This is a genomic window from Lacinutrix sp. YIN62 (assembly GCF_057219185.1).
Genome location: NZ_JBXVVH010000002.1, coordinates 1 through 57,671, shown reverse-complemented (window position 1 = coordinate 57,671; position 57,671 = coordinate 1). Strand labels below are relative to the sequence as shown.

At 33.3% G+C, this 57,671-nt stretch carries 42 protein-coding genes (1 of these 42 running past the window's edge); 17 read left to right on the top strand and 25 right to left on the bottom strand.

The window, feature by feature from the left end; all coding sequences use genetic code 11:
* On the bottom strand, nucleotides 1-141 hold the 5' end (the start) of the coding sequence (locus AC2D8I_RS01680; protein ID WP_484704256.1) for a tetratricopeptide repeat protein. The gene continues 1,752 nt to the left of window position 1, outside the view; the window shows 141 of its 1,893 coding nt (coding positions 1-141); the start codon lies at nucleotides 139-141; its stop codon lies beyond the left edge, outside the window.
* Nucleotides 142-1,224: 1,083 nt separating this feature from the next.
* Here AC2D8I_RS01680 and acs point away from each other — a divergent pair.
* A complete protein-coding gene (gene acs, locus AC2D8I_RS01675; RefSeq protein WP_484704255.1) occupies nucleotides 1,225-3,135 on the top strand; it encodes an acetate--CoA ligase in 1,911 nt (636 codons plus the stop codon).
* A 196-nt stretch (nucleotides 3,136-3,331) separates the two neighbouring features.
* A complete protein-coding gene (locus tag AC2D8I_RS01670) occupies nucleotides 3,332-4,726 on the top strand; it encodes a glycosyl hydrolase family 8 (protein WP_484704254.1) in 1,395 nt (464 codons plus the stop codon).
* Between the two features lie 212 nt (nucleotides 4,727-4,938).
* On the opposite strand, the gene AC2D8I_RS01665 is transcribed toward AC2D8I_RS01670, so the two are convergent.
* The 4 genes from AC2D8I_RS01665 to AC2D8I_RS01650 all read right to left on the bottom strand — a co-directional run bounded on the left by AC2D8I_RS01665 (nucleotide 4,939) and on the right by AC2D8I_RS01650 (nucleotide 8,877).
* Nucleotides 4,939-6,153, bottom strand: a complete 1,215-nt coding sequence (locus AC2D8I_RS01665) for a bifunctional alpha/beta hydrolase/OsmC family protein (RefSeq protein ID WP_484704253.1) — start codon at nucleotides 6,151-6,153, stop codon at nucleotides 4,939-4,941.
* A gap of 113 nt (nucleotides 6,154-6,266) precedes the next feature.
* Nucleotides 6,267-6,839 (bottom strand): YdeI/OmpD-associated family protein, encoded by a 573-nt coding sequence (locus AC2D8I_RS01660; RefSeq protein WP_484704252.1) that lies wholly within the window; start codon nucleotides 6,837-6,839, stop codon nucleotides 6,267-6,269.
* A 6-nt stretch (nucleotides 6,840-6,845) separates the two neighbouring features.
* Nucleotides 6,846-8,489: a M1 family metallopeptidase gene (locus AC2D8I_RS01655; protein ID WP_484704251.1), complete on the bottom strand. Its 1,644-nt coding sequence runs from the start codon at nucleotides 8,487-8,489 to the stop codon at nucleotides 6,846-6,848.
* 163 nt (nucleotides 8,490-8,652) lie between these two features.
* Nucleotides 8,653-8,877 carry a hypothetical protein gene (locus AC2D8I_RS01650; RefSeq protein ID WP_484704250.1) on the bottom strand — a complete coding sequence of 75 codons (225 nt, stop codon included), beginning with the start codon at nucleotides 8,875-8,877 and terminating at the stop codon, nucleotides 8,653-8,655.
* 148 nt (nucleotides 8,878-9,025) lie between these two features.
* Here AC2D8I_RS01650 and AC2D8I_RS01645 point away from each other — a divergent pair, with 148 nt between their 5' ends.
* The gene (locus tag AC2D8I_RS01645; protein WP_484704249.1) at nucleotides 9,026-12,826 is read left to right on the top strand and encodes a LamG-like jellyroll fold domain-containing protein; all 3,801 of its coding nucleotides are present in this window, start codon (nucleotides 9,026-9,028) and stop codon (nucleotides 12,824-12,826) included.
* Between the two features lie 90 nt (nucleotides 12,827-12,916).
* On the opposite strand, the gene AC2D8I_RS01640 is transcribed toward AC2D8I_RS01645, so the two are convergent.
* From AC2D8I_RS01640 to AC2D8I_RS01620, 5 genes are all read right to left on the bottom strand, one after another.
* Nucleotides 12,917-14,713, bottom strand: coding sequence for an acyl-CoA dehydrogenase family protein (locus AC2D8I_RS01640; protein WP_484704248.1), 1,797 nt, complete (start codon nucleotides 14,711-14,713; stop codon nucleotides 12,917-12,919).
* Nucleotides 14,714-14,740: 27 nt separating this feature from the next.
* Nucleotides 14,741-15,934 (bottom strand): acetyl-CoA C-acyltransferase, encoded by a 1,194-nt coding sequence (locus AC2D8I_RS01635; protein ID WP_484704247.1) that lies wholly within the window; start codon nucleotides 15,932-15,934, stop codon nucleotides 14,741-14,743.
* 4 nt (nucleotides 15,935-15,938) lie between these two features.
* Complete coding sequence (locus AC2D8I_RS01630) at nucleotides 15,939-18,347, bottom strand: 3-hydroxyacyl-CoA dehydrogenase/enoyl-CoA hydratase family protein (protein WP_484704246.1); 2,409 nt, start codon at nucleotides 18,345-18,347, stop codon at nucleotides 15,939-15,941.
* A 6-nt stretch (nucleotides 18,348-18,353) separates the two neighbouring features.
* Complete coding sequence (locus AC2D8I_RS01625) at nucleotides 18,354-18,803, bottom strand: MarR family winged helix-turn-helix transcriptional regulator (protein WP_484704245.1); 450 nt, start codon at nucleotides 18,801-18,803, stop codon at nucleotides 18,354-18,356.
* Nucleotides 18,804-18,907: 104 nt separating this feature from the next.
* Entirely contained in the window at nucleotides 18,908-19,885 is a 978-nt protein-coding gene (locus AC2D8I_RS01620; protein WP_484704244.1) for a VPGUxxT family thioredoxin-like (seleno)protein, type 2, read from the bottom strand.
* Between the two features lie 355 nt (nucleotides 19,886-20,240).
* Between AC2D8I_RS01620 and AC2D8I_RS01615 the strand changes: the two genes are divergently transcribed.
* The 8 genes from AC2D8I_RS01615 (at nucleotide 20,241) to AC2D8I_RS01580 (ending at nucleotide 30,298) form a co-directional block, all read left to right on the top strand.
* The gene (locus AC2D8I_RS01615; RefSeq protein ID WP_484704243.1) at nucleotides 20,241-20,915 is read left to right on the top strand and encodes a TetR/AcrR family transcriptional regulator; all 675 of its coding nucleotides are present in this window, start codon (nucleotides 20,241-20,243) and stop codon (nucleotides 20,913-20,915) included.
* A 5-nt stretch (nucleotides 20,916-20,920) separates the two neighbouring features.
* Nucleotides 20,921-22,567 (top strand): peptidase domain-containing ABC transporter, encoded by a 1,647-nt coding sequence (locus AC2D8I_RS01610; protein ID WP_484704242.1) that lies wholly within the window; start codon nucleotides 20,921-20,923, stop codon nucleotides 22,565-22,567.
* A gap of 8 nt (nucleotides 22,568-22,575) precedes the next feature.
* Nucleotides 22,576-23,931, top strand: a complete 1,356-nt coding sequence (locus tag AC2D8I_RS01605; protein ID WP_484704241.1) for an HlyD family secretion protein — start codon at nucleotides 22,576-22,578, stop codon at nucleotides 23,929-23,931.
* Nucleotides 23,928-25,364 (top strand): TolC family protein, encoded by a 1,437-nt coding sequence (locus AC2D8I_RS01600; RefSeq protein ID WP_484704240.1) that lies wholly within the window; start codon nucleotides 23,928-23,930, stop codon nucleotides 25,362-25,364. Before AC2D8I_RS01605 ends, AC2D8I_RS01600 begins: the two co-directional genes overlap by 4 nt.
* A gap of 190 nt (nucleotides 25,365-25,554) precedes the next feature.
* Complete coding sequence (locus tag AC2D8I_RS01595) at nucleotides 25,555-26,181, top strand: outer membrane beta-barrel protein (RefSeq protein WP_484704239.1); 627 nt, start codon at nucleotides 25,555-25,557, stop codon at nucleotides 26,179-26,181.
* Between the two features lie 123 nt (nucleotides 26,182-26,304).
* Nucleotides 26,305-26,868 (top strand): hypothetical protein, encoded by a 564-nt coding sequence (locus AC2D8I_RS01590; RefSeq protein WP_484704238.1) that lies wholly within the window; start codon nucleotides 26,305-26,307, stop codon nucleotides 26,866-26,868.
* 380 nt (nucleotides 26,869-27,248) lie between these two features.
* Nucleotides 27,249-28,889 (top strand): acetolactate synthase large subunit, encoded by a 1,641-nt coding sequence (locus tag AC2D8I_RS01585; RefSeq protein ID WP_484704237.1) that lies wholly within the window; start codon nucleotides 27,249-27,251, stop codon nucleotides 28,887-28,889.
* Nucleotides 28,890-28,903: 14 nt separating this feature from the next.
* Entirely contained in the window at nucleotides 28,904-30,298 is a 1,395-nt protein-coding gene (locus tag AC2D8I_RS01580) for an aldehyde dehydrogenase family protein (protein ID WP_484704236.1), read from the top strand.
* Nucleotides 30,299-30,356: 58 nt separating this feature from the next.
* On the opposite strand, the gene AC2D8I_RS01575 is transcribed toward AC2D8I_RS01580, so the two are convergent.
* From AC2D8I_RS01575 to AC2D8I_RS01555, 5 genes are all read right to left on the bottom strand, one after another.
* Entirely contained in the window at nucleotides 30,357-32,129 is a 1,773-nt protein-coding gene (locus AC2D8I_RS01575) for an AMP-dependent synthetase/ligase (RefSeq protein WP_484704235.1), read from the bottom strand.
* A gap of 376 nt (nucleotides 32,130-32,505) precedes the next feature.
* A complete protein-coding gene (locus tag AC2D8I_RS01570) occupies nucleotides 32,506-33,303 on the bottom strand; it encodes a helix-turn-helix domain-containing protein (RefSeq protein ID WP_484704234.1) in 798 nt (265 codons plus the stop codon).
* A gap of 335 nt (nucleotides 33,304-33,638) precedes the next feature.
* Nucleotides 33,639-37,301, bottom strand: coding sequence for a phosphoribosylformylglycinamidine synthase (gene purL, locus AC2D8I_RS01565; protein ID WP_484704233.1), 3,663 nt, complete (start codon nucleotides 37,299-37,301; stop codon nucleotides 33,639-33,641).
* Between the two features lie 336 nt (nucleotides 37,302-37,637).
* Nucleotides 37,638-38,696 (bottom strand): endonuclease, encoded by a 1,059-nt coding sequence (locus AC2D8I_RS01560; protein ID WP_484704232.1) that lies wholly within the window; start codon nucleotides 38,694-38,696, stop codon nucleotides 37,638-37,640.
* 12 nt (nucleotides 38,697-38,708) lie between these two features.
* On the bottom strand, nucleotides 38,709-39,923 hold the full coding sequence (locus AC2D8I_RS01555) for an RsmB/NOP family class I SAM-dependent RNA methyltransferase (protein ID WP_484704231.1): 1,215 nt from the start codon (nucleotides 39,921-39,923) through the stop codon (nucleotides 38,709-38,711).
* 293 nt (nucleotides 39,924-40,216) lie between these two features.
* Here AC2D8I_RS01555 and AC2D8I_RS01550 point away from each other — a divergent pair, with 293 nt between their 5' ends.
* From AC2D8I_RS01550 to AC2D8I_RS01525, 6 genes are all read left to right on the top strand, one after another.
* Nucleotides 40,217-41,287, top strand: a complete 1,071-nt coding sequence (locus tag AC2D8I_RS01550; protein ID WP_484704230.1) for a sialidase family protein — start codon at nucleotides 40,217-40,219, stop codon at nucleotides 41,285-41,287.
* Between the two features lie 137 nt (nucleotides 41,288-41,424).
* Entirely contained in the window at nucleotides 41,425-42,951 is a 1,527-nt protein-coding gene (locus tag AC2D8I_RS01545; protein WP_484704229.1) for a sensor histidine kinase, read from the top strand.
* 13 nt (nucleotides 42,952-42,964) lie between these two features.
* The gene (locus tag AC2D8I_RS01540) at nucleotides 42,965-44,005 is read left to right on the top strand and encodes a response regulator (protein WP_484704228.1); all 1,041 of its coding nucleotides are present in this window, start codon (nucleotides 42,965-42,967) and stop codon (nucleotides 44,003-44,005) included.
* A gap of 90 nt (nucleotides 44,006-44,095) precedes the next feature.
* Nucleotides 44,096-44,938, top strand: coding sequence for a universal stress protein (locus tag AC2D8I_RS01535; protein ID WP_484704227.1), 843 nt, complete (start codon nucleotides 44,096-44,098; stop codon nucleotides 44,936-44,938).
* A 101-nt stretch (nucleotides 44,939-45,039) separates the two neighbouring features.
* Entirely contained in the window at nucleotides 45,040-46,404 is a 1,365-nt protein-coding gene (gene hemN / locus AC2D8I_RS01530; protein ID WP_484704226.1) for an oxygen-independent coproporphyrinogen III oxidase, read from the top strand.
* 13 nt (nucleotides 46,405-46,417) lie between these two features.
* Nucleotides 46,418-47,257 (top strand): universal stress protein, encoded by an 840-nt coding sequence (locus tag AC2D8I_RS01525; RefSeq protein ID WP_484704225.1) that lies wholly within the window; start codon nucleotides 46,418-46,420, stop codon nucleotides 47,255-47,257.
* A gap of 102 nt (nucleotides 47,258-47,359) precedes the next feature.
* Here AC2D8I_RS01525 and AC2D8I_RS01520 read toward each other — a convergent pair whose 3' ends face one another.
* From AC2D8I_RS01520 to AC2D8I_RS01475, 10 genes are all read right to left on the bottom strand, one after another.
* Nucleotides 47,360-48,613, bottom strand: a complete 1,254-nt coding sequence (locus AC2D8I_RS01520; protein ID WP_484704224.1) for a pyridoxal phosphate-dependent decarboxylase family protein — start codon at nucleotides 48,611-48,613, stop codon at nucleotides 47,360-47,362.
* Between the two features lie 15 nt (nucleotides 48,614-48,628).
* A complete protein-coding gene (locus tag AC2D8I_RS01515; protein WP_484704223.1) occupies nucleotides 48,629-49,330 on the bottom strand; it encodes a sulfite exporter TauE/SafE family protein in 702 nt (233 codons plus the stop codon).
* Nucleotides 49,331-49,777, bottom strand: coding sequence for a FixH family protein (locus AC2D8I_RS01510; protein ID WP_484704222.1), 447 nt, complete (start codon nucleotides 49,775-49,777; stop codon nucleotides 49,331-49,333).
* A gap of 91 nt (nucleotides 49,778-49,868) precedes the next feature.
* Nucleotides 49,869-51,293, bottom strand: a complete 1,425-nt coding sequence (gene ccoG, locus AC2D8I_RS01505) for a cytochrome c oxidase accessory protein CcoG (RefSeq protein WP_484704221.1) — start codon at nucleotides 51,291-51,293, stop codon at nucleotides 49,869-49,871.
* Between the two features lie 9 nt (nucleotides 51,294-51,302).
* Nucleotides 51,303-52,190: a cbb3-type cytochrome c oxidase N-terminal domain-containing protein gene (locus AC2D8I_RS01500; RefSeq protein WP_484704220.1), complete on the bottom strand. Its 888-nt coding sequence runs from the start codon at nucleotides 52,188-52,190 to the stop codon at nucleotides 51,303-51,305.
* Nucleotides 52,187-52,372 (bottom strand): CcoQ/FixQ family Cbb3-type cytochrome c oxidase assembly chaperone, encoded by a 186-nt coding sequence (locus AC2D8I_RS01495; RefSeq protein ID WP_484704219.1) that lies wholly within the window; start codon nucleotides 52,370-52,372, stop codon nucleotides 52,187-52,189. The genes AC2D8I_RS01500 and AC2D8I_RS01495 overlap by 4 nt, the downstream gene beginning before the upstream one ends.
* A gap of 5 nt (nucleotides 52,373-52,377) precedes the next feature.
* Nucleotides 52,378-54,573 (bottom strand): cytochrome-c oxidase, cbb3-type subunit I, encoded by a 2,196-nt coding sequence (ccoN, locus tag AC2D8I_RS01490; RefSeq protein WP_484704218.1) that lies wholly within the window; start codon nucleotides 54,571-54,573, stop codon nucleotides 52,378-52,380.
* Between the two features lie 11 nt (nucleotides 54,574-54,584).
* Nucleotides 54,585-54,770: a cbb3-type cytochrome oxidase assembly protein CcoS gene (gene ccoS, locus AC2D8I_RS01485; RefSeq protein ID WP_484704217.1), complete on the bottom strand. Its 186-nt coding sequence runs from the start codon at nucleotides 54,768-54,770 to the stop codon at nucleotides 54,585-54,587.
* 61 nt (nucleotides 54,771-54,831) lie between these two features.
* On the bottom strand, nucleotides 54,832-57,219 hold the full coding sequence (locus AC2D8I_RS01480; protein ID WP_484704216.1) for a heavy metal translocating P-type ATPase: 2,388 nt from the start codon (nucleotides 57,217-57,219) through the stop codon (nucleotides 54,832-54,834).
* A 207-nt stretch (nucleotides 57,220-57,426) separates the two neighbouring features.
* On the bottom strand, nucleotides 57,427-57,671 hold a 245-nt coding region (locus AC2D8I_RS01475; RefSeq protein WP_484704215.1), incomplete at its 5' end, for a T9SS type A sorting domain-containing protein.

Genomic DNA, 57,671 nt, shown 5'->3' with positions numbered 1-57,671 from the left:
ATACACATCTATTGCAGCTTTATGGTTTAGCGAGTCTATTTTGTTTTTTACTAATTCGGAATTGTTGTTTTGGTTGGAAGTCTCTTGTTTTTTACAAAAAAAAAATAAAAAACAACATAATATTAGGATATGCTTGTTCATTTTTGAAAGTTATGGGGTAATCTCTCAAAAATAGAGGTTTTTAATTACTTAAATGAAAGCCTAGCGTTAATTTTTTTGTGATATGATTGCTATTTTTTTTAATTGTTAATTTTTTTAAGTAATCTAGATTTTATTGATGACAAACGGTATATATTATAGTAAAATAGATGTTGTTTTAAAAAGTTGGTAAAATAGAAATTATTTATAATAAGCAACAATTAGCCTTTAAATAATCTATTTTACTGTTAGAGTTATATTTTTTTAAGCGATAGAAAAGAGAATGATGATAATGATGTTGAGATTTTTCTTTTTTTGCTTCTTTTTTATTTTTGTTAGTAAAGTCGTATTCTATTTCAAAGGCTTTATTTATTAATGTGTTTTGAGTGTTATTGAAACGTATTTGGAAACGATTTAGGGCCTCTCCAGATGATAGTTCTAAAATGGCAGCATCCTCTTTTTAGTTATAAAAACAGCTCTGTCGCTAAGTTGTATCGATAAATGTTTAACCCTTTAGGAATATTTTTAGTGTATCAATTTTAATTGCATTTACGTCATTTTCATTCTTATGAATTCCTATAGGTAAAATGCTACTTTCTACAATAGTATTAATACCTTGTATAGGAACTTGTTTTTATTCAGTATCCAATATATGTCATCAATTTGTGATTCTGTATTTATGACGTCTAGTTTATTCCTTGACTTGTCATCTATAGGAATTAGTATTTGTTTTTATATACTGTTTACAGAATGAAACTCCAATCTAATTTTTATTCTATTACCTGTGTTTTCGGTGGTGGTGTTTTTAATGTTTGAATTATTTCTAATAAATATAGAGTTGTTGCTTTCTTTTTGGAATACACGTTGTCCGTTATTAAACACAATATTTCTGCAAGCTGTATTTGTAGTCTTATTTTGTCAGCTTTTAAAGGGGTATTTTTTTTATATAAAAGCCCAAGCCCATGTTTTTATACTGCAGCTTGACAGTTAACGGTAAAGCATGTATCTTTAACTCATTAAGGAGTCGCTTTAAAATAAAATCTAGTAATTGGAAATTTTTGACCTATTTAACATTATCCTAAATTTATGAGTAATTACCATATAAAACATATAGAAGAGTATTGGCAAGTTTATAGAAAATCTATACAAGACCCAGAACGTTTTTGGGAAGAGATAGCAGAGGAACATTTTTTATGGAGAAAAAGATGGGATAATGTTTTGAGCTGGGATTTTTCAAAACCAGAAGTTAAGTGGTTTGAAGGTGCCGAATTAAATATTACAGAGAATTGTATAGATAGACATCTTGCAACACGAGGAGATAAAACAGCAATACTTTTTGAACCTAATAACCCTGAAGAAGAAGCGGAGCATATAAGTTATAATGAATTACATGCACGTGTATCAAAATTTGCTAACGTTTTAAAATCTCAAGGTATCGAAAAAGGAGATCGTGTTTGTATTTATTTACCAATGATCCCTGAATTAGCAATTTCAATATTGGCATGTGCAAGAATTGGCGCTATACATTCAGTGGTTTTTGCTGGGTTTTCGGCAACAGCATTGGCAACACGCATTAATGATTGCGATTGTAAAATGGTTATTTGTAGTGATGGTAGTTTTCGAGGGAATAAAACAATTGATTTAAAACCTATAGTTGATGATGCTTTAGAAAGCTGTAAAGGGGTGTCTACGGTTTTGGTTGTGCAACGAGTTAAGTCTAATATAATAATGAAAGAAGGTCGCGATAAATGGCTGCAGCCGCTATTAGATAAAGCAAGTGTTATATGTAAAGCGACCACAGTAAAGGCTGAAGATCCATTATTTATTTTATATACTTCAGGTTCTACAGGTAAACCAAAAGGCATGGTGCATACTACGGCTGGATATATGGTATATTCTGCTTACACATTTAAAAATGTTTTTCAATATCGAGAAGATGATATTTATTGGTGTACGGCAGATATTGGTTGGATTACGGGGCACAGTTATATTGTATATGGACCATTAGTAAATGGAGCAACAACAGTTATGTTTGAAGGAGTCCCGTCTTATCCAGATTTTGGAAGGTTTTGGGAAATTATTGAAAAGCATAATATCACTCAATTTTATACCGCACCAACAGCAATTAGAGCTTTGGCTAAAGAGAATTTAGAATATGTAAACAAACATAATCTTAGTTCTTTAAAAGTTTTAGGAACCGTAGGAGAGCCTATAAATGAAGAAGCTTGGCATTGGTATAATGATAATGTAGGGAAAAAAAATAGCCCTATAGTAGATACTTGGTGGCAAACAGAAACAGGTGGAATTATGATTTCTCCAATACCCTACTCAACACCTACCATACCCACCTATGCAACATTACCTTTACCAGGAATCCAACCAGTACTTATTGGAGATAATGGAGTGGCGTTAAAAGGGAATCAAGTAGAAGGCCATTTGTGTATTAAATTTCCTTGGCCATCAATGGCGCGAACAATTTATGGAAACCATAAACGCTATAAAGAAACTTATTTTTCGGCATATAAAAACACATACTTTACTGGAGATGGGGCATTACGGGATGCTGTAGGTTATTATAGAATTACAGGACGAGTAGATGATGTAATTATTGTAAGTGGGCATAATTTAGGAACAGCACCTATAGAAGATGCTATTAATGAACATCCTGCAATTTCAGAAAGTGCGATTGTTGGTTTTCCTCACGAAATAAAAGGAAACGCTTTATATGGTTTTATTACATTAAAGGAAACAGGAGCGGGGCGGAATCAAGATAATTTAAATATTGAAATTAATCAACTTATTACGGATAGAATTGGACCAATAGCAAAGCTAGATAAAATTCAATTTACAAACGGCTTGCCAAAAACAAGATCTGGTAAAATAATGAGGCGTATTTTACGAAAAATAGCATGCAAGGAAGTTTCTAATTTAGGCGATATTTCTACCTTATTAAACCCAGAAGTAGTAAAAGATCTTATTGAAGCATCTAAAGAATAGTTTTTAATAACTTTAAAATAAGACGCTTATTTGTTTTAGGCTTAATGTTTTGTATAGATTTAATGAAATAGGCTTTAAAACGTATCGTTAAATTCATTAAGTGTTTGTTTTGAAAACATTAAAAGTTACTTCCTTTTTAAAGTCTGTTTTTTAATTTAAAGCGTATATGTATTGAACTTACATTACCCCCTTAAATATGAAAAAACAGACTGCTTTAGTGCTTTATTGTTCACTACTCTTTACTCTAGTAGGGCATACTCAAATTACTGCCATTAATTTTGAAAATGCTAACTATAATTTTGGATTGAAACCGACAAATATTGAACCTAATGCGCTATCCGAGGCTTACATATCTTGGAGGAGTACTTTTGCTATATCATGTGCTAATGGGAAATACCGTATAAAATTTGATACACCAACAGAAACTGTTTCTGAAGGGATCGCCTATGGTATGTTACTCTCTGTTTATGCTAACGATAAAGAATTGTTTGATGGATTATGGCTGTATTATAAAGGGTTTTCAAATGTAAATGGAGTTATGAATTGGAAAATTAATGGTTGTACTACCGTTATTGGTCAAAACGGGGCTTCTGACGCAGAATTAGATGCTGCCTATGCATTAATTGTTGCTGATAAACGTTGGGGGAATGCCGGAACAATTAATTACCACGATGATGCTATCGCATTAATTAATGCAATAAAAACACACGAAGTAGAAAATGATACTAATGTTTTGAAACCAGGAGATGCATGGGGTGGAAGCGCTAATACTAATCCGTCCTATTTATCTCCTGGCTACTTTAGAGTTTTTGGAGTATACTCTAATGATGTATCATTTTGGAATGATGTAGCTAATAAAAGTTACACAATATTAAACGCGAACTTGTCTCAAAATAACGCCGTATATAATTTGGTTTCAGATTGGTGCCAGTCTGATGGGACCTATTCTAACCAAGTGCCATGGGCTTATAATCAAGGGAAATCATATTATTATGATGCAGCAAGAACACCTTGGAGAATTGCTATGGACTATATATGGTATGGTAATTCGCAGGCACTTAGTTATTTGGGTTTATGTAATGCTTTTGTTAATGTACAGGGCGGCATTAGTCAGATATATCCTGGTTATTCTCAAGCAGGCGCCGCAATTAATACGTCTTATAAAGATCCTACATTTACAGGAGCGTACGCAGTAGCGGCGATGTCTTCTATAAATCAAGATTTTGTAAACAACGGCTATACCGAATTAAAAAACCAACCAACCAATGCTTATTTTGGTGCCACTTTAAGGGTGTTATATTTATTTGCTTTATCTGGTAATATGTATAATGCTTTGGATGAAAATGTATTAGAGGTGGCTAAAACTAACCTAAAACTATTTAAGATAAATTTTAATATTGACTCGCAGTGTTTAAATATAACATTTAAATATCCTAAGTCAAGAACCGTTAACCTTTACACAATTAATGGCGAGCGAGTAATGTTTAAAAAGGTGCTTGGTTTGCAGGCTCAATTAAATTTAAAATACTTTAATGCTGGTGTTTACTTCTTAAAAGTTGATGGTGAGAGTTTTAAATTTATAAAGCCTTAGCGATCGTTATAAAATTATATTTAAAGGCTTCTCGGTAAATATACTTATTCTTTTAAATAATCAAATCGACTTTGTGTTATAATAATTGAGAGTTAAAACAGTCGTTTTGAAATTGAGTTTAAGTATCGAGAGCCTTTTTTTTTCATAAATAAACTCAATATTCGTTTTCATTTTTCTATAAATGGATGATTAAAAAAAAGAAGCGTAAAGGCTTAAAGGCTCTTTTTTGTAATGACCTGTATTTTATTGTGTAATGTTTTGTGAACAGGGCATTTATCTGCGATTTGTAAGATGCGTTCAATTTGTTTTTCATTTAGAGCTCCTGTTAACTTTATTTCCCGATTAAAGGTGTCGATTCTTGCTGAGGTATTCTCACAATTTTCACAATCTGTAGCGTGTATTTTGTTATAACTAGTATGAACTTCTACATTATGTAAATCCCAACCTTTACGTTTTGCATACATTTGAATGGTCATAGCAGTACAAGCGGACAGTCCAGCGGAAACTAGTTCGTATGGAGAAGGGCCAAAGTCATTACCGCCATAGTTTGTTGGTTCGTCTGCTGTTAAGTAGTGATTCCCAATTTTCATTTGTGTCGAAAATCCTTCAGATGCATTTAAACGGGCTACAACTTGTTGTTGTGTTTTAAGAAGGTCAGTCTTAGGCATATTAACATAGCGTTTAGCCCAGTTAGCAATTATATTTCCAACGTAAATAGAATCGTCACGATTCATAAGTAAGTGGTCTGCTCCATCAATAGAAATAAAGCTTTTAGGATGGTGTGCTGCAATATAAATTTCTTCAGCATTTTTAATTTCTACTGTAGAGTCTTGAGGAGAATGTATTACCAATAATGCTTTGTGTAGCTTCTTAACGACTTGAGGAAGCGAATGTACTTCGATGTCGTCTAAGAATTGTTTCTTTATTGTAAAAGGGCGCCCGCCAATATTTACAGCAGCTTGACCTGTAGTCTTTATATCGTCGACACTACTTTTAATTAAATGTTCTATATGATTAGGATTTGAAGGCGCACCAATGGTAGCAACAGCTTTTATGGATGTTATTTTAGAACCAGCAAAAATAGCTGCAGCACCTCCTAAGGAGTGTCCAATAAGTAGGGAAGGGGCGGTATAGTTGTTATTTAAAAAATGAGCAGCATGTATTAAATCTTCAACATTTCCAGAAAAATTAGTGTCTTCAAAATCGCCGTCACTTTCTCCTAATCCTGTAAAATCAAAACGTAACACACCAAAACCACTGGAAGTTAATGCGCGACTAATATTTTTTACTGCGGATAAGTTTTTATTACAAGTAAAGCAGTGTGCAAATATTGCAAAGTTATGCGGACGTTGATTTAATGGAAGCTCTAGACGTCCCACTAATTGTTGCCCTTCATTATTGGTAAATGTTACTTTCTGAATCTTCATAATATTAACTAATTTAGTACTAAGTCGGTTGTTTTGTGAGATACTTTCTCATATAAACGTATAGTAATTAATAGTTGTAAAGTGAATGGTCGTAAAGAATGTAAAATTACCTCTTATCTATTACTTCTAGATTTAATATTTGCTTCACAATATTTTATGATCTCTGTAATTCGTTTTTGTTTTGTAGTGACTCGTTTTGCTTGACTTAACCAATATAAATATCCTTTCTGATACGAAGGTGCAAAGCCCTTGTAGTTTTTATAGGCAATGGGGTTTTTATTAAATGCTATTTGTAAGTTTTCAGGTATAATTCTGCTTTCTACATGGTCTAAAGCAGTCCAAGAGCCATTTTGTTTCGCAATTTCTATAGCGGCTAAACCACTTTTGTGCATTAATTTTGAGCGTGTTAACGCTTTAATATGTTTTTTGTTTAAAGCACTCCAAACGCTTTTAGGGTTTCTTCTGCTAAAGTATTGTTTGCGTTTTCCATTGCCAAGGCTTTTTACCGTTGCATCTATCCAACCGTAGCATAACGCAACTTTTACAGCTTCTTCCCATCTCATAGAAGGCTCAGGATTTTCAACTTTATAAAAAATAAGATAGACGCTTTCCGATTTAGAGTGGTTTATATGTAACCATTTTCGCCATTCTAAATCGGTTTTAAAATACAGCTCTTGCGACGTCATATTATATTAAATCTTTTTAGTCTCTATATAGAAGTCTCTATCTATTTCAGTTTTAGAATTTTTAGAAGGTAATTTTAAGGTTTTACTTTGTAATGTTGGTGTGACCCATTGTTCTTTTCCGTCTATTAAAATTTGAATGGGCATCTCAAAACCGTCTACAACATTGGTCCATTTGTATTTTAACTTCCCTTTCTTTATGGAGTACTCAAAAACAGGGATTCTAATGTCTCGCAGATATTGATCAAAAATAGATTTTAATTTTAAACCAGATTGTTCAGACATATAGTTTTCTACTTGTTCTGTTGTTACAGTCTGGTGGTAAAATTGGGAGTTAAGCCCTCTTAAAATACTTCTCCATTTTTCATCATCATTAACTAATTGTCTAATAGTATGTAACATGTTAGCCCCTTTGTAATACATATCGCCAGAACCTTCAGAATTTACATTATAAGTCCCAATTATTGGGCGGTCATTTAGTATCTTTTTTCGCGTACCGATCACATAGTCTGCCGATGCCTCTTTTCCATAATAATAGTTTATAAAGAGGTTTTCTGAATATGCAGTAAAGCTTTCATGAATCCACATATCTGCAATGTCTACATACGTTATGTTGTTTGCAAACCATTCATGTCCAGCTTCATGTATGATAATGAAATCGAATTTTAGTCCCCATCCTGTTCCCGATAAATCATTACCTAAATATCCTTTTTGGTATTGGTTTCCGTAAGTTACTGAGCTTTGATGTTCCATGCCTAGATAAGGAACTTCAACGAGTTTAAAACTGTCTTCATAAAAAGGATATGGACCAAACCAATGCTCAAAAGCCTTTAGCATTTTAGGGGCATCACTAAAATGTTTTTTAGCTTTTTCTAAATTCTCCTTAAGCACATAATAGTTTAAATCTAAATCACCTTTTTCTCCTTTGTATACTTCAGAAAAATTAACATAGTTTCCAACGTTAATGTTTACACCATAGTTATTTATTGGATTTTTTACTGTCCAATGATAAGTTGTTGTATTATTATTTTTTTGTTCCACTTGTTTAAGTCTTCCGTTGGAAATATTCATTAACTTGTTAGGAACATTAACGCTTATATCCATACTGTCAACTTCATCATACATATGATCTTTGTTGGGCCACCAAACACTGGCCCCTAAACCTTGACACGAAGAGGCTATAAAATGATTGCCATTAGTATCTTTTTTCCATGAAATCCCTCCATCCCAAGGCGCACGAATAGCTTCTCTCGGGTGGCCTTCATAATATACATCTAGGCTGTTAATAGCCCCTATAGTTTGCGGGTCTATTAATGTAATAAAATGTGCATTGCCTTCTTTGCTAATCTTTAGTGTTTTTCCATTTTGAGTAACTTTTGTAATTTTTAAAGGCTCTTGTAAATCTATTTGCATTATAGATTTAGGTTGCAATACTTTGTATTTAATAGTGTTTTTACCTGTAATAGATTTATTTTCAGGGTCTACAGCAATATCTAGATGGTAATAGCCTAAATCCCACCATTCTCGTTCTGGTGTAATAGAGCCGCGAAGTGTATCTTGTTTTGTAAACGTATTTTTTTCGCTAAGTAAGCCTTGAGCATTTAAAGCGAAAGTACTTATAGCTAAGCTAAAGGCAATTACAATTTTTTTCATGTGTAGTGTGTTCTTAGTGTTGTTATAGTCTTTTATTAAAAAAAAGAAGACAAATATTCTTGCGATTATGTTTCCTGATTATACAATAAAATTCATCTAATTTACTAAAATAAAAAAAAACGACTCCGTTTTTGGGTCGTTTTTCTAGATAAAGCACTTTTTTTTATTCTGAACTATGATCTTCTTTTAGTTCTGTTTCGGTAATATCGTTAGTTTTTCCCTTAAAAAATAATACTGCACCAACTACAATTAATCCAATTTTAATGGCCCAAGCTGGGGTCTCTCCCCATTCATAGATCCACATAAGAATTGTTGGGACGCGTCCCATAAAGTTTAGTACGATAGCAAATAGCCCAAAGAAGACCATATATCCTCCAATTTTTTTCATTTAGATAAGTTTAGTTAAAAATATAGATTTTCAATATAGTGAAAAATAAGGAGCCTTTTCTAAAGAATTTTAAAACGTATAGGGCTATTTTTTTTTTATTATTTTAGCGACTAATTAATTAATAACCCCTAAATCTCCTCTTAAAATAATGAAACTATCGTTTTGCATTATTGGTATGTTATTCATATCGCTTACCTACTCTCAAGTAAATTGTAATCATTCAGAAAAGCCAGTTGATGAAGCATCGATTACATTAACAGAACTCTCTAATTTAATTGTCACGCCAGAATTTTATGATGTAAACCACCGTTACATTGATAAATTAGGAACACGCGGTGGTGTGCATTCGGCTGGTTTTTTAGATACATGGTTAGGTGAGACACAAATTATGTTTCCTTATAACAATTTGCCAATCAGAGTTAATTTAACCGATACCAAAATTATTAGTGATAGCAGTAACTATATGTACTGGATGACAATGGCTATGGGCCAAGAATATATGAATGTAGATATGCAGTTTATGATGGGGTTTGGTTCCAAAGAAACCTTTTCGGGAACGCCATATGCAGGGCCTCCGTTCAATACTAATTTAGAAGGAGCTTATGGGCCGTTTGAAGTAGAACTCTATACAGGTTTAGATAGAGCTATAAGTTATCCTAGTTTTTTTCCAGAGTATCAAACACAACTTGAAGCCGCATTAGATGGTACTACTTCTGGCATTGATCCTTGGGACTTAATGAATGATTATATTGGTCAAGATCCAACCATGCTGGATGAATCTCCAGTAGTGAATGCATATATATTGAGTTTAATTAACTTTTTTAGTATTTATAATTTTTACAGTTATGCCGAAGACCTTTGTTGGTCAAAAATTATTGAAGCACCGGCAGACCCTTATTATGGTCTTAGTGCGATAGCAGTTGCTTACAATCTGGGAATGTTTGCTACAGATCCAATAGCGACAACAATGACTAAATATAATTTTGAAACAACACGTGATAATCCAGAGGCAAGAAATCTTTTACCAGAAGGAAATAGTGCATATAGAATCCATATTACCGAAGTTGCAGAAGCAATTGTACAAAGAGCGGAAGATGCTAATACAGATTTATCTATCCCGCTTTGGGATTATCAAATTAATTGGTCGATTGTAGAACGTTTTTTCTTAGGCGAAGGCGGTACTGTTAATATGCAAGGAGCTGGAGGTTTATTAAAACAATTTGAAATGGATGATTTGCTTGTAAGACAAGAGATAATGACTACGTTGCAAGATGGGTTTAATATTTTAAAAGGACAGGCACCATCTTCAACAGTAAATACTATAAGTTTTAGATATGATTGGTTGGCTTTATTAAGAACTGTTAAAGACCATTTTTCAAATGCAGCGATTTTTGAAGAACCATTGAAAGGAGACGCTGCGCTAAGAATAAATGCTTATACGGGAGTTGGAGGGTGTTGTGATGGGCCTGAGACAATCGATTTTGATGGTGTCGATGATTATATAAATTTAACAGCTTTTATTGGCGATACAGACGCTACGAGTCAATTGGCTTGGCTACGTTTAAACCCCTCGTTTAGTAGTGTTTCAACGATAATGGAACAAAATAATGTTAAATTATGGATAGATACAGCTCGTAAGTTAAATGCAAAAATAGTTACTGTAGATGGCGTTTTTAGTGCATTAGCTCCACGAGAAATAACCAAAGATGTTTGGACTCATATTGGGATGGTGTATAATGGCGAGACTTTAAAACTATATATAAATGGAGAAGAGAGTATTAGTATTCCTGCGTCTGGAAACCTAATTAGTGCTACAGGCGATTATGAAATTGGAAGATCGGTTACTGGTAATGAATATATAAATGCATTTATAGATGATACTAGAGTATATAATACTGCTTTAAATTCGAGTCAATTACAAGCTCAAGTTTATCAAGAAATTGAGGTTGATGGATCTGCGATACGAGGAGTCGTAATCCCAAAAAATATTGAAGGGTTAGCATCTTCAAGTTTGGCACTATATTATAAGATGAATCCAATAGAATTGGGGAATGTTATAGACCAATCTATTTATGGGAGAAACGGCGCATTGAATAATATTACGACAGCTGAAGAACAAAATGCCCCAATGCCTTATGTCGCTTATGTATCCGGAGATTGGGCAGATACTGAAGTGTGGGAACACGGTGCTATTTGGGATATCACAAACTCAGAACATAATGACTGGGCTATTGTTAGAATTGTTAATAATGCGAAAATTACCACAAGTAATAGTCACACACTTCTAGGCTTATTGATGGAATCTGAAACAGAACTAGAGATGCAGAATGATCAATTGTTAAAAAACACAAACTATGTTAAGCTTGATGGTAAAATAGATTTAACAGGAGAGTCACAATTTATACAAACAGAAAATAGTACTCTTGATGTAACGAGTTCAGGACTATTAGAGCTTGACCAACAAGGTATTCAGGATTTGTATACTTATAATTATTGGTGCTCTCCAGTAGGAATTCGTAATAATGTTACAAATAATAATGATTATACAGTATTAGAAGTGCTTAGAGATGGAACAAATATATCTAATCCTACAGCCATTAATTTTATTACCAATGGTTATGACGGTACGTTTGGATCTCCAATAGGCATTGCAGATTATTGGATTTGGAAGTATAGTAATGATATTAATAATGATTATTACAGTTGGGAACAAATACGTAGTACAGGAAGTTTACATGCGGGAGAAGGGTTTTCAATGAAAGGGGTAAATGATACTAATGGGAACATTACTTTAGAACAGAATTATACATTTCAAGGTAAACCAAACAATGGCGATATTAGTTTGCCTATAACTATAGGGAACGAATATTTGGTAGGGAACCCCTACGCTTCAGCTATCGATGCTCATTTGTTTATTATGGATAATGCTCCTATTATTGAGAGTACTGGTGTCACCTCTGGAACACTTTATTTCTGGGAACATTGGGGTGGTGGTTCTCATATTACAACACAATACGAAGGAGGCTATGCTACTTATAATTTATCTGGAGCCGTTCCTACCGCTACAATGGGAGTAAACACAGGCGGTGTAGGCCCTACAAAATTACCTGGACGCTATATCCCTATAGGTCAAGGCTTCTTTGTTAGTGGTGAAAATACTGGCAATATTAGGTTTAATAATGGACAACGTGTGTTCCAAAAAGAAGGGAATAACTCTGTATTTTTTAGAAATCATTTACAAACCACAAGCCGTACTATTGAAGACCTAGATAGTAGAATGAAAATCCGATTAGGATTTGATTCTGTAAATGAGATACAACGACAAATACTCGTTACTGTAGATGATAATGCTAGTTTAGGAATAGATTATGGGTATGATGGCGAAAATATTGAAGGGCAAGTAGACGACATGTATTGGATGATTAATAATAAGAAATTCGTAATTCAAGGTATTGATGACCTTTCACCTAGCACGGTTTTACCAATAGGATTGCACACAGCTGTGAGTGGAATAAATACATTTAAAATAGACGAATTAATACATGTGCCTAATGATTTAGACATCTATATATATGATTTGCTTACAGAAGAATACCATAATATAAGGGAAAATGATTTCTCTATCGATTTAGTTGCAGGTGCACATTGGGATCGATTTGAGCTACGGTTTAGTAATACGCTATTGAACGTGTTTAATTTTGGTGAAAATAGTGACTTTGAGTTTTATTTTTCCAACGATAATGAAACTATAGTCCTTAAAAACCCCAAATTAAAAGGTGTTGACTCTGTCGCTTTATATAATACTTTAGGGCAATCTATAATTGAATATGATAAAATTGAAACTAAAGCATTTACTGAGTTAAAAACAAAAAGAATAACCTCTGGGAATTATATTTTAAAAATTGAAACAAAGGCTAATACGTTAACAAAAAAGGTGTTGGTTGAATAAGAAATAAAATAACTTAGGATATAAGTCTCTAAACAAATAAAAAAAGCCGTCTTCATTAAAGAAAGACGGCTTTTTTTATGTTTATACAGATTAAAAACAATATTTATTTTCGGCTTTAACTTTCTCAGCGATTTCGTTACGCAAATCTACAATATCTGGATAATTTGTATACTTCGTAAAACGTTTAAGTCCCATAAGCATCATGCGTTGTTCATCGCCTTCAGCAAAAGAAATAATACTTTCTTTCCCTTTACCTTCAACAATGCTTACGGCATTGTATAAATAGAGTTTAGACATTGCTATTTGTACCGCCTGTGCTTTCTCTCCAAAACGTTTGGCATTTTTCTCCGTTCTTAAAATGGTAGATTCCGCCATATAAATTTCAATTAAGATATCTGCCGCAGCAATTAGCAACTGTTGATGTTGTTCCATTTCTGGACCAAATTTTTGAACTGCAGCACCAGCAACCATTAAGAAGACCTTTTTTATTTTAGCAATCATAGCTTTTTCTTCAGAGAATAATTCTGAATAGTCTGGTGTTTCAAAAGAAGGAATGCCCATCAACTCTTCTTGTACAGCCATTGCGGGTCCTAATAAATCGACATGACCTTTCATTGCTTTTTTTACTAACATGCCTACAGACAACATCCTATTAATTTCGTTGGTTCCTTCATATATACGTGCTATACGAGCGTCTCTCCAGGCGGCTTCCATAGGAGTTTCTTCAGAGAATCCCATTCCTCCAAAAATTTGAATACCTTCGTCGGCACAGTTTTGTACATCTTCAGAAACAGCCACTTTTAAAATAGAGCATTCTATGGCATATTCTTCCACTCCTTTAAGTTCTGCTTCCTGGTGTGTATTTCCTGCAGCTTCGCGTAAAGCAATTCGGTCTTCGATATTTTTAGCAGCTCTATAAGTGGCAGATTCACCAGCATAGGCATTTGTTGCCATTTCAGCTAATTTTATTTTAATGGCACCAAAATCTGCAATAGGGGTTTTAAATTGTTTTCTTTCGTTGGCATATTGTACTCCGATATCTAAAATGCGACGTTGAGAATCTAAACAAGCAGCAGCCAATTTGATGCGTCCAACATTAAGCGCATTCATTGCTATTTTAAAGCCTTCTCCGCGGCCTGCCAACATGTTTTCAATAGGAACAACGGTATCATTAAAGAATACTTGACGCGTAGAACTTGCACGAATCCCTAGTTTATGTTCTTCTTCCCCTAAACTAATGCCATTAGAGGCATCATTTTCTATAATGAAACCTGTAATATTTTTATCATCTTCTATACGGGCAAAAACAATAAACACACTGCAGAATCCCGCATTGGAGATCCACATTTTTTGTCCATTAATTTTATATGTTTTACCATCTTCAGAAAGTGTGGCTGTTGTTTTGCCAGAGTTGGCATCAGATCCAGCGCCAGGTTCTGTTAAGCAGTAAGCACCAAACCATTCTCCAGAAGCTAGTTTGGGGACGTACTTTTGTTTTTGGGCCTCAGTTCCATATAGGGTAATTGGCATTGTTCCTATTCCTGTATGTGCACCGAAAGCAGTACTAAATGAGCCCGTACCACTAGAAATATAATCGCAAGTTAGTACAGTAGAGACAAAGCCCATTCCTAATCCGCCATAAGCTTCGGGAACAGCAACACCCAAAAAGCCTAAATCTCCAGCTTTACGCATACATTCTTCTGTTAAGGCGTAATCTTTAGCTTCAAAACGTGGTTTATTAGGAATGATTTCACGGTCATTAAATTCTGAAACCGCTTCTTTCATCATTTTTTGCTCTTCTGAAAAATCTTCAGGAGTAAAAACATCTTCGCATTTTGTTTCCTTAATTAGGAATTGTCCGCCTCTTAATAGTTCTTTTTCTTCCATTTCTATATAACTTATGTTCTCTTAGTCTTAATTTAAAAATTCAAATATTCCGCATGCTCCTTGGCCAGTACCAACACACATGGTTACTGCACCATATTTACCGACCATATTTTGTTTTCGCATCTCATCAAATAACTGTACAGATAGTTTCGCACCAGTACAGCCAAGCGGATGTCCTAAGGCAATGGCGCCTCCGTTAACATTAACAATATCTGGATTTAACCCTAATTTGCGAATAACGGCTAAGGATTGAGACGCGAAAGCCTCATTTAATTCGATTAGTGATAGGTCCTCTTGTTTTAATCCAGCTTGTTTAAGTGCTTTAGGAATCGCTTTTACAGGACCAATTCCCATAATACGTGGCTCTACGCCAGCAGCGGCATAATTTACTAAGCGTGCAATAGGTTCAAGGTTTAATTCTTTTACCATATCCTCACTCATAACCATCACAAAGGCAGCACCATCACTCATTTGAGAGGAGTTTCCAGCAGTAACACTTCCTCCTTGCGCAAAAACAGCTCTTAATTTAGATAAGGCCTCTTTATTGGTGCCTTTACGCGGGCCTTCATCTTTGGAAACGGTATACTTTTTTAAAGCTTTTTTTCCATTATCATCTATATAAGTTTGCGCCACTTCTATAGGTACAATTTGATCTTGAAAACGATTTTCTGCTTGAGCTTTTAAAGCTTTCATATGCGAATTGTAAGCAAATTCATCTTGATCTTCTCGAGAAACATTGAATTGATTAGCAACAGCTTCTGCTGTATTTCCCATTCCCCAATAATAATCTTCATGCCCTGCTTTAACAATGGCATCGTAATTTAATTCTGGTTTAAACCCTGTCATAGGGACAGCACTCATACTTTCTGCACCACCAGCAATAATGCAATCTGCCATTCCCGCTTGAATTTTAGCCGTAGCCATTCCTATAGTTTCTATTCCAGAAGAACAAAAACGGTTTACCGTTACGCCAGGAACATCTACAATATCGAGTCCCATTAACGAAATTAAACGGGCCATATTTAGGCCTTGAGAACCTTCAGGCATTGCATTTCCTACAATAACATCGTCTATGCGTTTAGGGTCTAATGTTGGCAGCTCTTTCATCATATGTTTAATGGTTTCTGCGGCCAACTCGTCTGTTCTTTTAAAACGGAACACGCCTTTAGGTGCTTTACCAACTGCGGTTCTATATGCTTTTACTATATATGCTTGTTTCATTGTTTTAGTTTCTTAAAGGTTTACCTTTTGTTAACATATGCTGAATACGCTCTAAAGTCTTACGTTCTGTACATAAACTTAAAAAGGCTTCTCGTTCTAGGTCTAATAAATATTGTTCGCTTACTAATGTGGGTTCCGATAAGTCTCCACCAGCCATTACGTATGCTAATTTATTAGCTATTTTATGGTCATGTGCACTAATGTAGTTGGAAGCTTCCATTGCATCTGTCCCTACCAAGAACATACTTAAAGCTTGTTTACCAAGAACTTTTACATCTTTACGTCTTACAGGTTGTGTGTAACCTGTTTCAGCCATTAGTTTAGCATATGCTTTTGCTGTTGCAATTTGTCTGTCTTTATTAACAACAACAATATCTTTTCCTTTTTGAAGGATACCTAAGTCGTATGCTTCGTAGGCAGATGTGGCAACTTTAGCCATCCCAATGGTTAAGAAATACTCTTGCAAAGTATTTAATTCGACATCTCCTTTTTTAAAGGTGTCTGATGCTCTTAAAGCCATTTCTTTAGACCCACCGCCGCCAGGGATAACTCCAACACCAAATTCTACCAGCCCGATATACGTTTCTGCCGCAGCCACGACTTTATCGGCATGCATTGAAAGTTCACAACCACCACCTAAAGCCATTCCATGAGGCGCTGCTATTGTTGGGATAGAAGAATAGCGCATGCGCATCATTGTATCTTGAAAGTATTTTATAGCCATATTTAGCTCGTCATATTCTTGCTCGGCAGCCATCATAAAAATCATTCCTATATTTGCTCCAACAGAAAAATTTGCGGCTTGATTTCCTACGACTAAGCCAGCAAAATCTTTTTCGGCTAAATCAATAGCTTTATTTAATCCTGCTAAAACATCGCCTCCAATAGTATTCATTTTGGATTGGAATTCTACATTTAAAATACCATCGCCTAAATCTTGAATAGAAACGCCAGAATTTTTAAATACTTCTGTTGTTTTTCTAATGTTATTTAAAATGATAAAAGCATCTTGACCTGGTATTTTATCTTGAGATTTTTTCGGAATGTTATAAAAATATGTAGCACCATCTTTAATAGAGTAAAAGCTATCGCTTCCAGATTTTAGCATATCTATAACCCAATTTGCAGGTTTTAAGCCTTCGGCTTCCATTATTTCAATTCCTTTTTCAACGCCTATTGCATCCCAAATTTGGAAAGGACCATGTTCCCAGCCAAAACCAGCTTTCATAGCATCATCAATTTTATATAGTTCGTCAGAGATTTCAGGTATACGGTTTGAAACGTATGCAAATAAAGACGCAAAACTTTTTCTGTAAAAGGCACCTGCTTTATCTTTTCCATTGACTAATACTTTGAAACGGTCTACAACGTTATCTATAGATTTTGTTAATTCTAAAGTTGCAAATTTTGCTTTTTTTGCAGCCCGGTATTCTAAGGTATTTAAGTCTAATGATAAGATTTCCTTTTTACCTTCGGCTGAAATGGTTTTTTTATAAAACCCTTGTTTGGTTTTACTGCCTAACCATTTGTTTTCTAGCATTGTATTGATGAAATTTGGGAGTTTAAATAATTCCAAACGCTCGTCATCTTTACAATTTTGAGCAATGCCATTGGCAACATGTACTAATGTGTCTAATCCTACAACATCTACCGTTCTAAAAGTAGCAGATTTTGGGCGGCCAATTACTGGGCCAGACAATTTATCGACTTCTTCTATGGTTAAATCCATGTCTTTAACAGTATGAAATAAACTCATAATGCTAAAAATACCAATTCTATTTCCAATAAAAGCAGGAGTGTCTTTGGCAATTACAGACGTTTTTCCTAAGAATTTTTCACCATAACCATTTAAGAATTCTAAAACAGAAGCATCGGTTTTAGGCCCAGGAATAATTTCAAATAGTTTTAAATAACGTGCAGGGTTAAAAAAATGGGTTCCGCAAAAATGTTTTTGAAAATCTTCACTACGGCCTTCACTCATAAAATGAATGGGAATACCTGAGGTGTTAGATGTAATTAAAGTACCTGGTGTTCTGTGTTTTTCAAGTTTTTCGAAAACACTTTGTTTAACATCTAATCGCTCTACAACGACTTCCATAATCCAATCTACTTCGGCTACTTTAGCGATATCATCTTCAAGATTACCAGTAGTAATGCGATTTTTAAATGCGGGATGGTAAAGTGGTGCAGGTTTAGACTTTATAGATGCTGTTAATGCATCATTTACTAAGCGATTACGGACAATTTTGTCTTCAAGAGTAAAACCTTTGCTTTTTTCTCTGGCATTTAATTCTCTTGGAATGATGTCCAATAATAGCACATCTATACCAATGTTGGCAAAGTGACATGCAATACCGCTTCCCATAATTCCAGAACCAATAATTGCGACTTTTTTAATTCTACGTGTGTTCATATTATTTTAAACAGGTTGTTTTGGATTGTATATTTTCTTGTTTGAGATCAATTCGTTTATTACTTCAGAAACTTCATAGAAATGTTTTAATTTTTCTTCAGAGATATTTTTTCTAACCGTTTCGTTAAAAATGAGAACACGATCTCGAGAGTACTCTCTTTTTTCTCGACCAAATTCTGTGAGGTGAATTAAAACACCTCGACCATCGTTAGGGTTTGGTTTACGTTCTATTAACCCTAATTCTTCCATTCTTTTTAATATACGAGATAGACTAGTCGCTTCCATTCCCATAATTGGCCCAAGAGAAGTAGAGGGTGTACCATTTTCTGGATCGATACTTAACAGTGTGAATCCTGTGGCCATTGTAGAGTCAAACTTAGCCGCTTCTTCGTTGTACATTTTATTAACCGCTAGCCAAGTGGTACGTAATATGTAATCTATCGTTTTTTCTTTCATATTTAAAGAATACTATTTTGTTAGATTCCCAAATATAAAAAAAAATACTATGCATGCATAATAAATAAAGAAAAAGATTCAGCTAAACTAAAAAAAGAAATGGGTTAATTTTTAAGTTTATTCCAAGACGTAACGAAATCTTTATTGTATAAAATTTCGTCTTTATTGGGGTCTATTTTAGCTAACCAATTTATTTGCTTAGGACTTAGGTAAGTTAAGGGGGCATTTCCATTTCCTAAAGCACTATTTATTTTTGTTTTTTGAATTTGGCTTAAAGGTAAGTATTTTAATAAGCTATTTTGTAAATAATAATCTTCGTCTTTTTTAGACCAAGTAAATTTAGCTTTGCTAGCCTTTACGGGTTCCATTTTATTTAATTTAGCAAAGGAGTCCAATGCTTCTTTAGAGATTTTTGAAGCATCATATTTTACTTTTACAGCTTCACCATTCATAAAGCCTGCCTGTGTTAGTAGCACCCCATCTTGAGCGCCTAATTGTTTTTCGCCAGTCCAGAAACAGTACATTTTATAATGTGTTTCTTTTAAGTTAGGGGTGTTAAGATGTATAGAAAGTTCTTTCCCTAAAATATTTAAATATTCTGGAATGTTCTTTTTTTCAATAGTTAAAGCTTTAATAATTGCCTTATATAAACCTCTTGAGGAATAATCGCTAGCTATGCGACTGACTATGTTTTTTCCATTTTTGTCAACAATGCGTACAACAGGGTTGTTCCAAGTGGGTTCATTATACTTTTTTAGGACTGCTAAATCTTTTCCTTTTTTATTGTTAAAAATAGCTAATGGGATAAATTCATTTTCAATAGCTTCTGTCAGTAATGGGTTGCTCAATACATTATGACCGTAATTTCTACAAGTTGCACAACCAGGGACTTCTTGAAATAATATTAAAATGGGTTTGTTTTCTTTTTTAGAAATTGAAAGCGCTAAATTATAATCACGATACCAACTTATTGTACCTAATTCTTCATTTTGATTTTGTGGGTTAGTACGTTCTTGCGCATGAGTATTTAAGAAGAATATTGCGGCGCAAGTATATATAAAAGCCTTTATAGTATAATTCATAGTCCTAAAAGTTTTATTAGCATAAGTTAAGTCTATGCTCGCTTTATAAGCTTACAAAATGAAACGTTAAAGCTATAGAAAACAGGGCTAATAATTAAGTAAATGTCTTTTGTTCTTTATAAAAGAACTTCTATAATATTGATCATATATGGGCTGATAAAATTTCCTAAAAATACAAGCTCAATCTATTTTTCGATTAATATTTTCTTACTCATAAGAGGAGGAAAAGATTAAGAAAATAATAAATTTTATAACACATTGTTAAGGATAAATTAAAATTATCACTATTACTAAAGAATGTATTACTTTTGTAATAGATAGTATTACTATCATTAATACTTGTAAATATTGAATTATGCAAGAACTGTTAAAGAATATCAAAATTCAGGTTAATGAAAAAACATATCTTAAAAATCCTGAAACATCAGAATTAGGTAAGCGTATAATCGAGCACAGTATTATACTCATTGACGAGATTGGTTTTGAAGCTTTCACTTTTAGGAAACTAGGTGTAATTATTTCGTCTAATGAAAGTTCTATATATCGTTATTTTGAAAATAAGCACAAACTTTTATTGTATCTTACTTCTTGGTATTGGGCTTGGATGGAATATAAAATAGTTCTACAGACTTATAGTATTCCTAATTCTATTGAAAAACTTAAAAAAATTATTTTGATTATAACAGCCAGAACTAAAAGGGATTCAAATTTTTCTCACATCAATGAAAAACTTTTAAATAAGATCGTAACTAATGAGTATTCTAAATCACTTCTAACTAATGAAGTTAATATTGAAAACAAAAAAGGATTTTTTTCAATACATAAACGACTTATTTCACGTATTAAAGAAACAATTGTTGAAGTGGATAAGCTCTATCCGTTTCCTGCTTCATTGGCAAGTACGCTTTTGGAAGGCTCATTACATCAACAGTTCCTTGTAGATCACTTTCCAACCGTTACAGATTGTGGGAAACAACATTCACCACAAGAGTTTTATACGCACTTAATTTTAAATACGCTCAAAAAGTAAATTAGATGAAAAAAGAAATGAAGCCTTGGCAGCGTTTTATAAACTTACTCAAGCTGGATAAAAGAGATATTAGACAAATTTTTTATTACGCTGTATTTGCTGGATTGGTTGCTCTTACGCTACCGTTGGGTATACAGGCTATTATAAATCTTATTCAAGGTGCACAAGTATCAACTTCTTGGGTAGTACTCGTTGTGCTTGTGACATTGGGTGTTGCTCTTCAAGGGGCGTTGCAGCTAATGCAGATACGGATACTCGAAAATATTCAGCAAAAGATATTCACAAGATCTTCTTTTGAATTTGCATACCGTTTTCCAAAAATAAAATGGCATGAACTAAGGCATGACTATCCGCCAGAACTAGCCAATCGATTTTTTGATACTTTAACTGTTCAAAAAGGATTATCTAAAATTTTACTTGATTTTCCAGCGGCAATTTTACAAATATTGTTTGGTTTGATACTTCTCTCGTTATATCATCCTTTTTTTATCATCTATGGTTTGTTGCTTTTAATATTGGTTTATGTAGTATTCAATTTTACGGCTAAAAAAGGTCTAGAAACAAGTCTTAAAGAGTCTAAATCAAAATATGCAGTTGCTCATTGGCTCCAAGAAATAGCACGTTCACTCACGAGTTTTAAACTTTCTGGACGTACTTCACTCGCAATGGAGCATAATAATAGGTTAACCGAAAATTATCTAGAAACAAGGGAGAGTCATTTTAAAATATTGATGACTCAATTTATTCAAATGATTGGTTTTAAGGTTTTAGTAACCGCAGGATTATTACTTATTGGCGGGCTACTTGTACTAAATCAGCAAATGAATATTGGACAATTTGTAGCGGCAGAAATAATTATCCTTTTAGTCATTAGCTCTGTTGAAAAACTGGTCACAGGATTAGAAAGTTTTTATGATGTGCTTACATCTCTGGAAAAAATAGGACAATTCGTTGATAAGAAACTAGAAGAACAAGAAGGAACAAATCCATTTTTACAAAATAATATGACTTTAGTGACTTTGAACAATCTTGGGTATCTAACCAAAGATGGCGATACTATTATCAACAATGTTAATATTAATTTAGAGCATAAAGACAGATTGTTAATTGAAGGACCGTCAGGTTCTGGGAAAACGACACTTCTTAAAATACTTTCTGGCTTAATAGCACCTTCAAGTGGGGCAATCTATATAAACGATCATAGCTTTAAAGGCATGAATATTAATACATACAGGTCTCAAGTAGGGCAAATACTTCCAGAGCAAATGCCTTTTGAAGGGACTATACTTGAGAATATAACATTTGGAAATAAGACCATTTCAATAGATACAGTAAATAAAATTATAAAGGGTGTTGGTTTACAAGAATTTGTAAGAAAGCAAGCAAAGGGAATAAATAATAAAATTTTATCTCAAGGCCAAAGTTTGCCACATACCGTTTCTAAAAGAATTCTATTGGCTAGAGCCATTGTTCATGCACCAAAAATTTTATTACTTAAAGATGCCCTCGAACATTTTGATCCAATAGAAGCAAAACGTTTGATAGCGTATTTGGCTAACCCAGATCAACCATGGTTACTTATAGTTGCTGGAAAAAATGAAGACTGGAAGGTCGTTTGTAATAAAAAGTTACGTTTAGAATTAAATAAATAGACTTAATAATGCTTAATATATCTCATAATCAATTAAATAAAAAAGTAAATATTGATAATTATTCTGCTTTAGCAAAAGTACAAAAGGTAAAACACAATAAATATTTTAATTGCTTTTTGCTTGCATTTGCGATTATAGGCTTTATTATACTCTTTTTACCTTGGACGCAAAACGTTACAGGAGCTGGTTATGTAACAACGCTTGCACCAGAACAGCGGCCACAAACAATTCAATCACCTATTCCTGGTAAGATTGAAGAATGGTTTGTTCGGGAAGGCGATTATGTGGCAAAAGGAGATACTATTTTATTTGTTTCTGAAATTAAGAATGAATACCAAGACCCACGACTTGTAGAGCATACTATTGCGCAACGCGATGCAAAAAGTAATGCCGTTATATCTTATAAGGATAAAGTTAGTGCGTTGGAAAATCAAATTAATGCACTACAGTCTGAGCGCAAATTAAAAATAGAACAAGCCGAAAATAAGCTAAAACAAGCACAATATAAGGCTAAGGGTGATAGTATAGGCTTGGTAGCTGCAAAAACCAATAAAAGCATTGCTCAGAAACAGTATAACAGAACGATTACCTTACAAACCGAAGGCTTGAAGTCAAGAGCAGATGTTGAAGGGAAACAGTTAAAATTACAAGAGACAGAAGCAAAGTTAATTAGTCAAGAAAATAAACTGTTAGCTAGTAAAAATGAAGTAATAAACGCTCGGTTGGATATTAATAGAACCGCTACAGAATATGCCGAAAAAATAAGCAAAGTACAGAGCGATAAGTTTACAGCAAGTTCTGCACAGTTTGATACAGAAGCTCAAGTCTCAAAATTAGAAAATGCTTATGCTAATTATAAGCTAAGGGATAAAATGCGTTACATATTAGCCCCTCAAAATGGATATATTAATAAAGCAATAAAATCTGGAATTGGAGAAACTTTCAAAGCAGGAGAGCAACTGGTAGGGATAATGCCAGCCGATTATGATATTGCTGTTGAAACATTTGTGGCGCCTATTGATTTACCTTTAATTCATGTAGGCGAAGATATAAGAGTGCAGTTTGATGGTTGGCCTGCTATTGTATTTAGTGGTTGGCCAGACGCGTCTTTTGGAACATATAGCGGGACTGTCGTTGCCGTTGAAACATTTATAAGTTCCAACGGAAAATTTAGAGTCTTGATTGCGCCTAAAAAGGGCAGCGAACAATGGCCTAAGAATGTACGTGTTGGTTCTGGTGCTCTTACTATTGCCTTACTTCAAGATGTTCCGATTTGGTACGAATTATGGCGAAAACTTAATGGTTTTCCTCCAGATTATTATACGTCTAATCTTGCAAGTAATGAAAAAAGAGCTAAGAAATGAATGCATATAAAATTAAATTTTTAGTTATAATATTTATCTGTTTTTCAAAACTTGTATTAGGGCAAGTACACGATAAATACTTAGAAGATCCTCTAACTGAAATATTACCTTTTGAAGAATATCTTGGCTTTATAAAAAAACACCATCCATTAGTTAAGCAAGCCAACCTTACTTTGAGTGTTGGTGAAGCTAATCTACTGAAAGCAAGAGGTGGTTTCGACCCCAAAATTGAAGTGGATTATGACCGTAAAAAATTTAAGGATACTGAATATTATGATCAATTAAATGCTACTTTCAAAATCCCGACCTGGTACGGTGTCGAATTAAAAGCTAATTTTGAGCAAAATAGTGGGCAATTTCTAGACTCAAGTCTTAGTGTTCCCGAGGATGGTCTTTATAGTGCTGGCGTTTCATTTTCACTTGCGCAAGGGTTTTTAATTAACGACCGAATGGCAGCGCTAAAAAAAGCGAAGCTCTTTGTTAGGCAGTCACAAGCCGATCGCGAGCTTTTGTTAAACGATATACTTGCAAAAGCGAGTAAGGCATATTTTGAATGGTTACAAGCGACAAACGAGCAAAAAATCTATGCCAATTTTATTGCTAATGCACAAGAAAGAGTAATAGCTGTAGAACGAAGTGTTGCGGAAGGAGCTATAGCCGCTATAGATTTTACAGAAGCAAGAATTGCATTTCAGAATAGAAAACTTGAACTAGAAACGGCCACATTAAACAGAAGAAAGGCAGCACTTAAAGTGAGTAATTATTTATGGCTTAATGGTGTTCCTTTGCAATTGGAAGAAACTGTTTTACCAAGGGGTCTTGAAATTGAAATGCTCGAAAGTATTTTAAATATTAATTCGATAGCAACTGAAGAACAGCCCAGTGGTAATCACCCCAAAATATTAAGCTTACAAGCTAAAATAGATGGTCTTGAGGTGAAACAAAAGCTTTACAAAAACAAGTTATTACCAAAGATTGATTTGCAATATAATTTCCTTTCAGAGAACTATGATAGGCTTAATAGTTTTAATACGGCAAATTATAAAGCTTTTTTAAATGTGAGTTTTCCATTATTACTAAGAAAAGCACGTGGTAATCTTAAATTATCCAAGTATAAAATTCAAGATGCCGAATTTGAACAAGATGCAATAATTTTGGAATTAACCAATGCATTGAATGCTATACGGTTTGAAATAAGTTCATTGAGCGCACAAGTTGCGCTAATTAAAGAAATTGTAATAGATTACGAGACGTTAGTAAATGCAGAAACACGAAAATTCTCTTTAGGCGAGAGTTCGCTGTTTTTAATAAATATACGTGAACAAAAATTGATTGATGCTCAATTAAAAGCGAATACCCTATTTATAAAACAACTCATATCATATGTTTCATACTTCAAAGTCTTAGGCATGTCGGATGTAACTTTGAAATAATTTTATGTCTTGATTTCAAGCTTGTTATGTCGTTTTTTTTATTCCGCATTTTTACGCGAATGCTTCTACCCAATGAAAAAAAAGAGTACGCCATCACTTTTGAGAAAAATAAAAAATACTATAGGTGAAAAGTGTAAAAACGTATTTTGTATATTACATTAATATAACATTTTATAAAAAACGAAAACCAATGAAAAAAACGAATTACATTTTACTAGTCATCTTCTTTTTGTCTTTTAATTTTATAAAAGCACAAGAGCAGGGTAAAGCATCTAAGTTTAATTTAATTGGATATGGAGGTATTGGATATGGAATAGTAGAAAATGATAACGAACCCAATTATAATCTGAATAGCAACAATGGAGAGGTCCTTTTAAATTATAACATAAATCAAAAAATAGGAATAGCCACAGGAATCGGAGTGAATGAATTAACAGGAAATGGATTTAATTCTGGAGGTAATTTTTATCACGAAAGAACGTTACTAAAAATTCCATTATTGTTTACTATGAACTCTAAAGTGTCTGAAAAAATTAAAGTCTTCGCTAATTTAGGTTTTTACGGACAAACTATAATTAACGATGAATATCGCTTTCTTAGCAATATTAAAGAAGACGTCTATGAAGGCTGGAATTTTGGAGCGCAAATAGGATTTGGATTTGTATTTAGAATGCTCGATAATTTTAGTACTGGTATAAGTTATAACGGACAATCTGATTTTAGTAAATTTGAGGCAAAGAATGCTGCAGGAGTAAATGATAAACAGAAGATGAAAAACTTAAATACAATTGGAATTGTATTAATGATTGAACTATAAAAGCGAATATAATAAAGCAAGGTCTAAAACATAGCTAGCAAATTTTAAAGTTTAGGATTTTGACTTTTTTTACTAACGATATTTAGTAGGCTTATACTTAAGTCGAATAAAATAGATAAATTAATGAAGCCTTTATTTTCTTTTATAGTATTCCTATTTTCTTTCGCTGTAAATGGACAAACCTTTCATACAGAATTTAAGTATTCAGAACCTTTTAATAACGGTATCATAATTCAAAATAGTTACCCTAAAGGCGGCCAAAAATATACCGAGCCTATTAGTGGTAAAGAATATACGTATGTAGTATTTTGGACTTGTATATCTAATACATCAGTTTCAAGTATCTCATTAGAAATAAAATTCCCGAAGACTTCATTTATAACCCGCTTATCACCAGATGTAAACTTTAATTTGTATTTGCCAAAAGAAGAAATGTCGCTTGAAAAAGAGTACTTGTACAATTATGGTTTAGACATGAAATCTTTTTTAGATAACAATATTAATAAACCTTCAGAATTAAGAGTAACAATTCGGCAAAATGAAACGTATCAGTTTTATACCGTTGCGGTTTCCAATAAAGGGGTAAATGGTGTTATTAGAGCAGGGTTTGAATTAAAAGAATGTGATTTAATTTATAAAATTAATAACCACAAAATTAGTTGCGGACAGATTGTTACCAAAAGATGAACTAAATTGAAAGCGAAGCATCTTGCTATTTAAATGCAGTTTTAGTTTTATGTGTTTGATTATTAATTGTTTGATCGTTATTGTTCATTTACTCGTAAATGCTCACAGTTAATAAAAAAATGCTTAAATTAGAGAAAGATTAAGAGTTGTTTTTACATAGCATAGGATGATGTAAGCCTTATTTTAATTAAAAACGTATGCTAAGCTTCAATTTTTTATTTTTAATCTAAACATCAACTTTAGTTTTAAGGCGGGTTATTATAGTTAAAAAAATAGTACCAGCTATTTATAATAGCCTTAAAAATGAAAAAGAATACTGTGTAACATGGCCTCATATAGTTACATAACAATGCGGACAATCAATAATTTTTAAGTATAATATGAAAGCATCAGACCTATTTGTTAAAGCTCTAGAAAATGAAGGCGTTAAATATATTTTTGGGATTCCTGGAGAAGAAAACTTAGATTTTTTAAATTCTTTAAAAACATCAAAAATCAAGTTAATACTTACTCGCCATGAACAAGGTGCAGGATTTATGGCGGCAACTTATGGCCGATTAACAGGAAAACCTGGGGTTTGCTTAGCAACTCTTGGGCCAGGCGCTACCAACTTTACGACTCCAGCGGCATATGCGCAGTTGGGAGGGATGCCCATGATGATGATTACAGGGCAAAAGCCTATAAAAAAATCAAAGCAAGGGAAATTTCAAATTGTAGACATTGTTTGTTTATTACAACCCATTACAAAGTATACAGATCAAGTTGTAAATGGAAATAATATTCCTGCTATGGTTAGAGAAGCTTTTAGATTAGCTGTGCAAGAGCGGCCTGGGGCTGTGCATATAGAGTTACCAGAAGATATCGCAGATGAAGAGGTTGAGGATAAAGTTTTTGAAGTTGTGGGGCATAGACGTCCAGATGCCGATATACTTACTATAAAGAAGGCTGTAAGCATGATAGAAGAGGCTAAAATGCCGCTATTATTAATAGGTGCTGGAGCCAATAGGAAAAGAACAAGTAGAGCTTTAGCTGCGTTTGTAGAGAAAACTAAGATTCCATTTTTCAATACTCAAATGGGAAAAGGTGTTTTAAATGAAAATCATCATAGCTTTCTTGGCACAGCCGCTTTGTCAGATAATGATTTTGTACACTGTGCTATTAATAGAGCAGATCTTATAATAAATGTAGGGCATGATGTTATTGAAAAACCACCATTTTTTATGGAGATAGGTAAAAGTAAAGTGATTCATATTAACTTTCTTCCTGCTGAGATTGACGAAGTCTATTTCCCACAACTTAATGTTATAGGAGACATTGCGACCTCTATAAAAAACTTAACCTCGGAAATAGATGTATTGGCGCATTTGGATCTTTCCTATTTTAAAAAAGTAAAAGTTGAGATTGAAAAGCATCTTTCTAAATATTCTGAAGATAAGCGTTTTCCTGTTTTACCTCAAAGAGTGGTGCATATTATTAGGGAGCAGCTGCCTAAGGATGGGATTGTTACTTTAGATAATGGTATTTATAAAATATGGTTTGCTAGAAATTATAAATGCTTTAACCCTAATACATTATTACTAGATAATGCTTTAGCAACTATGGGAGCTGGTTTACCTTCCGCAATATGTGCGAAGCTTCTTAATCCCAATAAAAAGGTGATTTCTGTATGTGGAGATGGAGGGTTTATGATGAATTCACAAGAATTAGAAACTGCAGTACGACTCCAATTAAACTTAGTGGTTATTATTTTGAATGATGGTGCTTATGGTATGATAAAATGGAAACAAGAAGGAATGGCGTTTGATAATTTTGGCCTCGATTATAAGAACCCAGATTTTGTAAAATATGCTGAAAGCTATGGGGCAATAGGACATCGACCTACTAGCGATGAAAGCTTTATACAAATGTTAACAATAGCTTTAAATTCTGAAGGAATTCACCTTATAGATTTAGCGGTAGACTATTCCTTAAACCACTCTATTTTAAATGTATTGCTAAAAGAAAAAACCTGCATACTCTAATATTAAATCTCTAAATGAAAATGATCTTAAAAGTAGTCTCTCCATATACCCAAACATTGATAAAAGAATTACCTCTAGTGGGTAAGAAAGAAGTGGAAAACGCATTAACTAAAGCATACGGGTTATTTAATACACGCTCACAGTGGATTATAGCACATAAAAGGATTGCAATATTAGAGCGTACCGCTGAAATTATGAAAACTAGAATAGAAGCGCTTACAACCATAGCAACAGAAGAAGGAGGTAAGCCTTATATGGATTCAAGAGTAGAGGTTTTAAGAGCGATTAATGGTGTAAAGTTGGCTGCAGAGCATATTGGACACTTAAAAGGAGAAGAAGTCGCTATGGGGCTAACGGCAGCTTCCGAAAAACGATTAGCTTTTACCATGCGAGAGCCTATAGGTGTTGTTGCTTCTATAAGCGCATTTAATCACCCGCTTAATCTTATAGTACATCAAGTGATTACTGCTATCGCAGCTGGTTGTCCAGTCATTGTAAAACCCGCATTAACAACACCGCTTTCTTGTTTGACTTTTGTAGAGATTTTAAAAGAAGCAGGATTGCCAGAGGGTTGGTGCCAAGTCCTTTTATGCGAAAATGAAGTTGCTGAGTTGTTAGTAACAGATAAAAGAGTTCATTATTTTTCGTTTATAGGCTCATCAAAAGTGGGATGGACACTTCGCTCAAAACTTAGTCCGGGAACACGATGTGCTTTAGAACATGGTGGTGCTGCTCCAGTAATTGTTGAAAAAGATGCAGATTTAACTCTTGCATTGCCGTCTTTAATTAAAGGAGGTTTTTATCATGCAGGTCAGGTTTGTGTGTCTGTTCAACGCCTTTTTATTCATAAAGCGCTTAGTGAAAAAGCGATTAAAAAATTTGTAGAAATGACTTTAAAGCTAAACGTGGGAGATCCAATGAATAAAGCGACGGAAGTGGGACCACTCATTCTGCCAAAAGAAGTTGATAGAGTGGAGGCATGGGTTAATGAAGCCATTGCGCTTGGTGCTAAATTGTTATGTGGTGGGCAACGGATTTCAAGTACTTGTTATGCGCCTACCGTTTTATTGAATCCTCCAGAAAAGGCGAAAGTCTCTAAATTAGAAATATTTGGTCCAGTAGTTTGTATTTATACTTATACAGATAGAGAGGTAGCTATTCGTAAAGCAAATAATTTAGAGGTGCATTTTCAAGCTGCGGTATACACTGCTAATTTAGATATCGCACTAGATACTGTAAAAAAACTAGACGCTACAGCTGTAATGGTAAATGATCACACAGCTTTTAGAGTCGATTGGATGCCTTTTGGAGGTCGTGATTCCTCAGGGATGGGGATGGGAGGCATTCAATATTCTATGCATGAAATGACAAGAGAAAAATTAATGGTAATAAAAAGTAATGTTTTGTAACTATAACTTAGCTTATTTACGCTAAATTATAGTTACATTATTTTATAACAAAATAGTTTTATGAACGATAGATTTTTTCGTACAACTCAATATACAACTCTTTAATCACATTTCTTTTCATTTTCATAGTGGGTGTTAGATGACCGCCATCTATAGACCAAATGTCTGGTGTTAATTCAAAACGTTTGATTTGTTCCCATTTACCAAAATTCTCATTAGAAGTATTGATTTCCTTTTGAATTCTATCAATGACTATTTGTGAGTTGGCAATCTCGTTTTGAGAGGTGCCTATGTTGTGCCCTTTTTTAGCGATCCAATCTTTAATAAAGCTAAAATTAGGCTGAATGATAGCAGCAGGCATTTTTTCACCTTCTCCCACAACCATAATTTGCTCTATAAAAAGTGATTGTTTCAAATCGTTCTCAATCAAGGTTGGAATCACATATTTACCACCAGAGGTTTTAAACATTTCCTTTTTTCGGCCAGTAATTTTTAAGAAACCATCTGCATCAATAATACCTTTGTCTCCAGTATGAAAGTACCCGTTAGTCATTACGCTAGCTGTTTTTTCAGGATCTTTATAGTAGCCTTTCATAACATTTGGGCCTTTTATAAGCAGCTCCCCATCTTCAGCTATTTTTACTTCTACACCATCAATAGGTTTTCCTACAGAGCCAATACGAAACATGTTATCGTCGTATTTGCCTACAGAGATTACAGGAGATGTTTCGGTTAAACCATAGCCTTCCATAACCTGCATTTTTGCTGCACAGAAAATTCGTGAAAGTCTAGGTTGTAGCGCAGCGCTTCCAGAAACCATTGTTGTTAATTCTCCGCCTAGAGCCTCTCTCCATTTACTAAATATTAATGCATTTGCTATTTTTAGCTTAAATTCATACCAAGCACCATTTTTACCATAAGGTTCCCATTGTTCTCCTAGAGCAATAGCCCAATGGAACAATTTACTTTTTATGCCTGTTAACTCTGTCCCTTTGGCATAAATTTTATCGTATACCTTTTCTAAAAGTCTAGGAACAACACTCATTAAATTGGGGTTTATTTCTTTGGCATTGTCTCCAATTTTATCAATAGCTTCTGCAAAATATATAGAAACTCCTGCATGTTGATATATGTATATTAAAACCCGTTCGAAAACATGACATATTGGTAAAAAACTTAATACTTTAGGGTTTTCACCCGATAGGGGGAGCCTAGAAATACAATTTAGTACATTACTCGTTATATTATTGTGAGTTAACATTACGCCTTTGGGTTTACCTGTAGTACCAGAGGTATAGATTATAGTTGCCAAATCATGTGGAGAAACAGCGTTTTTTCTAGCTTCTACTTCTTCTTGATTGTTAGTGTCTTTGCCTAATTCAAATAATTCTGAATAGTGTTTACATCCTTCAATATGATCGAAAGAATAGACTTCTTTAAGCTTAGTATTGGCCTTTATTTTATTAATTTTAGTGAGCACTTCTTCATCTGAAACAAAACAGTAAATGGCCTCACTATGGTTTAGTACATATTCATAATCTTCAGCAGAAATGGTAGGGTAAATAGGAATGTTTTGGGCGCCTAGCTGCAACACTCCAATATCCATGATATTCCATTCTGTTCTATTTGTTGTTGAGATTACAGCGATCTTATCGTTTTTTTTAATTCCCATTCTAAGAAGGGCACGACTTATTGCGTTAGCTTTATCCAAATAGTCCTTAGTTGAAGTCTTAATCCATTCTCCATTATATTTTGTGACTAAGGCGGCGTCTAAATCATGTTTTTCTAGCTGATAATATGGAAAATCGAAAAGGCGTGTTATGTCTACCATTCTTTATATTTAAAGTTTATGAGTATTGCAAAGTATGAAAAATACGAGGATTATCAAATGCGATAAATAAAAATAAGTTGTTAATATTACAGCTGTTTCTAAATTGTTTCTTCCAAAACGTTGTGTAAAATACTTATTTTAAGCGTGTTGTATTGGGATTACTGGAAAGGGTATAAAAAATAAAGGAGCTATTAAAAAATAGCTCCTTATTTGCTAAACAAATTATAGCTGAATTTATGCTTTCCTCGTATATATTTAATAACTAACTGTTTTTAAATGAACCCCTTAACTTTCATTTGATTAAATATGTAGCACAAATTCTTTGTAAAAATAGATAGAATTTAATAATTAGAAATGTAAAAAATCGTAAATCCTTTTATTTTAAATATTCTTTAAGAAAAGAAGCATCTTTTTTAAAATATTCTTTAGGCGATTCTTTCATAAATAACTTGAAATCTTTAGAGAAATGTGATTCATCATAATAGTCGTACATAAATATAAGGTCTTTAATATCAATGTCGTTTCTAACATATTTTTTCATTAATTTAATGAATCTATAAAGCCTTATGTATTTACCAGGTGTTAGTCCTACGATTTTTTTAAATTTCGTTTCTAATGTTTTTTGTGAAACAGGAATTTCGTTTAAAAGATCAAGAACATTAAGTAGCCCTTCTTTGTTTTTTATAATTTTAATGGCATTGTCAATGTTTTGGGTATCATTATTAGTTGTAATGGGTAAAGACTCTAATGTTTTGTTTAATGTTTTAAGAAGAGAGTTTCCTTTTTGATCAGATTGAAATATGGGAATTAAAGCGTTGTATAAATTTTGAAAAAGCCCATTTAATGGTGCGTGATTATTTTTTAATTTAAAAACATCATTACCTGTAAGTTTGTATATTGCTGTTGGGTGTAAAGCAATGCCGTGTAAACTCATTTCTTTTTCAATTCTTATATTATAAGAATTGGAGAACTGAGGCGTTAGTATTAATCCTTGTAAGCGTTCGGGGATGTTTCCTGTAACAATAACGTCTCCTTTTTTGACATAATTGATTAGTGGGAGTGCAACCGGCAATATTGCTGCGTTATATGGTGTAATATCCTTGTCAAAGAATAATTCATAATACTCTTCAATTAAATAACAATCATCCTCTGCCTTAAAAGCATTGTATATCATAAGATATAGTTAGGTAATAAGTAACGGTGTCGGTAAAATAGCACTGCAAAATAGGATTTTTTATTAAGAACCCTTCTTTTAATAACATTTTTTTAGCTTATTCCTTGATTTTACTTGGATATATGGATGTTTTTCTTATAAATGCGTTTGATTTAACTCTATATTTTCACGTTTTTTACTTTATTTTTTTAAGTATTTAAATTCTGATATTATCTATAAAATTTAAGAACGCAGAATATTATTAGATTTAGAATGCCATAAAAAAAATCCACAATGATAGTTTGTGGATTTTTTTAGTGTAATGCCCCCTTTTTAAATGCAATTGTAGTAGAATCTTATTTTTGTTCAATCCATTTTCTAGCATTAACAAAAGCTTCTAACCAAGGCGAAACGTCATCTTGTCTATTCTTTGGATAATTAGCCCAGTTCCATTGGAAAGTAGAGCGTTCTATGTGCGGCATCATTACCAAGTGTCTACCTGTTATATCACACAACATTGCTGTGTTGTAATCAGAACCGTTTGGATTGTTAGGGTAACCTTCATAACCATATTTTGCAACAATATGGTATTGGTTTTCAGCTTTAGGCAAATTAAATTTACCTTCACCATGAGAAATCCAAACCCCTAAAGTTGCGCCTTCTAGACTTGATAACATTATAGATTTGTTTTTTTGTACTGCTACAGAAGTGAAAGAGCTTTCATGTTTTTGAGAATCATTATGTATCATTTTACCGTGTACATCGTGCTCTGGGTTGATCAAGTCTAATTCCATAAACAATTGACAGCCATTACAAATACCAACAGATAGCGTGTCTGTTCTTTTAAAGAAATCCTTAATAACTTTATTTGCTTTTGTATTATATTTTATGGCACCTGCCCATCCTTTTGCAGAGCCTAAAACATCTGAATTAGAAAAACCACCTACGGCTCCTAAAAACTGAATGTCTTCTAAGGTTTCTCTACCAGAAATTAAATCGGTCATGTGCACATCTTTAACATCAAAACCAGCTAAATACATTGCATTTGCCATTTCACGTTCAGAGTTGGAACCTTTTTCTCTTAAAATAGCTGCTTTAGGTTTTATTTTGTTAGGCTCTAATTTAGGGAGCTTTCCAGTAAAATGCTTAGGAAATATATAGTTTAAAGGTTGTGTTTTATAATTATTGTAACGTGTTTCAGCTAAATTGTTGGCTGTTTGTTTTTGATCTAACAAGAATGAAGTTTTATACCAAACATCTCTAAGTTTAGATACTGTAAGCGAATAAACCTCTGAGTCATTAATAATGCTTATTGTATTATTATCTGTTACTTTTCCTATGTTGAAGAACTCAATATTGGCTTTAGATAAAACCGCTTCTATAGTGTTATCTTTAGATTGAATAACAATTCCAGCGTTTTCAGAAAACAATAATTTAATAGAATCTTTTTCAGCTAAGGCTGTTAAGTTCAATTCTGCGCCAAGATTAACATCTGCAAAGCATAATTCTAATAAGGTTGTGATTAAGCCTCCGGAAGACACATCATGTCCTGCAACAATTTGATCCTCTTTTATTAAATCTTGAATGGTATTGAATACCGTTTTTACATAAGTAGCACTTTTAACATTAGGTGCTTCATTACCTATCGTATTTAAGATTTGAGCAAAAGAACTGCCGCCTAGTTTAAATGTATCTTGAGAAATGTTAATGTAATATATAGCGCCAGCATCTTTATTAAAAACAGGTTCTACTACTTTTGATATTGCATTACAATTTGCAGCAGCCGATATGATTACTGTACCAGGAGAAATAACCTCTTCATTAGGGTATTTTTGCTTCATAGATAAAGAGTCTTTTCCTGTAGGGATATTGATGCCTAAATCTATAGCAAATTCTGAAACAGCTTGTACGGCTTGGTATAAACGCGCATCTTCGCCTTCGTTTTTACAAGGCCACATCCAGTTTGCCGATAATGATACCGATTGTAAATTATCTTTTAAGGGCGCCCAAATAATATTCGTTAAGGCTTCAGTGATACTATTACGACTCCCTGCTTCTGGGTTTATTAATCCAGAAATAGGCGAGTGCCCAATAGCAGTAGCAATACCTTCTGTACCTTTATAATCTAGAGCCATTACACCTACATTATTTAATGGGATTTGTAATGGGCCAACGCATTGTTGTTTTGCTACTTTTCCGCCAACACAACGATCTACTTTGTTGGTTAACCAATCTTTACAGGCGACTGCTTCTAATTGTAGGACTTGGTCTAAATAGTCTAAAATAGCATTAGTATTGTATTTTAAGCTGTTGTAATTTCTGTTAACTGTAGTATCGGTTAATATTGTTTTTGGGGAACTCCCAAACATGTCTTCTAATGCTAAATCCATTGGTTTGTCACCTTTAGATTTAGATTCAAAAGTAAAGCGATTATTTCCAGTAACGTCTCCCACAGTGTACATTGGGGAGCGTTCGCGTTCTGCAATTTTATTTAATGTTTCTAGATGTTTTTCTGCAATAACCAGTCCCATACGTTCTTGAGATTCGTTACCAATAATTTCCTTTGCAGAAAGTGTTGGATCTCCAACAGGTAATTTATCTAAATTAATGTGGCCTCCAGTATCTTCTACTAATTCGCTTAAACAGTTTAAATGACCACCAGCACCATGATCATGAATGGAAATAATGAAATTTTCATCACTTTCTACCATTCCTCTAACGGCATTTGCTGCACGTTTTTGCATTTCTGGATTGGACCGTTGTACAGCATTAAGTTCTATTCCAGAAGAGAATGCTCCTGTGTCTGCACTAGATACAGCAGCTCCTCCCATTCCAATGCGGTAATTTTCACCACCAAGAATAACTATTTTATCTCCTTTTTGTGGAGTATCTTTTAAGGCTTGTTGTGCTTTAGCATAACCAATACCACCAGCTTGCATAATAACTTTATCAAAACCTAATTTACGAGCCTCTTCTTCGTGTTCAAAGGTTAATACCGATCCACAGATTAATGGTTGTCCAAATTTATTTCCAAAATCAGAAGCGCCATTACTTGCTTTTATTAAAATATCCATAGGCGTTTGGTATAGCCACTTACGAGCTTCCATACCTTTTTCCCAGGGTCTATTATCTTCTAAACGAGAATATGAGGTCATATAAACGGCTGTCCCTGCTAATGGTAAAGAGCCTTTTCCACCTGCAAGCCGATCTCTAATTTCTCCACCAGACCCTGTTGCAGCACCATTGAAAGGCTCTACAGTTGTTGGGAAATTATGTGTTTCTGCCTTTAATGAAATTACAGATTCATAGTGCTCTGTAGTATAGAAATCGGGTTTGTCTGCAGTTTTTGGAGCAAACTGTTCTACTTTAGGACCTTTTATAAAGGCGACATTATCTTTATATGCAGAGATAATCGTATTAGGATGTTGTTTTGAAGTTTCTTTTATTAATTTAAAAAGAGAGGTTGGTTTTTCTTCACCATCAATAATAAAAGTACCGTTGAATATTTTATGTCTGCAATGTTCTGAATTTACTTGAGAGAATCCAAAGACTTCAGAATCTGTTAAAGGCCGTCCAATTTTTTTTGAAACCTTGTTTAAATATTCAACTTCTTCATCGCTTAAGGATAAACCTTCCGCTTTATTGTAGGCCGAAATATCGTCTATATTTAAAATGGATTCTGGCTGAATATCTATAGAAAACGAATCCTGATTTAAACTGCTGAATTTTTCAGAAATCATAGGGTCAAAATTAGAAAACCCTTCCGTAGAGGCTTTAAATTCTTCGATTCTAATGATGCCTTCAATTCCCATATTTTGAGTAATCTCTACAGCATTAGTGCTCCAAGGGCTTATCATTGCTGCACGAGGGCCAATAAAAAAAGCGTCTAAAGACGCCGAATTTATTTTTGGTTGATTGCCGAAAAGCCAGTTAAGCTTTGAGATGGTTTCAGGCGTTAATTCTTTTGTTGCTTGAACAGCAAATACTTTACTGTTTTGGTTTCCGAAGAAATGAATCATTCTATTATTAGTTTGTGTGTTATTTTAAAAATGTAAATTTAGGTTTTTTAGCGGTATTCTTTTAGTAAAAGGGAGACTTAATTTTTGAGTTATTCACGAGGTTGTTAACGAAAAGAAATGAGTACACTATCACTTTTCTTCTAAATTAATCTTTGTGAAAGGAATTTTTTTATAAAAAAGAAAAAGCCAAGGCAGTTATAGCCTTGGCTTCTCTATTAAAGGGATAATAAACAGGTTTTCTAAAGGGTTAAAATAATTGCTTTTGCGCGTTTTTCTAACTGTAATGAAAATATGGTTTCTATTTATTTAGTGAAACCTGTTAATAAATAGGGGGTATTATTGTTTAATCAATTTTTTGGTAATACTACCTGTTTTTGATTTTAATCTTAATATATAAACACCATTTTTTAAATTAGAAACGGAAACCTCATTTTGGGTTTTGGATACCTTTCCTGTTAATATTTTTTTACCTAAAACGTCATAGAGGTCATAATTTGCATCGCTATTTGTTTTGATACTAAATGTATTGTTAGTTATAGGGTTTGGATAAATAGCAAAAGTATTGTTTTGAGTAAATTCATTTACCGATAATAAGTTCCCCCAGGTATCTTCTGCTTCAGGACCACCCCAAATAATAGTGGCTAATGCAGGATTATCAATAAAAGGATTTCTGTTGCCTTGTGCGTAAGTATTATTTGTATCGCCAAGGTATTCATTTCGTGTTATTTCGTAATCGGAAACGGGATCTTCTGCATTCCATTCTAAGAATAAATCAATCATATCGTCTGGAGTATTTGCACTACTACCAATTCCAACATTTGTAGGGCGGCAAACATCTCCATAGCGAACGTACATGTACATCATCATTCTAGCAATATCTCCTTTCCATTCATCACCTGGATACCAATGACTTCCAACGGTATTAGAATTTCCTGAGCCATCAGCAAATTTTTTATTTCCTCTCATAGAGTTGCGTTGCACGTCGCTAGCTCGTAGCATATGTGCATCTGCACCTGGCCCTGAGTTTCCTAAATTTGGAGTTCCTAAAGACCTAGGGTAGGTATGTTCTCTATTCCAGTCTGAACAACTAGAGCCACCATTGTCGTCTCTTCCTCTTTCATAGTCATTTGTACAATCTCCGTCTGAGCCATCTTCCCAACCATATATTAATATAACATTGTTAGGGTTGTTAGGATTTATATCGGTAACTTTTAAAGCGTTCCATACACCAGGAGTATATGTTAGCATATTGGTATGAGTTGTTGTTATTAAAGTGGATAAGTCACTTTTTAAATCTAATCCTGTTTGAGTAAAATCTATAGATTGATAATAAGCTTGTTGCCCAAAACTAAAGGAGGTGAGTAATAGGGTAAAAATAAAGTAAATGTGTTTCATGTAATTGTAGGGTTAGTTTTTTCTTTCTAATAAAGCCATATAGAATCCATCGAAACCAGATTCGTAAGCCAATATTTTTTTGTCTTTTATAAAAGTATAATCTTTTCCTGCTTCAGAGGATAAAAAGGCTTCCACTTGTTTATTGTTTTCAGAAGGTAAAATAGAGCAAGTAGCATATACGAGTTTCCCTCCAGGTTTAACCATTTTTGAATAGTTTGTTAGAATGTCAAGCTGAGTCGTTTTAATTGTATTAATAAATTCCGGTTGTAATTTCCATTTTGCATCTGGATTTCTACGAAGGACTCCCAATCCAGAACATGGAGCATCTATTAATACGCGGTCTGCTTTATTATGGAGTTTTTTTATAGGTTTTGTAGAGTCTATAACTCGCATTTCTATATTATGAGCTCCAGCGCGTTTTGCACGACGTTTTAATTCTTTTAATTTATTGTCATAAATATCCATAGCTATAACTTGCCCTTTGTTTTCCATTAAGGCTGCTATATGTAATGTTTTACCTCCAGCACCAGCACAAGTGTCTACAACTTTCATTCCTGGTTTTACGTCAAGGAAATCTGCTACGCGTTGAGATGAAGCGTCTTGCACTTCAAAATGCCCTTTTTTAAAGGCTTCGGTTGTAAAAACGTTTCCTCTTTCTCTTAGTTTTAAGGCGTAAGGATAGCCTTCAATAGGATCAGTTTCTATATCTAAATCAAACAATTCTGTTTGTAATTTTTCTTTTGTTGTTTTTAGAGTATTTACTCTAAGAATAACACTCGCTTGTTCATTTAAAGCAACAGCTTCTTTATTCCAAACCGCTTCGCCTAGTTCTTTAGAAGCTAAATCATCCATCCAATCGGCAAAGGATTCTTTTACTTTTCTAATTTTAGATAACTCATCAAAACGGCCTTTTATTTTACGTAAAGGAGTACCTTCAAAATATTTCCAATCTGGTAATTTTATACCTTTTAATGTTGCCCAAACGGCAAATAACCTCCAGATATCATCTCTAGAAAAAGGTTCTTTTACGTTTGCAATTTCACTGTATAGACGTTTCCAGCGTACAATATCATAAGTGGTTTCGGCAACAAAACCTCGATCTCTACTTCCCCAGCGTTTATCTCGCTTTAAAAGTTGTTGTACTACTTTGTCTGCATACATTCCTTCGTTGAAAATTTGTAATAAACCATCAACTGTAGCAAAACATAAATTCCTGTGTAATCTCATTTTTTAGTCTTCAATATTCAGTCTTTAACCTTCGTTTTTAATGAAGCAGGAGACTGGTGTTTAATTAAATGAATTAAAATCAAAGTATTATCTCTTTTAATTCAGCTTGCAAATGTACAATTTTAGATGGAATATGTGAGCTACATTCTCTAATTAAACCTTTTAATAATTAAGAATGCATTAATTTTATATTGGTTTGAAAAGTATTACACTTAAGTATTAATATAAAGCAGTAAAAAAACGGAATACATTTAAATAGATTATATTTAGTGGCTAAAATAAAATTTTAAAACATGAATAAAATAAGCTTTGTTATTGTGGTAGTATTACTGTTGTTCTTTTCTTGTGGGAAAAAAGAATTTAAAAAAGAAACAGAGTTTAAATCAAAAGCGTTTTCTGAAGTTAAAATTGAAGTGCTTTTGAAGGATTCGGTGTTGAATGTAAGGGCTTTAGAAATTGTAAAAGGAAGTGGCGAGATGGTTTTTCTAACTGCAAATGGTAATGGGGGAATAATATCTATAGATACTGATGAAGTAAGTTACCCTATTAGAATAGATAAGAACAATAAAAACCTAAATTTTAGAGCTATTGCAAGTACTACAAATGCTAGTTTTGGATTATCTATAGGTAGTCCAGCCTATTTGTATAAAATGACAAACGAAGATACAACTTTGGTTTATCAAGAAACACATAAAAAAGTGTTTTATGATGCAATAGATTTTTGGAATGATATGGAGGGTATTGCTATTGGCGACCCTACAGATAATTGTATGAGTATTATTGTTACTCGTAATGGAGGAGCAACCTGGGAGAAATTAGCTTGTAGTTTATTACCTAAGGCTAAAGAAGGAGAAGCTGCTTTTGCTGCGAGTAACAGCAATATCGCTATTATAGGTGATAAGACATGGGTGGCTACTGGCGGAAAAGCGAGTCGTATTTTATATTCACCAAATAAGGGACATACCTGGGAAGCTTTTGAGACGCCAATTGTACAAGGAAAAGAAACTACAGGAATGTATTCTATAGATTTTTACGATGCGCTTAATGGTTTTGCTATTGGAGGCGATTATACTAAACCAGAAGCGAACGCAAAAAATAAGATAGTTACAAAAAATGGCGGAAAAACATGGGCGTTGGTTGCAGAAAATCAAGAGCCTGGTTATAGAAGTTGTATACAATATTTACCCAATAGCAAAGGAAAAGAATTAGTAGCCATCGGTTTTAAAGGCATAGATTATTCCTCAAATAATGGTAATACGTGGAAGCATTTAAGTGATGAGGGGTATTATACGGTTCGTTTTATAAATGATAGTGTCGCTTATGCCGCAGGAAACGGAAGGGTTTCTAAATTAACCTTTAAATAAATCATTTAAGAAAAACCTATTACATAATAAAAGAATCTAAAGATGGGCACGTGCTTGTTTAATATCTGAAAAACTTAAGGGGGCAATTGTAATTAAATTCCTAAATTAATTACCTTTATGCCGTATATATAATAGTTATGTTTCAACAAAATCAAGATATTTTTAATATCCTATTGGGGGCCGTTTCAGAAGGTGTTATTATTGTGGATAAACATCAAAATATAGTAGAAGCTAATGACTCTGCAGAAAAATTGTTTGGTTACGATAAGAATGAATTAATAGGAAGTCCTTTAAATGTTTTAATTCCTCAAAATTATCATGTTGGCCATAGTGCTTATTTTAAGGATTTTATACAGCAAGGAGGAAGTCGCCAAATGGGCCATGGACGCGATCTCTATGGCGAAAGAAAAGATGGGAGTACATTTCCTGTTGAAGCAGGTTTAAATCCCTTTACAATTTACGGTGAAAACTATGTAATGGCATTAGTTATTGATATTACAGAGCGAAAGTATGCCGAGCAAGAACGTAATCATATGGCGACTATTTTTGATGAGTCGTTAAACGAGGTTTTTGTTTTTGAAGCGGATACACTAAAATTTATGAACGTGAATTATGGCGCGATAAAGAATCTTGGCTATACTTTAAAGGCGCTTAAAAGGATGACGCCTATAGATATTAAACCAGAATTTTCTGAAGAACAATTTAAGGAAATTGTAGATCCATTACTAAAAAATACTTTAAAAAAGATAGAGTTTGAAACCATACACAAACGTAAAAATGGTAGTGTTTATCCTGTAGAGGTACATATGCAAATGTCTACGTTTAAAGGCGAAAAGGTTTTCTTTGCTGTTATTTTAGATATAACAGAAAGAAAGAATTATACTAAAAAATTAGAACGGACTGTAGAAGCGCGTACTAAGGAATTACAGGTGGCATTAGAAAAAGAAAAGGAACTCAATGAGTTGAAAACTAAATTCTTATCGTTAGTGTCTCATGAGTTTAAAACACCATTAAGTGGGATTCTAACATCTGCAATGCTTTTAAGTAAATATACATTAGAAACCCAACAAGACAAAAGAGATAAGCATATTAAAACGGTAACAGAGAAGGTTAATTACCTTAACAATATATTAAACGATTTCCTATCGGTAGAAAAACTTGAAACGGGAAAAGTAAATTATAAGTTTACTCATTTTAAAGTTAGTAAAATTGTTAATGAAGTTATTTATAATTGTAATATGCTTTTAAAGGAGGGACAACGAATTAATTATCCCGATAATATTGAAGGAATATCACTGGAACAAGATGAGAAAATCATAGAATTAGCTTTATCTAATTTGGTACATAATGCGATTAAGTATTCTCCAGAACATACTATTGTAGATCTTTTAATTAAACAAGATCAAAGGTGTACAACTTTTAGAGTTAAAGACAATGGGATTGGAATCCCAAAAGCAGAGCAAAAAAATATTTTTAATCGTTATTTTAGGGCGGAGAACGCTTTGTTAACTCAAGGCACGGGTATCGGTTTAAATATTGTAAAGACGCATTTAGAGCACTTGGGAGGTGTTATTAGTTTTGAGAGTGAAGAGAATAAGGGTTCTGCATTTACAATAATGATACCTAATAAAGGAGAAGCTTTAAAAAATAAATTACCACTTTAATAGAATGATAAGAATGAAAAAAGTACTATTAATAGAGGATGACACGGTTTTAAGAGAAAATACAGCAGAATTACTAGAACTTTCAGGGTATGATGTCATTACAGCTCAAGATGGAGTTCTTGGAGTGGAAAAGGCTAAAGCGGAGTTGCCAGATATTATTGTTAGTGATATTATGATGCCCAAGTTAGATGGTTACGGTGTATTAAATACATTGGCCAATATTGTAGAAACCAGATGTATTCCGTTTATATTCTTGTCTGCAAAAACAGAACGTAAAGATGTAAGAAAAGGAATGGATTTAGGTGCCGATGATTATATAACAAAACCATTTAATGAAGAAGAACTGATTAGTGCTATCGAAAGTCGTTTGGCAAAAATAGCCATTTTAAATGATCAGGGAGATGGAAGCGACGAAACAGAAGCAGAAATAAAAACGCTTGATGATCTCAAGAATTTATTTGAAACAAAAGGCAGTGTTTCTGTATTCTCAAAAGGCGATACTATTTATAGCGAAGGGCAACATGCGAATTGTATTTATTTAGTTGCTAGTGGTGTGGTTAAATGTTATAAATTAGACATACAAGGGAAAGAGTTAACAACAGCTTTGCATAAGTCAGGGGATTTATTTGGCTATACATCATTTACACAAAATATTACCTACCAAGAAACGGCAATTGCTATAGAAGAGAGTCAGTTAATAGGTATTCCTACCCCCATGTTAAAAGGTGTTTTAGAAACCAATCATAAATTAATGTTAGCGCTTATGCAATTATTAACCGATGATTTAACAGGTGTAAAGGATCAATTATTACAAATGGCTTATAGCTCTGTTCATAAGAAAACAGCTACAACACTATTAAAATTTGCCGAAAAATTAAACCCTAAGCCAGAAGAGCCAATAAAAATTTCTAGAAACGATTTAGCTAGTGTAGCAGGCATTGCAACAGAAACATTGATTCGCACAATGTCTAGTTTTAAAAAGCAAGGACTTATTGCTATAGAAGGAAGGAATATTAGAATTTTAAACCTTGAAAAATTAAAGCATATTGAATAAGGATTCTCCTTTTTGAAAAGGATATATGATTAATATCATTTTTTGAGAAAAATCTTAAATATAAATTTGTTAATATAAAGCTATATATTAATGAAAAATATTTTACTACCAACAGATTTTTCCGAAAACTCATGGAATGCTATAAGTTATGCACTTCATTTTTTTAAAAAAACAAGCTGCAATTTTTATCTGTTGTATGTAAAATCTCCTAATGCTATAACAATTGAAGATGCTTTTTATACACCTCACCAAACGCGTATTGGTCAAGTGGATTTAGACCAACCAAAAAAACGATTAAAAACAGTTTTAAAACGGGTTTCAGAAGCATTTTTAAAAAATGATAAGCATAAGTTTTATACGATTGTAGATCATGATTTTTTTATAGAGTCGATACGAAAACAAGTAGATGAAAAGCATATAGATACCATTGTTGTTGGTACTAAAGGCGCAACAGGTTTAAAAAAACATATTGTAGGAAGTAATACAGGGGATATTATTACAAAAGTAAAATGTACCACGCTTGTTGTTCCAGAAAATACAAATTATAGCGTCCCTAAAGAGATTGCTTTTCCTACAGATTATTCTTTATTGTACAATTTAGAAATACTGAATCCTATTTCAGAAATTTTAGAGACAAACAACGCCGCTTTGAGAGTGCTTCATATTAGCAAGGAAAAGGAAGACTTAAATATAAGCCAAAAGAAGAATAAAGAACTTTTAGAAGACTATTTTAATAGCTATAACCATAGTTTCCATTTCTTAACAGGAAAGAAAGTCGAAAATGCAATACAAGGTTTTGTTCAAAAAAAGGATATTGATATTATCACTATGGTCGCAAAGAATTTAAACTATTTTCAAAAAATATTATTTCATCCAACAGTTGAAAACATAAGTTATCATACCGATATTCCTTTTTTTGTGCTACATGAGTAGGAATTTGGCAATTTTGAGAGTAGACTTAACTTTAGTTATATGATAAATATCATATTTAAAAATAATGACTAGCTCTAACTTTACAGAATAATACGATAGGTATGAACAATAATCTAATACATAAATATAATATTCCTGGACCTAGATACACTAGTTACCCAACAGTTCCATATTGGAATATGAATACATTTTCATTAAAAAAATGGGAGCAGTCCTTCATTAAATCCTTTAATGAAAGTAATAGTAGTGAAGGGTTAAGTTTATATGTGCATCTCCCTTTTTGCGAGAGTATGTGTACTTTTTGTGGTTGTAATAAACGTATTACAAAGCGTCATGATGTTGAAATGCCTTACATTAATACCTTATTGAAAGAATGGGAATTATATTGTGAGTTATTCGATGAAAAACCAAAAATAAAAGAATTGCATTTTGGAGGTGGTACTCCAACATTTTTTACACCTGAAAATTTAAAGCTACTGGTAAAAGGAATATTAGATAACTCTGTTTTAACAAAAAACTATGAATTTAGTTTTGAAGGACATCCTAACAATACTTCAAGAGCACATTTACAAGCATTGTACGATTTAGGGTTCAGGCGCGTGAGTTTTGGTGTGCAGGATTATAATGAAACGGTACAAAAAGCAATTCATCGTGTGCAACCCTTTGCGAATGTTAAACGAGTTACAGAGTATGCTCGTGAGATTGGATATACTTCTATTGGGCATGATATTATTTTTGGGTTACCATTTCAAACGGTAGCGCACGTAGTCCATACCATCGAGAAAACAAAGCTATTAAAACCAGATCGCTTGGCCTTTTATAGTTATGCGCATGTGCCTTGGGTTAAAGGGAATGGACAACGTGGATTTAATGATGAAGATTTACCTTCTGCTCAAGAAAAAAGAGCTCAATATCAACAAGGAAAAATGCTTTTAGAGGCTGCAGGTTATGTTGAAATAGGAATGGATCATTTTGCTTTAAAAACGGATAAACTGTATAAAGCGATGGAAAACGAAACCTTACATAGGAATTTTATGGGATATACCGCTTCTAAAACACAAGCAATGGTAGGGCTTGGAGCTTCTGCAATAAGCGATAGTTGGTATGGGTTTGCTCAAAATACAAAAGGAATAGAAGCATATACTCATTTAGTTGAATCTAATGTTTTGCCTGTTTTTAGAGGTCATATTCTTAATGATGAAGATTTAACAATTAGACAGCATATTTCTAATTTAATGTGCGCCTTTAAAACAACATGGGATTCCGAAAATATGTTTTTTCCTGAATTAAAAGGTATTTTAATTAAACTTCAAGAAATGGAGCAAGATGGATTAGTAGAAATAGGACCTAAACATATTATCGTTACTCATAAAGGAAAAGCATTTGTTAGAAATATATGTATGGCTTTCGATTTGCTTCTACAAAGAAAAGAACCTCAAAAACAGCTGTTTTCAATGACAGTATAAGCTTTTAGTTAATATGAAAAAAATTATAGTACCCGTAGATTTTTCCGAACATTCTGAGTATGCGCTAGAAACAGCTGCGCAGCTTGCTAAAAATATAAAAGCTGAAATTTTAATAGTTCATATGTTAGAGATTTCAGAAACCGTTTTAACTAAAGGTTCCAGAGAACTGCAAAATGAATCTTTTTTCTTTTTAAAGCTAGCAGAACAAAGTTTTGTGTCTTTTTTGGATAAGGATTACCTAGAAAACGTTACAATTACTCCCATTATTAAACATTTTAAGGTGTTTAAAGAATTAAATGATATTGCAATAGAACATGATGCAAACCTAATTGTTATGGGATCTCACGGTTCTAGTGGCGCTAAAGAGATGTTTATAGGGTCTAATACCGAAAAGGTAGTACGACATTCTAGCATTCCGGTATTTGTAGTTAAAAATAAACCTCAAAAAGATAATATAAATAGGGTAGTTTTTGCTTGTGATTTTTCTGAAGCGTCAATAAGTGCATATATAAATGCTCGAAAACTGATTAATGAATTTGGCGCGCAATTGTTTATTTTATACGTGAATTTACCAAATGAGCGCTTTTTGAGTCAGAAAGCAATGGAGCAACGCGTTCACTTGTTTCTTAAAAAAGCCGATGGTAGTTTAGAAAATATACATGATGTACATTATACTGCAGATTATACCGTAGAAAAGGGAATTCTTAATTTTTCTCAAAAAGTGGAAGCAGATTTAATTACAATTGCAACGCATGGCCGAAAGGGAATTGCTCATTTTTTTGAAGGAAGCATTTCAGAAGATCTAGCAAATCACTCTATAATACCAGTAATGACATTTAAAATACATAGGTAATTTTTAATTTTTATTAGTTAGTGACCCGAAAGAGGCTATTGATTCTATATATAGATGTCAATAGCCTCTTTAATTATTTAAATTTAGAAAGGTATGTGTTAGTTAATAACCGCTTTCGTCTTGAAGAATAGGTTCTTTTTTTAAATCATTGATGAGTAATATTAATTTCTCAAGTGTTACATGATTCATTACAACTATTTTATACCATTTAGGGTTTAAATGATTGTCTGGAACAAGACCAAATTTTTTAGCGACTGCTTTATCTATGAAACGGCTTTTAATAGTGACTATATTTGATGTTGGAAAATGATAAAATTCAATAGATAATTTATTTAACTGTTTGTATAGCCACTGGGTTCGTTGTTGTAAAGTATGAATTTTTTCAAACCAACCAAAAGGGCCGTTTTTCATTAAAATCATCCAGACTGAAATGGCATTAGCGCCAGATCTGCTCCCAATTAATGTAGAATCTTGCCCAAGGACATAACTCGCTTGCTCGGTATTTACATATTTCATAAAGCCTTTTCGTATTAAGAAAATACCAGTTCCATAAGGCGCTTGAGCCATTTTATGTGCATCTAAAGTGAATGACGTTATGTCTTCATTTTTAAAATTTAAGGTGTTTTCTTCATTCGAAAAAGGGTAATAAAAACCTCCAAAAGCACCATCAATATGTATTTTAAAGTGAACTTCTGTTTGTTTTAAAGTCGCTATGTACAGCTCGATATCGTCTACGGTTCCAAACATAGTTGTCATCATATTAACTATTACAATAAAATATTTTTTACCAGACGATTTGGCTAATTTTAATTGGGCTTCAATAGTGCTTTTTGAAAGGGATCTATCACTTTCATTATTTGGGATTTTGAGAATAGAAATAGAAAGTAAATTACTAGCTTTATCCATAGAATAGTGGCTATCCTCACTGCATAGAATACAAATATCATCGAGTGCTGCATTGTATTCTTGCATATAGTAATTTCTATAGGTCCATATGGCTTGGATATTGGCCTCTGTTCCTCCAGAGGCTACATAACCATCTTGTTTTAATGGTTCACCTTTTAAAATATCTACAGCGCATAACTCAATAAGTTCTTTTTCAATTTTTTGAGTACCAGAAAAATAACCTTCAGAACTATCTAGAGTATGGCAGCCTATATGATTGGGGTTTTTTACTAGTGAGGACATAAAAGGCGCGTCTTTAAGAAAAGGGGCGTCTTGATTAAAGACTTCTTCATTTAGTTGGGAAGCAGGAATCCCTAATATATTTTGAGTTGTATAGTTTACATTATCGTTTAATGCCTTAAATACGGTGTCTTTTATTTCTTCTTGATTTTTTTTTATCCAGGTCGTCATTTTTTATGATTTAATTTAATGGCATTCTATAGCACTTGATATTATTTCTACTACCGGCGTAGGCGAGAGGTACGGAATACCTAGGCCTAAGCCACGTAAAACGAATAGTAATCCTATGATTATAACCAGAATAGGAACCGCTTTTTGGATGCGTTTTTTAATTTTTATATTCAAAAATTTACCGATATAAATTGCTGAGGTCATTAAAGGGATGGTTCCCAAACCAAACAAGAACATATAAAGACTTCCTTGAAAAGCACTACCTGTTGCTATAGCTCCAAAAACGGCCATATAAACTAAACCGCATGGGAGGAAGCCGTTTAAGAACCCAATGGAGATAAAGGTATCTGTCGTTTTCTTTTTAAGCGCTTTTCCTAAATTAGATTTCACTTTGCTAATAAGTTTATATAACGGTTTTGATATGTTATATTTTCCAAATACTCTATGCGGAACTAACACAGCTGTAATCATAATTAAGCCAATAATTATAGATAATTTTTGTTGTAACCCAAAGATGTATAAACTTTTTCCAATTAATCCAAAAAACAACCCAATAATGCTATAAGCTAGTAAACGCCCTAGATGATAAACAAATATTTGACTTACTTTTTTATAAGAATTTGTTCTATCTACGGGGAGCATAAAGGCAATTGGACCACACATACCAATGCAATGAAAACTTCCTAAAAGACCAAATATGAGCGCAGATATTAACATTTAGTAGATGATTTCTTTCTTATAGAGATAAGTTTGTTTTTTGTATTCCCAATCTATTTTTATATTCCAACGTCCTTCTAATAGACTAGAATCTGGTATTGTTAAAATGTTGTTGTGTAGTGTTATAGGTAGTTTTAGATCTAGACGTTTGTTAGACGGTCTGTATAAAAACACATTTCCAGAAATAAGATTTTCATCAAAATTGCTAGGAAATGTTATAATCAATCCTTGTTTGTTTTTTTTCCAACTTAAGTTTTGCTCGAGATGCTTTGCATTCTTTTCTTTATCTATATCGTTTTGGTATTCTAACTCTTGTTGATAATAATCGTCTGTAACAAGATCATGATCGTATTTTTTGTTGGTATTCATATTCACAACGAAATACATTATAAAACTTATAAAAGCAATAAAAGCTATTACAATTCCGGTTCCCCAATTCATTTTCATTTTTTTATGATTTTATAACTTCTTTATAGAAGGATGTTTTTTATTATTTTATTAGCCTTTCGATTATCTTAAATAAGTAATAGACTCTGCTTTATTTATAACTTCTAGGCCCTAGAAACCTAACAGTAGTTGTTTCTATAAGGTTGTCCTTATTATAAACTTCTATCATTAATTTGTTCTTATCGCCTTTTAAATTTGCTTTATCTATTTCAATAAATAAGGTGCCCTCTGCTAGTCCTTGGGCAGGTATTGTAAAGCTGTTTTTAGTTGAAACTAATTTTATAAGCCCTTTATATTTTCTAAGTTTAAAACTTACATCCTCTATAGTGTCATTGGTTTTGTTAATGAGTTTATAGGTGAAAACGTTACTAATAATATTAGGACCTTTATGTTCGTATAATTGACCAGGAAGTCTTAATATTCTAGCTTCTACATCATTTCGTAGTGCTAACATTCCTGCTAAAACACCAGTAAGAATAGCGAGTACAGCTATATATCCTTTTAGTCTAGCTGTAAGCTTAAAGGGAGCCTTTTTTTCAATATTATCTTCACTGGCATAACGTATTAAGCCTTTTGGGAGGTTTATACTCTCCATTATATGGTCACATTCATCTATGCAAGCTGTACAGTTAACACATTCTAATTGGGTACCGTTTCTTATGTCTATTCCTGTAGGACATACATTTACACACTGAAGACAATCAATACAATCGCCATGACCAAGCGCATTTCGGTCTTCATTTTTTCTGAATTTTTTTCTGCCGTTTTCGGCTTCTCCACGTTTATGATCGTAAGCAACAACAATAGATTTATTGTCTAAAAGTACGCCTTGTAGTCTTCCGTAAGGGCATGCAATAATACATACTTGCTCTCTAAACCAAGCAAAGACAAAGTAAAAAACAGCTGTAAAAATAATCAGGGAAATTAAGGTACTCATATGTTTGAATGGACCATCGATAACATATCGTATTAGTTTGTCACTCCCTATTAAATAAGCTAGAAAAACATTAGCGATAACAAATGAAATGATTAAAAAAAGGAACCATTTTAATGTGCGTTTTCTTATTTTTTCAATATCCCAAGCTTGCTTTTCTAAACGCATTTGTTTGCCTCTATCGCCATCAATCCAATATTCTATTCGTCTAAAAACCAATTCTAAAAATATAGTTTGCGGGCAGATCCAACCGCAAAATATACGTCCAAAGGCGACTGTAAAGAGGGTTACAAAAATAACACCAATGATCATTGATATTACAAAAAGATGAAAATCTTGAGGCCAAAAAGGAAATCCGAAAATATTGAATCTCCTTTCTAGAATATTGAACATTAAGAATTGATTGCCATTAATTTTTATAAATGGGGCTGTAATAAGGAACGCCAATAAAATATAACTAACTATTTTTCGGTACTTATAGAATTTTCCGCTAGGTTTTTTAGGAAATACCCAGGCGCGTTTACCTTCATTATCGATGGTACCAATAGTGTCTCTAAATATTTCGTTTTCTGGAGTTTCCAATGCTGTTTTTTATTTTAATTCTGTTTGTTCTTCCCAAATATCGCCTTCTGGAGCTTTAGGTTTAGCAGGGGTTGTTCCTTGTAGTGTTAAAACATAACTCGCTAGTTGCGCTATTTCTGAAGGTTTCAAGTTTTGTTTCCAAGCAATCATACCTTTACCATCTCTACCGCCTTCAGAAATTGTTTTAAAAACATTACTAATGCCGCCTCCAAGAATCCAATTTTTGTCAGTTAGGTTAGGGCCAATACCTCCGCCACCATCAGCCATATGACAAGGAATACAGTTTTTAGCGAAAATTGTTTGTCCTTTATTTAAATCAGACGGGTTTGTTAAGGCAACTACTGTTTTGTAATCGACTAAATCTTTGGCTGTTTTCTTATATTCTTCAATAGCTATTTTAGCTTCAGCATATTCCGTTTCTAATTCATCATATTGATTGTCTCCATTAAAAATATGATATTTTACCATATAAATTAACCCAAAGGCTATAGAGGCATAAAAGCCATACAACCACCATGGCGGTAAGTTGTTATCTAGTTCTTTTATACCATCATAGTTATGGTCTAAAATAATTTCGTGTTCTTCTTCTAAAGGTTTCGCTCCTAGCAGTTTTTTATACGTATTCTTTAACCATTTAAATTCTGGGAGTTTGTTTTTCTTCGCGGTATATCTTGCTTTAGCTTCATCGCTAAGCGTTTTATATAAGATGCTTTCTAATGTAGAAAGGATTACTTCTACACCAATAATGAGTAGAAGTATTAGTAATAAATACAGCACAATGATAGGATGTTCTATAAATGCTGGTTTATCTCCAGAGTCTACAAAATACTCTATAAGTCCGAAAACAGTAAAGAATAAGGTAATGGCTCTTAACCAAGATGGGAATAAGGTTCTCATAGTGTTGTGTCGTTTTGGTTATCTAATGGCAGGTTACTTACAGTTGTGATATATTCTTTCTTGGCAGTAATTACCCACCAAAATAGAATAACAAAAAAGGTGAAAAATATGAGTAAAGATATGAGTGGATATATTTCTATACCAGTAATACTTTCCATATGGTTTTTTACAAATTTTAGCATAACTCTTAATTTTCGGTAGTTATTAATTCTTCTAAATCTGTTACTTTTATATCGGTTCCTAATCGCTGTAAATATGCAATAAGTGCTACTATTTCGCGGTTACGCATTTCTATAAAATCGGGGCCTCCAGAAGCCTTGTCAGCTTCATAGGTTTCTGCAAAATCAGGATCTGTATAAAGGTTTTTTTCTATTTTAGTACCTTGTTTTAACATGTTTTGCTGCGCATTTGTAATGTCTTCTTCTGTATATGGAACTCCAAGTGAGACCATCGCTTTCATTTTTGTTTCGGTTAAGGATTTGTCAAGTTTATCTCTAACAATCCATTGGTATGCAGGCATTATAGAACCACTTGAAGTACTTTGAGGGTCGTACATATGATTAAGATGCCAGTTGTCGGAGTATTTTCCTCCTACACGATGTAAATCGGGACCTGTACGTTTACTTCCCCATAGAAAGGGATGATCATAAACATATTCTCCGGCCTTAGAATATTCTCCATAACGTTCTACTTCACTTCTAAATGGGCGTATCATTTGTGAGTGGCACCCCACACAACCTTCGCGTATGTATATATCTCGTCCTTCTAACTCTAAAGGCGTATACGGTTTAACGCTACTAATGGTAGGAATATTTGAGTCTACCATTATAGTTGGTACGATTTGTACAATCCCGCCAATTAAAATAGCTATGGTTGCAAAAATGGTTAATTTAACGGGTTTACGTTCTAACCAAGTGTGCCAGCCTTCTCCTGTTACACGTTTTTTGGATACGTTTTGTAAGGCTGGTGCTTCTGCTAATTCATCGTTTACGGAGTTACGAGATCTTCTAATTGTAGTAACTACATTATAAGTTAATACTAACATCCCTACGATGTACATAGAACCTCCAATAGCACGCATCCAATACATCGGGATAATTTCGGAAACAGTTTCTAAAAAATTCCCATAAACTAAAGTCCCATTTGGATTAAACTGTTTCCACATACTCGCTTGTACAAAACCAGCAACGTACATTGGTAAAGAGTACATTATAATTCCTAGGGTTCCAATCCAAAAGTGAAAGTTTGCTAAACCTGTAGAGTATAACTTTGTTTTGAATAATCTTGGGATTAACCAATAAATCATTCCAAAGGTTAAGAAACCATTCCATGCTAAGGCACCTACATGTACGTGAGCTATAATCCAATCTGTAAAATGAGCAATAGCATTAACGTTTTTTAGAGAAAGCATAGGGCCTTCAAAAGTAGCCATACCATAACCGGTAATGGCGACTACCATAAATTTTAAAACAGGATCTGTTCGGACTTTGTCCCAAGCACCACGCAGTGTTAATAATCCGTTTATCATTCCTCCCCAAGAGGGCATTAATAGCATAATTGAAAACGCTACACCTAAATTTTGTGCCCATTCTGGAAGTGCTGTATATAATAAATGATGTGGACCTGCCCAGATGTATATGAAAATTAATGACCAAAAGTGTACTATGGAAAGGCGATAGGAATAAATGGGTCTATTCGCTGCTTTAGGTATAAAATAATACATTAACCCTAAAAATGGAGTTGTTAAGAAAAAAGCTACGGCATTATGTCCATACCACCATTGTACCAAAGCATCTTGAACACCTGCGTATACTGAGTAACTTTTTAAGCCACTAACAGGAACTTCTAAACTATTAAAAATATGAAGCACTGCTACAGTTACAAATGTGGCTAAATAAAACCATATTGCAACATACATATGACGTTGTCTTCTTTTAAGAATAGTTCCAATTAAATTCCATCCAAAAACAACCCAAACCACAGCAATTGCAATATCAAAAGGCCATTCTAATTCGGCATATTCTTTTGAGGTTGTGTAGCCTAGTGGTAATGTAATGGCGGCTCCAACTATAATAAGCTGCCAACACCAAAAGTTAATGTTACTTAGCGTATCGTTAAACATTCTCGCTTTAAGTAGGCGCTGAGTGGAGTAGTAAACTCCCGCAAATATAGCATTACCTACAAAGGCAAAAATAACGGCATTAGTATGTAAAGGTCTTAAGCGGCCAAAACTAAGCCATGAAATACCATCGGTTAAGTTAGGAAACAGGAACATAAAAGCGAGTAGAAGTCCTACCAGCATTCCTACTGTTCCCCATACCATTGTGGCATAAAGGAATTTTTTAACGATCTTGTTATCGTAATAAAATTGTTGCATCTCCATAGTAAGTGTAATTAGTCTGTTTTATTTTGTTTTGTTATTTTTGGTTGCGTTTTTACTAATTCATCTTCAAAAAGCATTCTAATAGAAGGGGTATAACCATCATCAAACTGTCCTTTTTTTACAGCTATTATAAATGCGATAAAAAAAACGATTGCTACGACAATGCTTATGGTTAATAATATATATATAACACTCATATCTTATTAGAAGTTAAAAGACAAAATTACTGGCATAATGATTCTTATAATATGATATTTATCAGCTTTCCTCTTTATTTAGATGTCGCCCTGAAAAATTGGTTGCCAAAGTTGTGAACACCACAATACTAATAGAGCTTAAAGGCATTAAAATAGCTGCTATTACTGGTGATAATTGCCCCGTTACGGCAAAATAAAGACCAATAACATTATAAATGAACGAGAGAATAAAGCTCCATTTTATAATCTTGATAGCATTTTTAGAAGCGTGTATAAAACGCCCTAATTGCTTGAATTTCGAAGCATCTAGAATGGCATCGCAAGCAGGAGAAAATACATTTACATTTTCTGATATTGCGATGCCTACATTACTTTGTGCTAATGCGCCTGCATCATTTAAACCATCGCCAATCATTAAAACTTTAGCGCCTTCGTTTTGATGGTATTTAATGTATTCTAACTTATCATTAGGTTTTTGATTGAATATAAGTTTGGTTTTAGAAGGCAATAGCTTTTTTAAATTATCCAGTTCCCCTTCATTGTCACCAGATAAAATGGCTAAATCGTATGTTTTTTTTAAATTATTGAATAGTTTAGAGAGTCCTTTTCTGTAGGCGTTATGGAAAACAAATTTCCCTTTATAATTACTATCTGTACTTATGTGAACGGCTGTGTTTAGTATTTGGGGCTCTTGATGTTTACCAACAAAATTTGCAGAGCCAACTTTAATGTTTCTCTTGTTGTGTGTAGCCTCAATTCCTTTGCCTAGGTGTTCTTCAAATGTATCTAAAGTAATAATGCCATAATCCTCTAAAAGACTATATAGTTTTCTGCTTAAAGGGTGATTAGATCCTCTTAAAGTGTTTTTTAACAAAGATTTTTCTAATTCAGATAGTGTTTCTCCTTCATAGGTTGCAGCACTTTTTTTATTAGAAGTAATGGTGCCTGTTTTATCAAAAATAATGGTGTCTATGGTTGCTAATTGCTCGATAACCGTAGCGTTCTTTAAATAGAATTTAGCGTTTCCAAATAAACGTAATAAATTTCCAAAAGTAAAAGGCGCCGAAAGTGCAATGGCACAAGGACAAGCTATAATGAGTACAGCTGTAAATACATGCATTGCTTTTGATGGCTCCCAGAAAAACCAAAACCCTGTAGCAATACAAGCTATAGAAAGTATTGCTATAGTAAAATGTTTACTAATACTATTGGTAAGTGTGGTGAATGCAGCTGTTTTATCTTTGTTAAAAACGTCGTTGCTCCAGAGTTGGGTAAGGTAGCTTTGCTCTACAGATTTAAGAACTTCTATTTCGATAACGCCGCTGGTTTGTTTACCACCTGCAAAAAGTTTGTCTCCAGATTGCTTAATTACTGTTTCAGATTCTCCAGTGACAAAACTATAGTCAATATTTGCATTACCATTAATTAGGATGCTATCTGTAGGAATGAGCTCTTCATTTCTAATAAGTAATCGGTCTCTTTTTTTTATGTCGTAAATTTGAATGGGTATTTCTTTGTCTTCTTTTGTTAGTTTGGTTATTGCTATTGGGAAATAAGATTTGTAATCGCGTTCGAATGATAGAAAAGAATAGGTTTTTTGTTGAAAGAATTTTCCTAACAATAGAAAAAACACGAGTCCCGTAAGACTGTCAAAAAAACCGGTGCCTAAGTCGAAGATAATTTCAATAGTACTGCGAATAAAAAGGACACTTATACCTAATGCAATGGGGACATCCATATTTAAAAGCATAGCACGTAAGCCTTTAAATGCAGAGATAAAGTAATCTTGCGCGGCATAAAAAACTACAGGCAAAGAGAAGGCAAACATTAACCATCTAAATAGAGGTTTGTATTGTTCTATCCAAAAACCATTTACTTGAAAATATTCTGGAAATGAGAGAAACATTACATTACCAAAGGCAAATCCGGCAATGCCTAGTTTGTAAATTAAACTTCTATTGATCTGTTTTTTTCCTGTAGAAAAATCATCTAAGCTGATATAGGGTTCATAGCCAATGGCAGACAAAAGTAAGACTAATTCTTTTAAAGACGTGGTTTTAGAATTGTATGTGACGCGAACAGTTTTGTTTCCAAAATTTACTTGAGATGATGATATTTCCTGTTTTAATTTATGTAGATTTTCTAGAATCCAAATGCAAGAACTACAGTGGATATGCGGGATGTAAAGACTTACAATTTGAGTGTTTTCATCATTAAATTCAAGGAGTTTGTTAATGATGTCTTCCTGGTTTAAAAAATCGTATTTACCTTCAACTTCTTTTGGGATGGCCCCTGGCGACGATTGTAAATCGTAATAGCAAGTGAGGTCATTCTCTGAGAAAATTTCATAAACTGTTTTGCAACCATTGCAGCAAAAATATTTTTCATTAAAAAAAATAGTCGTACTGTCGCAATCATCTCCACAGTGGTAACATTTTTTATGTTCCATAATTATTGCTCATTAATTGTAGTTAATAGCAAAGGTTACTTATAATATAAAAGTATTAAATGATATATATCAGTTTAAGTATTTATAAGACAATATGGGAAGAGCTTAAATGTAAAAGGACGGTTCTTAATATTTTAATAATAAAAGCGGTCTTTAACGATAACGTTAAAGACCGCTTTAGGGTGTTGGGAGACTATATTTTAAGCATTAGTTTTTTATAAATTTCTTGGTAATTGTTTTTGCTCCATTATTGAATTGTATAATATATAATGCAGGTTTAAGATTACTAACATCAATTTTATTTGCGTTTCCTATTATACCAGTGCTTATTTTTTGTCCAGTTAGACTGTATAAGCTATACTCTATATTTTTTAAAGACGTGTTTACATATAAAGCGTTTTGAGCAGGATTAGGGGAGATCGTTAAATTATAATCTAAGGCATTGTTATTAG

Bases quoted from the DNA above. Each gene is read 5' to 3' on its own strand.
- AC2D8I_RS01645 (WP_484704249.1), top strand. From the start codon at position 9,026: ATGAAACTATCGTTTTGCATTATTGGTATGTTATTCATATCGCTTACC.
- AC2D8I_RS01625 (WP_484704245.1), bottom strand. From the start codon at position 18,803: ATGAAAGAAAAAACGATAGATTACATATTACGTACCACTTGGCTAGCG.
- AC2D8I_RS01515 (WP_484704223.1), bottom strand. From the start codon at position 49,330: ATGTTAATATCTGCGCTCATATTTGGTCTTTTAGGAAGTTTTCATTGC.
- AC2D8I_RS01610 (WP_484704242.1), top strand. From the start codon at position 20,921: ATGAAAAAAGAAATGAAGCCTTGGCAGCGTTTTATAAACTTACTCAAG.
- hemN (WP_484704226.1), top strand. From the start codon at position 45,040: ATGAACAATAATCTAATACATAAATATAATATTCCTGGACCTAGATAC.
- AC2D8I_RS01495 (WP_484704219.1), bottom strand. From the start codon at position 52,372: ATGCTAAAATTTGTAAAAAACCATATGGAAAGTATTACTGGTATAGAA.
- AC2D8I_RS01480 (WP_484704216.1), bottom strand. From the start codon at position 57,219: ATGGAACATAAAAAATGTTACCACTGTGGAGATGATTGCGACAGTACG.
- AC2D8I_RS01640 (WP_484704248.1), bottom strand. From the start codon at position 14,713: ATGGAAGAAAAAGAACTATTAAGAGGCGGACAATTCCTAATTAAGGAA.
- AC2D8I_RS01655 (WP_484704251.1), bottom strand. From the start codon at position 8,489: ATGAAAAAAATTGTAATTGCCTTTAGCTTAGCTATAAGTACTTTCGCT.
- AC2D8I_RS01635 (WP_484704247.1), bottom strand. From the start codon at position 15,934: ATGAAACAAGCATATATAGTAAAAGCATATAGAACCGCAGTTGGTAAA.
- AC2D8I_RS01535 (WP_484704227.1), top strand. From the start codon at position 44,096: ATGAAAAATATTTTACTACCAACAGATTTTTCCGAAAACTCATGGAAT.
- AC2D8I_RS01560 (WP_484704232.1), bottom strand. From the start codon at position 38,696: ATGAAACACATTTACTTTATTTTTACCCTATTACTCACCTCCTTTAGT.
- AC2D8I_RS01595 (WP_484704239.1), top strand. From the start codon at position 25,555: ATGAAAAAAACGAATTACATTTTACTAGTCATCTTCTTTTTGTCTTTT.
- AC2D8I_RS01540 (WP_484704228.1), top strand. From the start codon at position 42,965: ATGAAAAAAGTACTATTAATAGAGGATGACACGGTTTTAAGAGAAAAT.
- AC2D8I_RS01650 (WP_484704250.1), bottom strand. From the start codon at position 8,877: ATGAAAAAAATTGGAGGATATATGGTCTTCTTTGGGCTATTTGCTATC.
- AC2D8I_RS01500 (WP_484704220.1), bottom strand. From the start codon at position 52,190: ATGAGAACCTTATTCCCATCTTGGTTAAGAGCCATTACCTTATTCTTT.
- AC2D8I_RS01585 (WP_484704237.1), top strand. From the start codon at position 27,249: ATGAAAGCATCAGACCTATTTGTTAAAGCTCTAGAAAATGAAGGCGTT.
- AC2D8I_RS01660 (WP_484704252.1), bottom strand. From the start codon at position 6,839: ATGACGTCGCAAGAGCTGTATTTTAAAACCGATTTAGAATGGCGAAAA.
- purL (WP_484704233.1), bottom strand. From the start codon at position 37,301: ATGATTCATTTCTTCGGAAACCAAAACAGTAAAGTATTTGCTGTTCAA.
- AC2D8I_RS01580 (WP_484704236.1), top strand. From the start codon at position 28,904: ATGAAAATGATCTTAAAAGTAGTCTCTCCATATACCCAAACATTGATA.
- AC2D8I_RS01545 (WP_484704229.1), top strand. From the start codon at position 41,425: ATGTTTCAACAAAATCAAGATATTTTTAATATCCTATTGGGGGCCGTT.
- ccoN (WP_484704218.1), bottom strand. From the start codon at position 54,573: ATGGAGATGCAACAATTTTATTACGATAACAAGATCGTTAAAAAATTC.
- acs (WP_484704255.1), top strand. From the start codon at position 1,225: ATGAGTAATTACCATATAAAACATATAGAAGAGTATTGGCAAGTTTAT.
- AC2D8I_RS01590 (WP_484704238.1), top strand. From the start codon at position 26,305: ATGAAGCCTTTATTTTCTTTTATAGTATTCCTATTTTCTTTCGCTGTA.
- AC2D8I_RS01550 (WP_484704230.1), top strand. From the start codon at position 40,217: ATGAATAAAATAAGCTTTGTTATTGTGGTAGTATTACTGTTGTTCTTT.
- ccoS (WP_484704217.1), bottom strand. From the start codon at position 54,770: ATGAGTGTTATATATATATTATTAACCATAAGCATTGTCGTAGCAATC.
- AC2D8I_RS01620 (WP_484704244.1), bottom strand. From the start codon at position 19,885: ATGAATTATACTATAAAGGCTTTTATATATACTTGCGCCGCAATATTC.
- AC2D8I_RS01555 (WP_484704231.1), bottom strand. From the start codon at position 39,923: ATGAGATTACACAGGAATTTATGTTTTGCTACAGTTGATGGTTTATTA.
- AC2D8I_RS01615 (WP_484704243.1), top strand. From the start codon at position 20,241: ATGCAAGAACTGTTAAAGAATATCAAAATTCAGGTTAATGAAAAAACA.
- AC2D8I_RS01575 (WP_484704235.1), bottom strand. From the start codon at position 32,129: ATGGTAGACATAACACGCCTTTTCGATTTTCCATATTATCAGCTAGAA.
- AC2D8I_RS01600 (WP_484704240.1), top strand. From the start codon at position 23,928: ATGAATGCATATAAAATTAAATTTTTAGTTATAATATTTATCTGTTTT.
- AC2D8I_RS01630 (WP_484704246.1), bottom strand. From the start codon at position 18,347: ATGAACACACGTAGAATTAAAAAAGTCGCAATTATTGGTTCTGGAATT.
- AC2D8I_RS01525 (WP_484704225.1), top strand. From the start codon at position 46,418: ATGAAAAAAATTATAGTACCCGTAGATTTTTCCGAACATTCTGAGTAT.
- AC2D8I_RS01665 (WP_484704253.1), bottom strand. From the start codon at position 6,153: ATGAAGATTCAGAAAGTAACATTTACCAATAATGAAGGGCAACAATTA.
- AC2D8I_RS01570 (WP_484704234.1), bottom strand. From the start codon at position 33,303: ATGATATACAATGCTTTTAAGGCAGAGGATGATTGTTATTTAATTGAA.
- AC2D8I_RS01605 (WP_484704241.1), top strand. From the start codon at position 22,576: ATGCTTAATATATCTCATAATCAATTAAATAAAAAAGTAAATATTGAT.
- AC2D8I_RS01510 (WP_484704222.1), bottom strand. From the start codon at position 49,777: ATGAAAATGAATTGGGGAACCGGAATTGTAATAGCTTTTATTGCTTTT.
- AC2D8I_RS01670 (WP_484704254.1), top strand. From the start codon at position 3,332: ATGAAAAAACAGACTGCTTTAGTGCTTTATTGTTCACTACTCTTTACT.
- AC2D8I_RS01520 (WP_484704224.1), bottom strand. From the start codon at position 48,613: ATGACGACCTGGATAAAAAAAAATCAAGAAGAAATAAAAGACACCGTA.